Annotated in this window: 52 protein-coding genes and 3 pseudogenes; 23 read left to right on the forward strand and 32 right to left on the reverse strand. The window is 60.9% G+C overall.

Translation table 11 applies throughout. The annotated features are described in order from the left end of the window. Positions 1-37: 37 nt before the first annotated feature. Genes C5L10_RS00005 through C5L10_RS00015 form a run of 3 tightly spaced genes read right to left on the reverse strand, consistent with a single transcriptional unit; the run spans position 38 to position 1,991 of the window. Positions 38-1,267, reverse strand: coding sequence for an amidohydrolase family protein (locus C5L10_RS00005; protein WP_105427985.1), 1,230 nt, complete (start codon positions 1,265-1,267; stop codon positions 38-40). A 36-nt stretch (positions 1,268-1,303) separates the two neighbouring features. After that, complete coding sequence (locus tag C5L10_RS00010; protein WP_037084912.1) at positions 1,304-1,639, reverse strand: hypothetical protein; 336 nt, start codon at positions 1,637-1,639, stop codon at positions 1,304-1,306. Beyond that, complete coding sequence (locus tag C5L10_RS00015) at positions 1,626-1,991, reverse strand: Rieske 2Fe-2S domain-containing protein (protein ID WP_037084914.1); 366 nt, start codon at positions 1,989-1,991, stop codon at positions 1,626-1,628. Before C5L10_RS00015 ends, C5L10_RS00010 begins: the two co-directional genes overlap by 14 nt. A gap of 94 nt (positions 1,992-2,085) precedes the next feature. On the opposite strand from C5L10_RS00015, the gene C5L10_RS00020 reads away from it, so the two are divergent. Next, positions 2,086-2,892 (forward strand): IclR family transcriptional regulator, encoded by an 807-nt coding sequence (locus C5L10_RS00020; RefSeq protein ID WP_172716842.1) that lies wholly within the window; start codon positions 2,086-2,088, stop codon positions 2,890-2,892. Positions 2,893-2,978: 86 nt separating this feature from the next. Further along, entirely contained in the window at positions 2,979-3,470 is a 492-nt protein-coding gene (locus tag C5L10_RS00025; RefSeq protein WP_105427987.1) for a MarR family winged helix-turn-helix transcriptional regulator, read from the forward strand. 274 nt (positions 3,471-3,744) lie between these two features. Here C5L10_RS00025 and C5L10_RS00030 read toward each other — a convergent pair whose 3' ends face one another. The 6 genes from C5L10_RS00030 to C5L10_RS00055 form a co-directional block, all read right to left on the reverse strand. Next, complete coding sequence (locus tag C5L10_RS00030) at positions 3,745-4,146, reverse strand: response regulator transcription factor (RefSeq protein WP_037084919.1); 402 nt, start codon at positions 4,144-4,146, stop codon at positions 3,745-3,747. Positions 4,147-4,157: 11 nt separating this feature from the next. Next, complete coding sequence (locus C5L10_RS00035) at positions 4,158-5,864, reverse strand: ATP-binding protein (protein ID WP_245447870.1); 1,707 nt, start codon at positions 5,862-5,864, stop codon at positions 4,158-4,160. Between the two features lie 177 nt (positions 5,865-6,041). Beyond that, positions 6,042-6,545, reverse strand: a complete 504-nt coding sequence (locus C5L10_RS00040; RefSeq protein WP_105427989.1) for an RES family NAD+ phosphorylase — start codon at positions 6,543-6,545, stop codon at positions 6,042-6,044. After that, on the reverse strand, positions 6,538-6,906 hold the full coding sequence (locus tag C5L10_RS00045) for an antitoxin Xre/MbcA/ParS toxin-binding domain-containing protein (RefSeq protein WP_046632432.1): 369 nt from the start codon (positions 6,904-6,906) through the stop codon (positions 6,538-6,540). The genes C5L10_RS00040 and C5L10_RS00045 overlap by 8 nt, the downstream gene beginning before the upstream one ends. Before the next feature lie 72 nt (positions 6,907-6,978). Further along, positions 6,979-7,620 (reverse strand): SMC-Scp complex subunit ScpB, encoded by a 642-nt coding sequence (locus tag C5L10_RS00050; protein ID WP_105427990.1) that lies wholly within the window; start codon positions 7,618-7,620, stop codon positions 6,979-6,981. Between the two features lie 2 nt (positions 7,621-7,622). Next, on the reverse strand, positions 7,623-8,573 hold the full coding sequence (locus C5L10_RS00055) for a DUF1403 family protein (protein ID WP_105427991.1): 951 nt from the start codon (positions 8,571-8,573) through the stop codon (positions 7,623-7,625). A 292-nt stretch (positions 8,574-8,865) separates the two neighbouring features. Between C5L10_RS00055 and C5L10_RS00060 the strand changes: the two genes are divergently transcribed. Next, complete coding sequence (locus C5L10_RS00060; RefSeq protein ID WP_245447872.1) at positions 8,866-10,425, forward strand: S10 family peptidase; 1,560 nt, start codon at positions 8,866-8,868, stop codon at positions 10,423-10,425. A gap of 15 nt (positions 10,426-10,440) precedes the next feature. Here C5L10_RS00060 and C5L10_RS00065 read toward each other — a convergent pair whose 3' ends face one another. Then, entirely contained in the window at positions 10,441-10,809 is a 369-nt protein-coding gene (locus C5L10_RS00065) for a hypothetical protein (protein ID WP_105427992.1), read from the reverse strand. 199 nt (positions 10,810-11,008) lie between these two features. Here C5L10_RS00065 and C5L10_RS00070 point away from each other — a divergent pair, with 199 nt between their 5' ends. Then, on the forward strand, positions 11,009-11,731 hold the full coding sequence (locus C5L10_RS00070; RefSeq protein ID WP_105427993.1) for a L,D-transpeptidase: 723 nt from the start codon (positions 11,009-11,011) through the stop codon (positions 11,729-11,731). A gap of 107 nt (positions 11,732-11,838) precedes the next feature. After that, a complete protein-coding gene (gene recX / locus C5L10_RS00075) occupies positions 11,839-12,393 on the forward strand; it encodes a recombination regulator RecX (RefSeq protein ID WP_105427994.1) in 555 nt (184 codons plus the stop codon). 19 nt (positions 12,394-12,412) lie between these two features. Here the strand turns inward: recX and C5L10_RS00080 are convergent, their stop codons facing one another. Next, positions 12,413-12,880 carry a group III truncated hemoglobin gene (locus C5L10_RS00080; RefSeq protein WP_105427995.1) on the reverse strand — a complete coding sequence of 156 codons (468 nt, stop codon included), beginning with the start codon at positions 12,878-12,880 and terminating at the stop codon, positions 12,413-12,415. Between the two features lie 181 nt (positions 12,881-13,061). After that, positions 13,062-13,718: a hypothetical protein gene (locus tag C5L10_RS33440; RefSeq protein ID WP_172716843.1), complete on the reverse strand. Its 657-nt coding sequence runs from the start codon at positions 13,716-13,718 to the stop codon at positions 13,062-13,064. On the opposite strand from C5L10_RS33440, the pseudogene C5L10_RS34850 reads away from it, so the two are divergent. Beyond that, a pseudogene (locus C5L10_RS34850) lies at positions 13,653-13,931 on the forward strand (hypothetical protein); the annotation flags it as partial. The gene C5L10_RS33440 and the pseudogene C5L10_RS34850 overlap by 66 nt on opposite strands. A 329-nt stretch (positions 13,932-14,260) precedes the next feature. Here C5L10_RS34850 and pcaF read toward each other — a convergent pair. Genes pcaF through C5L10_RS00100 form a run of 3 tightly spaced genes read right to left on the reverse strand, consistent with a single transcriptional unit; the run spans position 14,261 to position 16,886 of the window. Continuing rightward, entirely contained in the window at positions 14,261-15,466 is a 1,206-nt protein-coding gene (gene pcaF / locus C5L10_RS00090) for a 3-oxoadipyl-CoA thiolase (protein WP_105427996.1), read from the reverse strand. Between the two features lie 11 nt (positions 15,467-15,477). Beyond that, the gene (locus C5L10_RS00095) at positions 15,478-16,167 is read right to left on the reverse strand and encodes a CoA transferase subunit B (protein ID WP_105427997.1); all 690 of its coding nucleotides are present in this window, start codon (positions 16,165-16,167) and stop codon (positions 15,478-15,480) included. Then, entirely contained in the window at positions 16,164-16,886 is a 723-nt protein-coding gene (locus C5L10_RS00100; RefSeq protein WP_105427998.1) for a 3-oxoacid CoA-transferase subunit A, read from the reverse strand. Before C5L10_RS00100 ends, C5L10_RS00095 begins: the two co-directional genes overlap by 4 nt. 207 nt (positions 16,887-17,093) lie before the next feature. Here C5L10_RS00100 and C5L10_RS00105 point away from each other — a divergent pair, with 207 nt between their 5' ends. Together C5L10_RS00105 and C5L10_RS00110 are read left to right on the forward strand one after the other, a co-directional pair. Next, the gene (locus C5L10_RS00105; RefSeq protein ID WP_105427999.1) at positions 17,094-17,849 is read left to right on the forward strand and encodes an IclR family transcriptional regulator; all 756 of its coding nucleotides are present in this window, start codon (positions 17,094-17,096) and stop codon (positions 17,847-17,849) included. A gap of 85 nt (positions 17,850-17,934) precedes the next feature. Next, positions 17,935-18,183, forward strand: a complete 249-nt coding sequence (locus C5L10_RS00110) for a WGR domain-containing protein (protein ID WP_105428000.1) — start codon at positions 17,935-17,937, stop codon at positions 18,181-18,183. A gap of 58 nt (positions 18,184-18,241) precedes the next feature. On the opposite strand, the gene pobA is transcribed toward C5L10_RS00110, so the two are convergent. After that, the gene (pobA, locus tag C5L10_RS00115; protein WP_105428001.1) at positions 18,242-19,414 is read right to left on the reverse strand and encodes a 4-hydroxybenzoate 3-monooxygenase; all 1,173 of its coding nucleotides are present in this window, start codon (positions 19,412-19,414) and stop codon (positions 18,242-18,244) included. Between the two features lie 116 nt (positions 19,415-19,530). Here pobA and C5L10_RS00120 point away from each other — a divergent pair, with 116 nt between their 5' ends. Next, the gene (locus tag C5L10_RS00120; RefSeq protein WP_105428002.1) at positions 19,531-20,427 is read left to right on the forward strand and encodes a helix-turn-helix domain-containing protein; all 897 of its coding nucleotides are present in this window, start codon (positions 19,531-19,533) and stop codon (positions 20,425-20,427) included. Between the two features lie 145 nt (positions 20,428-20,572). Here C5L10_RS00120 and C5L10_RS00125 read toward each other — a convergent pair whose 3' ends face one another. Beyond that, positions 20,573-21,115 carry a Pycsar system effector family protein gene (locus C5L10_RS00125; protein ID WP_105428003.1) on the reverse strand — a complete coding sequence of 181 codons (543 nt, stop codon included), beginning with the start codon at positions 21,113-21,115 and terminating at the stop codon, positions 20,573-20,575. Positions 21,116-21,228: 113 nt separating this feature from the next. Between C5L10_RS00125 and C5L10_RS00130 the strand changes: the two genes are divergently transcribed. The 6 genes from C5L10_RS00130 to C5L10_RS00155 all read left to right on the forward strand — a co-directional run bounded on the left by C5L10_RS00130 (position 21,229) and on the right by C5L10_RS00155 (position 31,140). Further along, on the forward strand, positions 21,229-24,888 hold the full coding sequence (locus tag C5L10_RS00130; protein ID WP_105428004.1) for a FecR domain-containing protein: 3,660 nt from the start codon (positions 21,229-21,231) through the stop codon (positions 24,886-24,888). Further along, positions 24,888-26,837 carry an adenylate/guanylate cyclase domain-containing protein gene (locus C5L10_RS00135; RefSeq protein ID WP_105428005.1) on the forward strand — a complete coding sequence of 650 codons (1,950 nt, stop codon included), beginning with the start codon at positions 24,888-24,890 and terminating at the stop codon, positions 26,835-26,837. Before C5L10_RS00130 ends, C5L10_RS00135 begins: the two co-directional genes overlap by 1 nt. Positions 26,838-27,024: 187 nt before the next feature. Continuing rightward, positions 27,025-28,050, forward strand: a complete 1,026-nt coding sequence (locus C5L10_RS00140) for an ABC transporter substrate-binding protein (protein WP_105428006.1) — start codon at positions 27,025-27,027, stop codon at positions 28,048-28,050. Positions 28,051-28,083: 33 nt separating this feature from the next. Continuing rightward, positions 28,084-28,965, forward strand: coding sequence for an ABC transporter permease (locus tag C5L10_RS00145; protein WP_105428007.1), 882 nt, complete (start codon positions 28,084-28,086; stop codon positions 28,963-28,965). After that, a complete protein-coding gene (locus C5L10_RS00150) occupies positions 28,941-29,690 on the forward strand; it encodes an ABC transporter ATP-binding protein (protein WP_105428008.1) in 750 nt (249 codons plus the stop codon). Before C5L10_RS00145 ends, C5L10_RS00150 begins: the two co-directional genes overlap by 25 nt. Positions 29,691-29,763: 73 nt before the next feature. Continuing rightward, entirely contained in the window at positions 29,764-31,140 is a 1,377-nt protein-coding gene (locus C5L10_RS00155) for an LLM class flavin-dependent oxidoreductase (protein ID WP_105428009.1), read from the forward strand. 99 nt (positions 31,141-31,239) lie between these two features. Here C5L10_RS00155 and C5L10_RS00160 read toward each other — a convergent pair whose 3' ends face one another. The 8 genes from C5L10_RS00160 to C5L10_RS00195 all read right to left on the reverse strand — a co-directional run bounded on the left by C5L10_RS00160 (position 31,240) and on the right by C5L10_RS00195 (position 41,183). Further along, positions 31,240-32,799, reverse strand: coding sequence for a bifunctional diguanylate cyclase/phosphodiesterase (locus C5L10_RS00160; protein ID WP_105428010.1), 1,560 nt, complete (start codon positions 32,797-32,799; stop codon positions 31,240-31,242). Positions 32,800-32,915: 116 nt separating this feature from the next. Continuing rightward, positions 32,916-34,604 (reverse strand): ATP-binding protein, encoded by a 1,689-nt coding sequence (locus C5L10_RS00165; RefSeq protein ID WP_105428011.1) that lies wholly within the window; start codon positions 34,602-34,604, stop codon positions 32,916-32,918. After that, a complete protein-coding gene (locus tag C5L10_RS00170) occupies positions 34,591-36,111 on the reverse strand; it encodes an ATPase domain-containing protein (protein WP_105428012.1) in 1,521 nt (506 codons plus the stop codon). The genes C5L10_RS00165 and C5L10_RS00170 overlap by 14 nt, the downstream gene beginning before the upstream one ends. Before the next feature lie 120 nt (positions 36,112-36,231). Beyond that, complete coding sequence (locus C5L10_RS00175) at positions 36,232-37,296, reverse strand: DUF2218 domain-containing protein (RefSeq protein ID WP_105428013.1); 1,065 nt, start codon at positions 37,294-37,296, stop codon at positions 36,232-36,234. After that, complete coding sequence (locus tag C5L10_RS00180) at positions 37,293-38,129, reverse strand: ABC transporter ATP-binding protein (RefSeq protein ID WP_105428014.1); 837 nt, start codon at positions 38,127-38,129, stop codon at positions 37,293-37,295. Before C5L10_RS00180 ends, C5L10_RS00175 begins: the two co-directional genes overlap by 4 nt. Further along, entirely contained in the window at positions 38,126-39,166 is a 1,041-nt protein-coding gene (locus C5L10_RS00185; RefSeq protein ID WP_105428015.1) for an iron chelate uptake ABC transporter family permease subunit, read from the reverse strand. The genes C5L10_RS00180 and C5L10_RS00185 overlap by 4 nt, the downstream gene beginning before the upstream one ends. After that, entirely contained in the window at positions 39,163-40,206 is a 1,044-nt protein-coding gene (locus C5L10_RS00190) for an iron ABC transporter permease (protein ID WP_172716845.1), read from the reverse strand. The genes C5L10_RS00185 and C5L10_RS00190 overlap by 4 nt, the downstream gene beginning before the upstream one ends. Further along, a complete protein-coding gene (locus C5L10_RS00195; RefSeq protein WP_172716880.1) occupies positions 40,203-41,183 on the reverse strand; it encodes an iron-siderophore ABC transporter substrate-binding protein in 981 nt (326 codons plus the stop codon). Before C5L10_RS00195 ends, C5L10_RS00190 begins: the two co-directional genes overlap by 4 nt. A 342-nt stretch (positions 41,184-41,525) precedes the next feature. Here C5L10_RS00195 and C5L10_RS00200 point away from each other — a divergent pair, with 342 nt between their 5' ends. Further along, the gene (locus C5L10_RS00200; RefSeq protein ID WP_105428018.1) at positions 41,526-43,664 is read left to right on the forward strand and encodes a TonB-dependent siderophore receptor; all 2,139 of its coding nucleotides are present in this window, start codon (positions 41,526-41,528) and stop codon (positions 43,662-43,664) included. A 146-nt stretch (positions 43,665-43,810) separates the two neighbouring features. On the opposite strand, the pseudogene C5L10_RS00205 reads toward C5L10_RS00200, so the two are convergent. The 3 genes and pseudogenes from C5L10_RS00205 to C5L10_RS00215 all read right to left on the reverse strand — a co-directional run. Beyond that, positions 43,811-44,257: pseudogene (locus C5L10_RS00205) on the reverse strand (alpha-glucosidase/alpha-galactosidase); the annotation flags it as partial. Next, a pseudogene (locus C5L10_RS00210) lies at positions 44,242-44,556 on the reverse strand (ATP-binding cassette domain-containing protein); the annotation flags it as partial. The pseudogenes C5L10_RS00205 and C5L10_RS00210, both read right to left, overlap by 16 nt. 122 nt (positions 44,557-44,678) lie before the next feature. Then, positions 44,679-45,566, reverse strand: a complete 888-nt coding sequence (locus C5L10_RS00215) for a LysR substrate-binding domain-containing protein (RefSeq protein WP_105428019.1) — start codon at positions 45,564-45,566, stop codon at positions 44,679-44,681. Positions 45,567-45,676: 110 nt separating this feature from the next. Here C5L10_RS00215 and C5L10_RS00220 point away from each other — a divergent pair, with 110 nt between their 5' ends. After that, entirely contained in the window at positions 45,677-46,930 is a 1,254-nt protein-coding gene (locus C5L10_RS00220; RefSeq protein WP_105428331.1) for an SRPBCC family protein, read from the forward strand. Continuing rightward, positions 46,920-48,005, forward strand: coding sequence for a hybrid-cluster NAD(P)-dependent oxidoreductase (locus C5L10_RS00225; protein WP_105428020.1), 1,086 nt, complete (start codon positions 46,920-46,922; stop codon positions 48,003-48,005). The genes C5L10_RS00220 and C5L10_RS00225 overlap by 11 nt, the downstream gene beginning before the upstream one ends. Positions 48,006-48,053: 48 nt before the next feature. On the opposite strand, the gene C5L10_RS00230 is transcribed toward C5L10_RS00225, so the two are convergent. Both C5L10_RS00230 and C5L10_RS00235 read right to left on the reverse strand, forming a co-directional pair. Next, on the reverse strand, positions 48,054-48,659 hold the full coding sequence (locus C5L10_RS00230; RefSeq protein WP_105428021.1) for a dimethylsulfoniopropionate lyase: 606 nt from the start codon (positions 48,657-48,659) through the stop codon (positions 48,054-48,056). 3 nt (positions 48,660-48,662) lie between these two features. Continuing rightward, on the reverse strand, positions 48,663-50,699 hold the full coding sequence (locus C5L10_RS00235; RefSeq protein WP_105428022.1) for an NADH:flavin oxidoreductase: 2,037 nt from the start codon (positions 50,697-50,699) through the stop codon (positions 48,663-48,665). 145 nt (positions 50,700-50,844) lie between these two features. Between C5L10_RS00235 and C5L10_RS00240 the strand changes: the two genes are divergently transcribed. The 5 genes from C5L10_RS00240 to C5L10_RS00260 all read left to right on the forward strand — a co-directional run bounded on the left by C5L10_RS00240 (position 50,845) and on the right by C5L10_RS00260 (position 55,411). Continuing rightward, positions 50,845-51,474: a TetR/AcrR family transcriptional regulator gene (locus C5L10_RS00240; RefSeq protein WP_046669143.1), complete on the forward strand. Its 630-nt coding sequence runs from the start codon at positions 50,845-50,847 to the stop codon at positions 51,472-51,474. A 37-nt stretch (positions 51,475-51,511) separates the two neighbouring features. Then, a complete protein-coding gene (locus tag C5L10_RS00245; RefSeq protein WP_105428023.1) occupies positions 51,512-52,291 on the forward strand; it encodes a pyrroline-5-carboxylate reductase in 780 nt (259 codons plus the stop codon). Positions 52,292-52,350: 59 nt separating this feature from the next. After that, positions 52,351-53,352: an ABC transporter substrate-binding protein gene (locus C5L10_RS00250; protein WP_105428024.1), complete on the forward strand. Its 1,002-nt coding sequence runs from the start codon at positions 52,351-52,353 to the stop codon at positions 53,350-53,352. A gap of 99 nt (positions 53,353-53,451) precedes the next feature. Continuing rightward, positions 53,452-54,339 (forward strand): proline/glycine betaine ABC transporter permease, encoded by an 888-nt coding sequence (locus C5L10_RS00255; RefSeq protein ID WP_105428025.1) that lies wholly within the window; start codon positions 53,452-53,454, stop codon positions 54,337-54,339. Beyond that, complete coding sequence (locus tag C5L10_RS00260; RefSeq protein WP_105428026.1) at positions 54,332-55,411, forward strand: glycine betaine/L-proline ABC transporter ATP-binding protein; 1,080 nt, start codon at positions 54,332-54,334, stop codon at positions 55,409-55,411. Before C5L10_RS00255 ends, C5L10_RS00260 begins: the two co-directional genes overlap by 8 nt. A gap of 37 nt (positions 55,412-55,448) precedes the next feature. Here C5L10_RS00260 and C5L10_RS00265 read toward each other — a convergent pair whose 3' ends face one another. Together C5L10_RS00265 and C5L10_RS33445 are read right to left on the reverse strand one after the other, a co-directional pair. Continuing rightward, the gene (locus tag C5L10_RS00265) at positions 55,449-56,336 is read right to left on the reverse strand and encodes an AraC family transcriptional regulator (RefSeq protein ID WP_205836999.1); all 888 of its coding nucleotides are present in this window, start codon (positions 56,334-56,336) and stop codon (positions 55,449-55,451) included. 32 nt (positions 56,337-56,368) lie between these two features. Then, positions 56,369-56,527: a hypothetical protein gene (locus C5L10_RS33445; protein WP_172716846.1), complete on the reverse strand. Its 159-nt coding sequence runs from the start codon at positions 56,525-56,527 to the stop codon at positions 56,369-56,371. Between the last annotated feature and the right edge of the window lie 138 nt (positions 56,528-56,665).

The following is a 56,665-nucleotide window of genomic DNA, read 5'->3' on the forward strand; positions in this document are numbered from 1 at the left end:
CTCCCCATAAGAGGGACGGCTCCACGCACCCTCCCGCCTACAAGGTCTTGCGCGGCGTCGGATCCAGGTTGAACAACTTCGCTGCATTCAGCCCCAGGATATTCCGCTTCGCCTGCTCGCTGAGGAATGGCAGGTCATAGATCTCCTGCGGCAGATCGAAATCGAAATGCGGCCAGTCGGATGCAAAAAGGAGCTGGCTCTCGGCGTTGATCATCTCCAGCGTCAGCTGCAGCGCCTTCATGTTCACCGTTTCCATCGGCTGGGTCGTGTACCAGCAGTTTTCGCGCATGTATTCGCTTGGCAGTTTCTTGAGCTGCGGCGCTTCCGACGGCCGCATCAGGTACTGGTCGTCGAGACGCTGCATCAGGAAGGGGATCCAGGCGAGTCCGCTTTCCACCCAGATGCTTTTGAGCTTCGGAAACCGCTCCGGAATTCCGTTCAAAATCCAGTTGGTCATGTGCACCATGTTGCACCAGACGAAGCCGAGCGCGTGCATGCCGAGGAACCGGTTGATGGTTGCAAGCGACTGGTCCTGCCAGTGGTAGGCCGCATGGAAGGCGATCGGCAGGTTGCGCTCCTCGAGCATTGCATAGATGCGCATGTAGTCGTTGTGATGCACCGCCTTGTGGCGGACGGACGGAACGCAGAAGCCGATGACGCCCGGCTGGCCCGAAAATTCCTCGATGGTGCGTTCCGCTTCCTTGGGCACGTTGAACGGCAGGTAGGCGAGCGTCTTCAGCCGGTCATCCTTGGAGAGCACCTTGTCGATCAGCCAGCGATTATAGGCGCGGCCGAGATAGACTTCCATTTCCGGCTGCGGATGGAGCCCGAGCGTCAGCATCGGCGTCGGGAACAGCACCATGTAATCAACGCCGAGGGCGCTCATCGCCCGGCGCGAGAGGGTGACGTCGCGATGTACCCCGTCATCGACCTTTTCGCGGATGCCAGCCTGGTGCGGAATACGGCCGCCGACATCCTGATATTTAAGCCCCATGTCGCCGTTCAAACCATAGGAGGCGGTGCCCATCTTCTCGTCGTGGAAGAGCATCGCCTGATGGCGGATGACCGGATCCTCGATATATTGCACCAGTTCGTGCCAGGAAATCGTCTCGGTGTGGTGGGCGTCCACGTCGCAGATCAGCCAGTCCTCGAAACCGCGCTTCCTGGCCGCTTTGTTGGCATGCGCAAGGATATCGCGCGTATCGGTGAAGACGTCGATCTGTTGCACCGGCAATTCGCGGGCGCGATCCTTGTTGGAAATATCCATGTTCGCTCTCCTCAGGCGAAAGAGTGGATTTATGCCTCAGAGTTCATCCGGCCGGCGCCGGTACCAGAGCGCCAGTTCCATCGGCCCGAGATGCAGGGCGCGCAGGATTTCCGAGACCGCGGACAGCGCCTCGGTGGCAGTTACAGTCTCGTCGCGGGTGCCGGTCAGCGGTCGGAACGTGCGTTCCTCCCCGTCGCTCTTGGCGACGTAAAGCCGGATCGCCGCCGTCATCATCCGCGCCACCGCCTCGTCGGAGACGCGCGATGCTTCGCCGTTTTCCAGCAGTTCGGCCGTCGCCTTCTCGATTTCGGCAGTAGCGTCCTCGATCCAGCCATAGGGGTCGTTGCGTAATGTGGGCTCAGAGGACGACATAGATCTGCCCCTCCCGGATCGCCAGTTCGGCGCGGTGCAGGCGGTATTTGGCCGGCCCGGCATTGCGGCCTGTCTCCAGGTTGAATTCCCATCCATGCCATGGACAGGCCACGTGCATGTTCTCTTCATTGTATTGAAGCGTCCGCACCTCCTGCCTTTCATCGACGGGCTCGATGACTTGAGGATAGATGCGGCCCTGACAGATCGGCCCCTGCCGGTGCGGGCACATGTTGTGCCAGGCATGCAGCGCGCCTTTTACCCGAAAAATGCCGATTTCCCGCTCTCCGCAGGCGACGACCTTGCGGCCGCCATCGGCGATCTCATCCTCCGAACAAACCAGATATTCCGCCAAAGCCTCCTCCTTATCCTTCGCGCCTATTTCAACATTATTGAAATCATTCAGTTATATTGTATAAAGATGAATGAGCACGTCAAGCGGAGAGGTTATGGACGCGTCGGCAAAACAGAAAACGCCGGGCAAGGGCCCGGAAACCAAGGGCGCCGGCATCCAGTCGCTCGAAAAGGGACTGAAGGTGCTGACGGCGATCCAGCATGCCGGCCGCGCGCTGCGGTTGAACGATATCGCAGCTGCTGCCGGGATGACGCCGAGCATGGCGCATGGCTATCTGGTCAGCTTGGTGCGCACCGGTTTTGCGGCTCAAGACCGGCTGTCCGGCCTCTACGATCTCGGCGATTCGGCGCTGCAGCTCGGCCTTGCCTCGCTTTCGCGCACCGACTTCCTCAGCCTTGCACGTGCGACGATCTCGCAGCTTGCCGTCGAACTCGGCGAGACGGTGACGCTGGCGGTGTGGAACGGCGATGCACCTGTCGTGGTCGACAAGATCGAGGGCCGTTCCGACAGCGTCTACGAGATCAAGGTCGGATCGCTGGTGCGCCTCTGGCCAACGGCGACCGGTCGGGTCTTCATGGCCAACCTGCCGAACGTCGAATGGGAACACCACCTGCGCGCGATGATGCGCCAAGGCGGCGAAGCGGAGGCCTCGGCCGCACGTTTCATAACCGAACTCACGGATGTCCGCCGCGAAGGTTATGCCGCAACTTTGCCGGCCACGGTGCCGGAATTTTCGGCCGTTGCCGCTCCCGTCTTCGATCACCGGGCGCACCTGAAAGCGGTCATCACCGTGCTCGGCCGCCAGGATGGCTTCGATATTGCGCCTTCGGGCCTGCCGCTGACCGCCACGTTGCGCGCGGCCAGATCCCTGTCGATGCGGCTCGGCGCTTCAGTAAGTTGAGGGTTTCGTGCAACTCGGCTTGTGCGGCTGCATTTTCTCCGCTACCCCGCTCATATAACCGTTTTGAAGAAGGTCGCCGCATCGTGATGGCTGAAGACATGAAGCCCGAAGAAGCAAGCACCAGCGACTGGGTGATGCAGCAGCCCCGGGCAATCTACTTCCTGAACCAGGCAAATCATGCCGTGCGCAGCCGGCTGGAGGCGGCGCTGACGGCGCTGCAGATGACCGGCATCCAATATACGGTGCTGAGCGTGATCGGCAGCCGCGACGGCCTTTCCTCGGCTGAACTGTCGCGCCGTTTCTTCGTGACGCCGCAGACGATGAACGAGCTGATCGGCGGGCTGCAGCGCCGCAATCTCATCACCCGCAAGGAAGATCCGGCCAACCGGCGTATCCTGCGCATGAGCCTGACGACCGAAGGCAAACGGATGATCAAAGCCTGCGATGCAGCCGCCGACGCCGTCGAGCGCGAAGTGTTTTCGTTCCTGCCGCAGGAAAGCTACCAGCAGCTCCGCGACCTTTGTCGCCTCGTCGCCCGCAATCTTCGCGAACGCGACGAACCCGCCAAGGGTGAGTGACAAGGCCTCGGCGCTGGCGAAAGTTCTTCGCCATCACCGCGCGAGCCGTTGGCGCCGATAGTTTACAAAACGTTGATTTGACGGCTGCATAGGGTCGGCTCTTAGATCCCCAAAGCGGCCATGATGACGGTCAGAGGCTCGCGCCCAGCTCGAACTCGGGGCCGCGAGCCTCGTCCGAAAAATCGTCGCAACCCGAAATCACGGCGAGACCCACAGCGGTGCATCGATAGGCTCGATGTCCGCTGCAGGCTGCTCACGCGGCCTTGCATGAAAATCAAAGCGCCCGGCCGACGGCTCGGTCGTTTTCGAGGCGGGCGATGCAGCCGGCAAGCTTTGCCAGCAGAAGATCGAAATCGATCGGCTTGGTCAGATAGTCCGCCGCCCCTGCCCGCAGGCCCGTCAACACATTGTCCTTGTCGGTCAAGGCCGACAGCAGGATGAAGGGGATGTTGAAAAGCTCGGCATGGTTCATCTGGATTTCTGCCAGGAGCTGATGACCGTCCATGACGGGCATCGAAATGTCGCAGATGACGATGTCCGGCCAATACGCCAGGATGGCTTCGAGACCCTCCTGCCCATTGGCCGCCTCCAGAGTTGCAAATCCGGCGTCCGCCAGTTCCTCGACGATGAGTTGGCGGATATCCGCTTCGTCGTCGATACATAGTACGGTAATCATCCTGTTATTCCCTAAGCTGCACGTTTGATGAGATTTGCGAGCGGTCCCTTGTTCGGGAGCGCCACCGTGAATGTCGTTCCCCGGCCGAGTACGCTCTCGACGGAGATCGAACCGCCATGCAGGTCGACGATCTGCTTGACGAGGTTGAGGCCGATGCCCGTGCCGGCGATGCCGGTCGCGCTGCGAGCCCGGTAATAGGGCTGGAAAAGCTTCGGCAGGTCCTCGGCATCCATGCCGATGCCGGCATCCTGGATCGACACATAGGACATGCCGTTCTTCGTCGAGGTGCGGATATGGATGTCCGGCGCCTGTGGCGCATATTTGACGGCATTCGAAAGCAGGTTGGTGAAGACCTGTTCGATCGTTGTGCGGTCGGCAAGGATCGTCTGCGGCAGATGCGAGAGGTCCCGGTGAATCGTGTGGGATTTACCAACATCCATCTGTCGAGCACAGCAGGCTTCGATGATTTCCGCCAGCGAGAGGCGCTCCGGCTTCAGTGTCGTCTTGCCGGTCTCCAGCCGGCCCGCCGACAGGATGCTCTCCATCAGGTCCACCATGCGCAGCACGGCGGAGCGGATCTGGGCCGACTTTTCTTCCACATATTCGGGCTTTTGGTTGGTTTTGGTGCGCGACAGGCGCTGGGCTGCGGCATCGATGATGGCAAGCGGCGTGCGGAACTCATGGGAAGCCATGGTGACGAACTGACGCTGCAGGGCGTTCACATGCCGCTCCTGCGCCAAAAGCCTGTCCAGTTCCTCCCGCTGCCGCTCGATCTGCGCCGTCCGGAGCCTGACGCTCTCTTCGAGCTGGTCACGGTGGCGCATCAGCGCCAGACGACTCTCGGACAGATCGAGAGACGTCTTGCGCAGGCCCCGGCCCAGGAAAATCACCACCCCCATCGCCACGATGATGCCGGCAATGCCGACCGGAGCGATCTGCTCGATGAGCATCAGGCCCGGCCGGATGGGCTGCCATGCCAAATATCCAAGCGTCGGGCCGGAAGTGGCCATCACCGGGATGGCCGCAGTCGTTTCGGCGGCGTCGGTGGTAAAATGCAGCGTTTCGAGCCGCGCGTAACGAGCGATTTTTTCGACCGCGCTGGCATCCAGGAACCTGACGGCAACCGCGATGAACTCCTTGCCGGCCTCGAGAAAGACCTCGTCGCTGCTCGGGACGATCGGTCTTGCGCTGACGACCGCGGGCCGGCCTGCGATCGAGAGGACCTTCTCCGCGAAAATCTCGGCGAGCACCGGGGGATTGGAATCGCTGGGTGTGATCCGTTTGTGAAGCACCGCACGGACATTTTCCCGCACGGCCGCCGCAGCCTTTTCATCGTCGAGGAAGGTCAGGGCCGCAATATCCTCGCCGTCCCGCATGGCGAAGACCAGTTCGTCCCGCGCGTTAAACAGATAGGTGCGGTCATGACTGAAATATTTGTGCATCCATGCGCCGATATTGTCGGCAATCCACGGGTGATCGTCCTTGGCAACAAGCAGGACCGCATCGTTCCACACCGTGACGCTTTCCAGTTCATGCTGTACGGCTTTCACCTGCTCGTCGAGACCCTGTTCGACGTAACCCTTCTGGCGGATCAAGGCGAGATCATCCACCTTCGCCGAGGCAAGCCACATGAAGCCGGCGAGAAGCAGCGCTGTCAGGGCCGTCAGCAAAGTCAGCACGATCGTGACGTGCGATGTGATACGAATGTTCTGCTGCATATGCACCGCTTTCTCTCGGCCCATCATGCATCCAAAACATTACATTCCACTAAATTTTAAATGCCAAGGTTGAACGGAGTATTTTCCATACAGCTGCGGGTATGACATTGAACGGCTATGGTTTTCCTGCCGCGTCGGATCTCTCCCATTCATGGAGACAAACTGCGCCGCTCCCAACTACAACCAGGAAGCCGGGCTTCTCGGCAGCCGACCGTCGGGGTCCGTGATGGTGAGCCTCGGCTGGTGCTTGCCGTTCCAGCGACAGAGGGCGATACAGGTTCCGCCCGGCGACATGAAGGATGGATAGACGACGCCGTCGTGGCCCTCCCGGATCAGCCTCTCTCTGAGGAGATGCGTTGCCGGCAACCTCCCGGCGTCTAGATCATCGCGCCATTCGCAGTGGTGGATCGCCTCGTCGATGCCAAGACCAGTCAGAACCTCGGGGTTGGTCAAGTCCGCGAGCCTCGCGCCCTCGAGCCGGAGCTGGGCAATCAGGGCCGGATGCTGGACGAAACCCTGGTTGTACTCCGCCCAGGCGGTGGAAAGCTCGCGCGCGGCATAGATGGTCGCCGCGCCGACCGGGTTCCAGCGACCGCCGAAACGGGCAGCGCCGTCGCCGGAAAGCGGCGCATGCGCCCAGTGCGGCACATAGGCACGCCAGAGGATTATCGGTTCAGGCATAAACGCCGGAGCGCACCGCCTCCAGATAGGCGAGCACCTTGTCGGCCTTGCCCTCGCCGACGAGGTCGTAAGCCGTCTTGCCGGCCCAGCCGGGGATCGGCTGGTGCTTGAACCAGATCGCCGCGCGGTTCTCGTCGCCGGCCATCTCGCTCGCCATCGCCAGAATGCGAACGACAGGGGAGAGCGCCATATCGACCTTGCGGGCCCCGCTCTTGGCCGTCAGCGTGTTGCGAGCGACACCGATCAGTTTCGCCAGTTCCGCATGCGTCAGGCCGAGAAGGTCGGACACCCGCCGCGCCGACAGAAGCGCGGACTGGGGTTCACGGAAAGCGGCGGCGCCGATTTCAAAAGCATGAGCCATGAGAAAGTCCTGATCCAGTTTTGATCATCTACCGCTCAATATGAGCCCAATCTCCGCGCATTTCAAGCACTGCTAGTCGTCGTCTTCCAGCTCCGGCTCGACGAAATCGTCGACCGGCAGCGTGCGGCTCAGCAGTCCGGCGTCCTCCAGCATTTCCGTATCCGGCAGGTCGCGCAGCGTGTCGAAGCCAAAGGCGGTGAGGAAGGCCGGCGTGGTGATATAGGTATATGGCGCACCGGGCGTCGGACTGCGCGGGCCGGAGGCGAGGAAGCCTAACTGCCGGAGCGTCGCGATCGTATCGCGGCTCACCTCGCGCCCGAAAATCTTCGAAATTTCGGCGCGCGTCACCGGCTGGAAATAACCGACCGTCATCAGCACCAGCGCCTGGTGATCGGTCAGATCTGCCGGCGGAGCGTTGGCGGCGCCGGAAGCATGGATGACATCGGCAAATTCCGGCCGGGTGCGATGCTGCCAGCCGCCGGCGACCGCGACAAGTTCATAAGGCCGGCCGCCGAGTGACTCGCGGATCTCCTCAATGATCGCTTCGATATCGCATTCCTCGCCGACGACGCGCTCCAGCGCTTTCCGTGTGACGGGCTCGGAAGAGGCAAAGATCACCGCCTCCACCCGCGCCGCCCATTGGCGATGCCGCTCCTCCTGCGTCAGGTGGAGAAGTTCCTTGTCGATGACGATCTGCCGCGCCCGCTTCGCCATGTTCAGAGCCCGTAAATGCGGAAGGTGGGGCGGCCGGAAAGCTCGCGCACCGCTTCCAGCTGCTGCAGCCGCTCGAACAGCCGGCGCGACGCAAAACGGGAAAGGTTCGGCGTTTGAAGGGTGCCCGACACGGCGTCATCGGAGAGCAGCAGGCGCAGCCCGTCCTCCGCGCCTTTCGCACGCAGCTTTGGCGTGACGAGGGCAAGCCGCTCGGCGCGTCGGGCAATCTCCGCCGCCAGCCGGCCGGCTTCGGTCGCGGCATGCACCAGAGCCAGGCAGATCGCCCGGTCGAACTCTTTTTCACCAGGCCGGATGCGGCCGCGCCCGCCCTCGGCGCGGAACACCGAAGAAAAGCGCTGGCTCATCAACAGCGGCACCGGCATGGACCAGCGCAGCTTCTGCGCCAGAAGGAGATCGGCGAGCCACCAGCCGAGCGCTTCGGCATCCGGGCGGATCGCGTGCGTCTCGCGGATCATCGCCGCGGCCGCGAACGGCGCGGCTGATCCGCTCAGGCCGAGATCGTCAAAAGCCTGCGCAAGAGTTGCCAGCGGCTCGTCCCATTTGATGCCGAGCATGCCGGCTGTCGCCTGCAGCACCTGGGCATCGAGCACAGCCGAACGCGAGCCAAGCCGCTTCCAGGCCGAAAGGATCTGTCCGGCCGGGCCAGGATCGTCTCCCGGCTTGCGCAACAGCCAGGCATCGCGCAGCCCCGCCTCGTCTTCCGAACGCCCCGCCAGCCGAACGGCCGCTGCCGCGCATTTCAGGGCCAGCCGCTGCCGCCAGGCGCCGGCCCAGTCCGGTTCGGCTCGAACGATCTGGTCGAGCGGATAAACTGCCCCACCCGCCATGAATGCTGCATCCGCGGTGTCCGCGGCAAAGGTCTGGGGACCCGCCCAGCGAGCTGCCGGCATGGGCTGAAGCGGTGCCTTCGGTGATAGGGCCTTGGGAATCATGGGCGCGAGCGTAAATTTTTTGTGCGCTTGTGGCCACCGATCGCAGGGCAATCCGCACCGTCAGCCGGCGGATTTGCACCGATATTTGCAGTTTCCTCTGCGACATCGGAATGAGGCCGGTATCTCACAGGGACAAAGCAGCTCGATCCGCCGCTATCCGTGGAATGCCGCCGTCTCGAAGCCGCTGAAAATCGGCAAACGATGCCTCTGCCACCGTCGATCAATAGGAGTTGAGTTTTGCGGATCGCCAGGCCGCCCTACATAGGGTGCGGCTGGCCAAGGAGGATTCAGTTTGACGTTTCATCGGGTAATTGCATCTCTCGCCGTAGTCCTTGCCCTTTCGGCGCCGGTGCTTTCGGGACCGGCCTGGGCGCAGCAGCCGCGCGGCGGTGACGAGAACCGCGAACGCGGTCGCCAGACGGAGCAGAGCGCCGGCGGCGGCATATTCAGCCTGATCCCGGCCGATTCCACCACCGAACATGTCTTCAAGGCGCCTTCCGGCGATCTCCCCTATACCGCGACGGCCGGCACGCTCGATCTGTTCGGTCAGGACGGCAACCGTTCGGCGAAGATCTTTTACACCGCCTATGTCGCCAAGAACCGGGCACCTTCTGCTTCAGGGGGCAGCCGACCGCTTAGCTTCGCCTTCAACGGCGGCCCAGGCGCCGCCTCCGCCTATCTGCATCTCGGCCTCGTCGGCCCGAAAATCCTGGAATTCGGCGCGACCGGCGACAACGGCACGACGCCCCGGCTGAAGGACAATCCCGAAAGCTGGCTCGCGTTCACCGATCTCGTACTGATCGATCCGATCGGTACCGGCTGGAGCCGCGCCGCCAGCAACGATGTGGCCGGTGCCTATTACGGCGTGCGGCAGGATGCCGACAGCCTGTCCAAGGCGATCGCGCTCTACGTCCAGAAGAACAACCGGCTCGATGCGCCGAAATACCTGCTCGGCGAGAGTTATGGCGGTTTTCGCGCTGCCAAGGTCGCCGTGTCTCTGAAGAACAGTCAGGGGATGCTGGCTTCGGGCATCATCATGCTGTCGCCACTGGTCGAAGGCCGTTTCCTCGCCAATTCCGACGATCCCTTGAGTGCGGCGCTGCAGCTTCCCTCGCTCGCCGCAGCCGAGCTGGAACGCCGCAACCAGTTCACGCCGGAAAAGCTTGCCGATGCCGAGCGTTTCGCGACAGGAGACTATCTCGTCGGACTGGCCGGCCCCTCCCCCACCGGCCAGGAGGCCGAGGCGTTCTACGGTCGGGTGTCCGAACTCACCGGCATTCCAAGGGACGTCGTCGCCCGAACCCGCGGTTTCGTCGGCGATGTCTATGCCAAGCAGATGGGAGGACCAGGAAAGATCGTCAGCCCCTACGACGCATCCTATGGGGTGCCGGATGCCTATCCGGAAGAAGCCTCGACCCGCAACGACGACCCGATCCTCGAAGGTTACACGCGCGCCTATGGCGCCACCTTTGCCGCCTATGCCCGCAACGAGCTCGGCTTTGCAACCGAAATGACCTATTCGCTGCTGAACGAGGAGGTGAACCGCCGCTGGGAGTGGAACGGCAGCCATGGTGGAGATTCGCGCTCGCTCGCTAGCGCCAGCACCGATATCCGCGACCTGCTTTCGGTCATCCCGTCCTTCAAGCTGATGATCGCCCATGGCTACAGCGACGCGCTGACGCCTTACGGCGCCAGCCGCTACGTCATCGACCACCTGCCGCCCGAACTCGCTGCCGGCCGCGCCGAACTCAAGGTCTATCGCGGCGGGCACATGTTCTACACCAAGCCGGATTCGCGTAGGAGTTTTGCCGGTGACGTCAGGGCGTTTTACGAGGCCAGGGCTACGGATTGAGGATTGCTTGATCCATCATTTCAGCTTCACGATCATGGTGATCTGGGGCGTCACCGTGATCTGCGCATTGTCGCGCTGAAGGCGCTGCGAATTGAGGTTGTTGCTGAGATTGCTGATCTTGCAGTCGCTGGCGATCGTCGAGAGCACGAGTTCGCATTGTTTAGCGGCGAGGCTGTAGATCATGCGTTGCGCCGTTTCGATCTGGGATTCAACCGGCGCGCCGTCGTTATAGGGCAGACCGACGCTGATACTCGATTGCAGGTTGATGTAGCCTTCAGCTCGCTGCGGAAGGTTTGGGGGCATATGAGTCGACTGAGACCAGGCTGGGAGCGCCGATGCGAACAGCAGGGCGGCGAGAATGATCGACTTGAGCGATTTGCGCATGAAATAACCCCCGGTTGCGGCTTTTTGGCATGCCGGCAATGAAGGTGACGTTCCCGAAACAGCTCGAATTTTAGCTGACCCTCCGTTCTAGGCCGATGACGGAAAGGTCACCGTGATGTGATGCGACGCGCCTTGCTGGTGTGGGCTGGAAACCGCTACTAGCTCACATACGTTGATTTTTAGAAAGATCTTTCGGTCCATGACCAGCGAATACCAGATGTCGCGGCGCGCCTTCGTGATAGGCTCCGTCTCGATGACCGCGACGCTTGCGGGCTGCGCCACCACCGCTGGACGTGCTCCGGTCCCGGAAATGGCCCGCCGCCCGATCGAGCCCCCGAGCGAAGCGGAGCTGCAGGCCCGATACGCCGCCGTCGAGGACAGCGGCCACTTGTTGCCGGCAATCCCCTACAAGCAGATCGACCCGAAATATTATCGCCAGCGCGTGGTCGATCCGACCGGCGAACTGCCCGGCACGGTGGTCGTCGATACGCCTGGTCGTTTCCTCTACGTGGTCGAACCCGGCGGCACGGCGATGCGCTACGGCGTCGGCATCGGCAAGGACGGTTTTGCCTGGCAGGGCGAAGGCGTCATCCACTGGCGCCAGCCCTGGCCGCGCTGGAAACCGCCGAACGAGATGGTCGCGCGCCAGCCGAGCCTCAAGAAGTTCTCCATCGAGAACGGCGGCATGGATCCGGGTATCAAGAACCCGCTTGGTGCGCGCGCCCTCTACATCTTCCAGAATGGCCAGGATACGCTCTACCGCCTGCATGGCTCGCCGGAATGGGCCTCGATCGGCAAGGCGACGTCGTCGGGCTGCGTGCGTCTGGTCAACCAGGACGTCATGGATCTCTATACGCGCGTCCCCTACCACGCCCGGATCGTCGTGCATCAGGATGTGCTGAAGGCCGTTCCTGCTGTCTGACGCGGCTGCCGCGATGATGTTGTTTCGCCGCGACTGCATGATGTAAGAAGTCCGGCCGCGCATCGCGGGGAAGCGGCGGTAAAAGCGGTCGGAGGCTTAAACTGGATCTGGACGACGAGACGCCGAAATCCGATGCGCCGACGCCGCGTATGCTCTCCTGGGCGCGCAATTCGACGATCTATCGCATAAACCGGCGCATGCACACGGAAAAGCAGCTTTTCGACGCCATAGCGCGCAAGGCACGTGAGAAATTCGAGGATATCGGCGAGGTCGAGGTCCGGGCGCTTGCCGAATTCGCCGTGAAATTCGCCTATGACAACAAGGCGTTGGATGATGCCGCCTTTGCCGAAATGAGCACCCGCTCGGGGATGCGCGGCGGCAGGTCCAGACGGGCCATTGCCCAGAAACTGTCGCAGAAGGGCGTGGCGAGCAGCACCGTGGCGGCCGCGATTGCCGAGGCGGATGATTTCCACGCGGCCCTCATCCTGGCCCGCAAACGCGCCTTCGGGCCGTTCCGCAAGAGCGAACTCGACGAAAAACGCAAGGCCAAGGAGTTTTCCGCCTTCGCCAGGGCAGGTTTCAGCTTCGATATCGGCAAGAAAATCTTCGAGATGTCGCTCGATGAGGCCGAAGAAGCGCTGGATGCAGGCCGCCACCTTTAGGTTTCGGAACGGCCTGCCGTCAGGCTTGCTTAAGCGCCGGGTCGTCAAGCGCCGGATTGTAGAAGAGCGACAACGTCAGGCTTCGCGCGATCCGGTCCGCCGTCGCCATGAACCAGGCTTTCGCCTCCGGGCTCGGAGCAATGTCGTCCAGCGTCGCGGCAAACAGCTCCAGCCATTTCGGGAAAAGTTCGGCCGTCATGTTGGCGACGCCGAGATGCGCCTGGACCGGCTTTCCGCCATAGGCGCCGTTGCGGAAGGCGACGGAGGACCAGAAGCTCTTCATTTTCGCCATGTGCTCCGGCCAGCGTCCGGAAAGCCGCGCGTCGAACACAGGCCCCAGCTCCGGGTGCTCCAGTATGCGGCCGTAAAACGTATCGACCAGCGTGCCGATGAAGGCGCCGTCGATGCCGATCGCCTTCATTTCCGCTTCCGCTCGTTCCCGGATCGCCGCGATATGCGCCGCGCGCCCCTGCAATTCGTCGCTCATCTTAAAACCTTGGGTTCCGCCGCATTTGCGGCCCGTCTTATATAGGCCCTGCGGATGCGGGACCCAAGGCCTGACGCCCGGTTGCGACGATGTGTCAGAGAGCGGTGTGAGGATACTTCGAAGATGTTGAAATTCAGCCGCGCCGCAGCATATCCCTTTTGCCGCGAGAGCGGCTAGAGGTTCATGGGTAGAGACGGGGATCATGCGGAAGCGGGGATTTCTGATCGGCGGGGCTGCGTTGACCCTGTGGGCGACAGCGGGAGGTCGAAGCATGGCGGCATCGAGTGGACCGGTTGATGTCACAGCGCTTGCGGCGCTGCGACCCGGAATGCCGATGTCGGCCGTCGAGAAGGCGATGGGTTCGGCTTGGCGGGCCCCGGCGCCGCATAAGGGCGGCCTGATCGACATTCTCGAAAATACGTATGGCGTCATCGTGCGGATCGATCGCAAGCGACTGATCGGCAGCGTTAATTTCAACTCCCGCTTCGAGCATACGATTGCCGGCGTTCCCATGGGTATTTCGCTTGCCGATCTTCGCGCCACTGTGCCGGATATGCGGATCGGCGAGGAAAGCAAGGTACGGCGCGCCACCCGTTTCGGCAGGAAGCAATTGCCGGAAGGCGAGCTTGCCGCCCGCATCACCTATGACACGGTCTACGAGATCAACATTTCCAATCCCGATGCCGAATATTTGGAGCCGACCGCGCCGCCCTACCCGATCGCAAGCGGCGATCCCGGTGCGCCTTTCTCGGATGTGAACCTGAAGCTGGCAGTGCTCTCCGCCCTTTTGCGTGCCAAGGCGATTGATCTCGGCTCGCCGGAAGAGCTTGCGAGCCATGTGCTGGGCCGCCCGGTCGACCTGGAAAAGGAGGGCTATGAGCGCATTCCGGAAGCGCTGGATTATCTCTCCCGCTATCCTTTGACCGACGAACTCCTGGCTTCCGTCGAATGGATCGAATTCGACGGAGGCGCTGTGATCTACCCCTATGTCTGGTATTTCTGGGGCGGAGAGGAAAATGCGTTCGATATCAAGGACCTGTCAGGTATCCGCTTCTGCCGCAACCTGAAATTCATCTCCGTGATCTCGATGATCGAGACGGTTGATATTCGCGATCTGGCGCCTCTTACGAAACTCGAACGGGTCAGCATCAACGTTCCGTCCGAAAACCTCGAGGCATTGCTCGATCTGCCGTCGCTTAGACAAGCGGGCCGTTTTTCCGGGGCGCCCGCCGGCTGCACGCGGAGTTTTGGAAACGTTGAAGCAGCGCGGCGTGCAGGTGAACTAGTTCTGGGACGGCCACCGACGTCAAACCTGCCTTCGACCAGGTTTCGGGAAAACGGGGAACTCCCTCCCCGTTCAGGGCAGAGAGTAGCTTTGGATCACACGCGTTCCAGAGCCACCGCAATCCCCTGCCCCACCCCGATGCACATCGTGGCGAGCGCGTATCTGCCCTTGCGGAGCGACAGTTCGAGCGCTGCCGTGCCGCAAATGCGGGCGCCGGACATGCCGAGCGGGTGGCCGAGCGCGATCGCGCCGCCGTTCGGGTTGATATGTTCGGCGTCTTCCTGGAGGCCGAGTTCACGCAGGACGGCGATGCCTTGGCTTGCAAAGGCTTCGTTGAGTTCGATCACGTCGAAATCCTTCGGCGAGATGCCGAGACGGGCGCAAAGCTTCTGGGTGGCGGGGGCTGGGCCGATGCCCATGATGCGTGGCGGGACGCCGGCTGTGGCACCGCCCATGATACGGGCGATCGGCGTCAATCCGTACTTCTTCGCCGCCGCTTCCGAAGCGATGATCAGGGCTGCCGCACCGTCGTTGACGCCCGACGCGTTGCCGGCAGTCACCGTCGCGCCCTCGATCTTGTTCAGCACCCTGAGTTTGGCGAGCGCTTCCATGTTGGTCACGCGGGGATGCTCGTCTTTCGAAACGACCACCGGATCGCCCTTCCGCTGCGCGATGGTCACCGAGGTGATTTCCTTGGCGAGGCGGCCGTTCTCCTGAGCCGCCGAGGCCTTTGCCTGGCTGCGGACCGCAAACGCATCCTGGTCCTCACGGGATACCTTGTAGTCGATCGCCACGTTGTCGCCGGTCTCCGGCATGGAATCGACGCCATACTGCTTCTTCATCAGCGGGTTGACGAAACGCCAGCCGATCGTGGTGTCGTAGATCTCGGCATTGCGCGAGAACGCGGTATCGGCCTTCGGCATCACGAAGGGCGCTCTGGACATGCTTTCGACGCCGCCGGCGATCATCAGTTCGGCTTCGCCGGCCTTGATGGCGCGGGCGGCGGTGATGACCGCATCCATGCCCGAACCGCAGAGGCGGTTCATGGTGGTACCACCAACGCTGACCGGCAGGCCGGCAAGCAGCGCCGACATGCGGGCGACGTTGCGGTTGTCTTCGCCGGCCTGGTTGGCGCAGCCGTAGATGACGTCGGCAACCGCTTCCCAATCGACGGACGCGTTGCGTTCCATCAACGCTTTCAGGGGGATGGCGCCGAGGTCGTCGGCGCGAACTGCGGAGAGCGAACCGCCGAAACGGCCGATCGGAGTGCGGATATAATCGCAGATATAGGCTTCGGTCATGGTCTTCTCTCTCACAGTTTCGGCACGACGAGATCGGCGACCGGTCCATCGATATGGAGCCGGGCGCCGGTCATGGCCTGCAGTTCCTCGACTGTCATACCGGCGAGCTTTTCGCGCAGGACGAAATTCTTCTCGACGATGTCGATGACGGCATGGCTCGTATAGACCCGAGTGATACAGGCGACACCGGTCAGCGGAAAGGTGCAAGCTTCAACTAATTTCGGGTCGCCGTTCTTGGTGACGTGTTCGGTGATGACGCAGACCTGCTTGGCGCCGTGCACGAGGTCCATGGCGCCGCCAACGGCCGGCACGCCCTTGGAGCCGACCCGCCAGTTGGCGAGGTCGCCGTTCTGGGCCACCTGGAGCGCGCCCAATATGGCGACGTCGAGATGGCCGCCGCGCACCATGGCAAAGCTGTCGGCATGGTGGAAGAAGGCAGCGCCCGGCTTCAGCGTAACGGCCTTCTTGCCGGCGTTGATCAGGTCCCAATCCTCCTCGCCTTCGGCAGGCGCTTCGCCGAAGTTGAGGATGCCATTTTCGGTGTGGAAGATCGCCTCGCGGCCGGGCGGCTGGTAGCGGGCGACCATTTCCGGAAAACCGATGCCGAGGTTCACATAGGCGCCGTCCTTTATGTCCTGGGCGGCCCGCCAGGCGATCTGGGCGTTGGAAAGCTTGATGTCTTCGCGCGTATCGATGGTCATGCCTGGGCTCCTGGGGCGTAGGCCACTCCGGCTCGGATGAGCTCTTCTTCCTGCTGCGGGTTGGCGACCTCGACGACGCGATCGATGAAGATGCCGGGCGTCACGACGTGCTCGGGATCGATGCCGCTGGGCGGCACGATCTTCGACACCTGCACGATCGTCTTGGCGGCGGCCATGCACATCAGCGGGTTGAAGTTGCGACCGGCCTTGTTGTAGGTGAGGTTGCCCAATGGATCGCCGAGCTGCGCCTTGACGATGGCGAAATCCGCCTTCAGCCAGCGCTCCTGGACATAATGGCGGCCGTCGAACTCGGCGATCACCTTGCCGTTGGCAAGTTCGGTGCCGTAGGCGGTCGGCGTATAGAAGGCCGGGATGCCGGCTCCCCCGGCGCGGATGCGCTCGGCAAGCGTGCCCTGCGGCACGAGTTCGAGCTCGATCTGGCCCGCCAGATAGCGGTCGGTAAAGGCGCGCGGATCCGACGATTTTGGAAACGAGCAGATCATTTTTCTGACCATGCCGGCGTCGATCATCGCCGCAATGCCGATGCGACCGTTGCCGGCGTTGTTGTTGATGACGGTTAAGTCCTTGATACCCTTATCGATCAGAGCGTGGATCAATTCGATCGGCGCGCCAGATCCGCCAAAACCACCGATCATGATGGTCGCGCCATCACCGATCTCGGAGACGGCTTCCGCCGTGCTCCCGATTGTCTTGTCCATGCGGGATATCTCCTTCGCTATACCCGGCGAACGTGCCCGCCGTGCCTCCGAGAAACAGATACTTCAGCACGGCAGGGACAGCAAGAAATATGTGCGATAATTGACCTTTGTTCATATATCGCACATATTGTGCGAACTGGCGATGCGGAGCATGTACATTCTCGCGGCTTCACATTGCATCGACGACGGGCGGGCGCACGGAAAACCATGCAGGAAACGGATTTCGTCGGCGGCTTCGCGCGAGGCCTGAAAGTGATCGAGGCTTTTGGCGAAACGACGCCGCGGTTGGCGATCGCGGACGTGGCAAAGGCGACCGGGCTTGACCGGGCCACGGCTCGCCGCTGCCTGCTGACCTTGGCCGAACTCGGTTATGCCGATTATGACGGAAAATTCTTCGTGCTGACGCCGAAGATTTTGCGGCTTGGACATGCCTATCTCTCCGCCACCCCCCTGCCCCATATCGTCCAGCCTTTTCTCGACAAGCTCGCCGAGGAGGTTCACCAGAGCGCATCAGCAAGCGTGCTCGACGGCCCCGAGGTCGTCTATATCGCCCGCGCTTCGCAAAAGCGGGTAATGTCGATCAACCTGATGCCCGGCAGCCGCCTCCCCGCCTATTGCGCCTCGATGGGCCGCGTCCTGCTGGCGGCCATGCCCGACAGCGAGAGCCTGGCGCTCCTGAAACAGAGCAACCTGAAACCCTTCACCCCTCGCACCCTCACCGATCCTGTCCGCCTGATGGAGGAGCTCGCCCGCGTTCGCGAACAGGGTTTCGCGGTCATCGACCAGGAACTGGAGCTCGGCCTCTGCTCGATCGCGGTGCCGCTGGAAAACGACCGCGGCCGGGTCGTCGCCGCGATCAATATCGGCGCACCGGCGGCAAGCGTTCCTGCGGTTGAAATGGCCAAGCGTTATCTGGAACCGCTGAAGGGTATCGCAAGGCTCCTGAGATCCCTGCTGCGCTGAACCCATCAGCGCCGTGAATCGATGAGGCCGGATCGATTCGATCATGTCGTTGGACGGCAGATTCCGGACTTGCGATTCTGCGGGCATGACCAATGAACCGCTTCTCCTCACCCGCCGCGACCCCGCCCGAAACATGGCCCGCTTCTACGTGCTCACCGTCGAGCCCGATCTTTTCGACGGCGCAGCACTCACCCGCAACTGGGGCCGCATCGGCACCAAGGGGCCTTTTCGCATCGATCTGTTCGGCTCCCGGCAGGAAGCGGAGCGACGGTATTTGGCACTTGTCCGCAGCAAGGTGAAGCGGGGTTATCAGCAGAAAGCGGAGATCGGCTGACAGAATTTCGGGCAGCCGCGGTTCTAGCATTGCCGATCCGTGGCCGATTGATGCCGCGTCAGAGGGGCAGACCTACATAGTTTTCCGCAAGCGCCGTCGACGCTGCCCGCGAATGGGTCAGATAGTCCAGCTCGGCTTCCTGGATCCTCTGGTCGAATTCGCCCGTGTCGGGAAAACGATGCATCACCGTCGTCATCCACCAGGAAAAGCGCACCGCTTTCCATACGCGCGCAAGGGCCCTTTCGGAATAGGCATCGACGCCGGCGTCGGAACGGTCCCGATAATGCTCCCGCAGCCCGGTGAAGAGGTAATGCACGTCGCTTGCAGCGAGATTCAACCCCTTGGCTCCCGTCGGCGGCACGATATGGGCTGCATCGCCGACGAGGAACATGCTGCCGAACCGCATCGGCTCGGCAACGAACGAGCGCAACGGTGCGATTGACTTCTCGAAAGACGGAGCGGTGATCAGCGCTTCCGCATGATGCGCAGGCAGGCGGCGGCGAAGTTCGTCCCAGAACCGGTCATCGCTCCAGTCCTCGATCTTCTCATCGAGGGCGCATTGGATATAGTAGCGGCTGCGGGTCGCCGATCGCATCGAACAAAGCGCGAAACCCCGTGGATGGTTTGCATAGATCAGCTCATCGCTGACGGGCGCCACCTCCGCCAGGATACCGAGCCAGCCGAACGGGTAGATCTTTTCGAAAACACGGATTGCGCTTTTCGGCACGGCGTTGCGGCTCGTTCCGTGAAAACCGTCGCAGCCGGCTATGAAATCGCAGTCGATGCGATGGGTGCTGCCGTCTTTTTCGTAGGTGACGAAGGGGGAGCCGGTGTCAAAATCATGGGGCGTGACATTGGCGCCTTCGTAGATCGTCCGGGCTCCGCTTGCCTCGCGACGTTCCATCAGGTCGCGGGTCACTTCCGTCTGGCCATAGACCATGACGCGCTTGCCACCGGTCAGCCCATGAAGATCGATCCGGTGGTCGCGGCCGTCGAAGGCGAGCGAGAACCCCGTGTGGGGCAGGCCTTCGGCGTGCAGCCGCGCTCCGGCCCCGGCCTGGTCGATCAGCCCGACCGTGCCTTGCTCCAGCACGCCGGCGCGGACCCGGCCGAGGATGTAATCCTTGCCGACACGATCAAGGATGATGTTGTCGATACCGGCTCCCGTCAGAAGCTGGCCAAGCAAGAGGCCCGACGGCCCAGAGCCGATAATGGCGACCTGCGTTCTCATGCATCTCCTCCCGAGTGATTTCGTTTTGGCAAATTGTGCTCGGGTTCGCCATCGGCGGCAATGGACATTCGAGCCACAAAATTGGACAAATCGAACATCGTGGCCGGAGATACCCGATGAACAGGCACATACCGATCTACCAGCTATACGGAGAGGATCCGGGCAAACGGCATGATTTTTGGCTGCATTGCGAAACCATCAGGTCGAGAAGCAGCCGCCACCAATGGGAAATCCGCCTTCATCGGCATGAGGCATTCTTTCAGATCCTGTACATCGAAGCGGGGTCCGGCGACGCGACCTTCGGCAGCGAAACGCATCCCATCCGACCGCCGTCGATAGTCGCCGTCCCTGCCGGCCTCAGTCACGGCTTTCGGTTCTCCCGCGACATCGAGGGCCTGGTCATCACTATCCTGAGCTCCCATCTCGGCCACCAGCCGGGGGAGCGCAGCCGCTTCGGCGAATGGCTTGCGACACCGCACCTCACCCCGCTCGACCCGCTGAACGCCGACGCCACCTACGTGGTGCAAACGCTGAAACGAATTGGCGAGGAATTTGATCACCGCAACAACGGACGCAACGAGCTGCTGGATTCCTATGTAAAGCTCGCCGTGCGGCTGACCGCGCGCATCTCCCACGCCGACAACCTCAACCAGCTCCCCGCGAACGAAGGCGAGCGCCGTATGGACATGCTCAACAGCCTGATTCAGCAGCATTTCCGCTCGCACAAGCCGATATCCTTTTATGCGGGCGAACTTGGCATCTCGCTGACGCATCTCAACCGCATTGTCCGGTCGATGGCGGGCTGCACGGCGCACGACCTGCTCACCGCCAAGCTGATCGAAGAGTCCAAGCGTGAGCTCGTCTTCTCGCTCGCCTCCGTGCAGGAGGTCGGCCATCGCCTCGGCTTTGCCGATCCTGCCTATTTCTCGCGCTTCTTCATGAAGCAGACGGGGAAAACGCCGCGTGCCTGGCGCCTGCGAGAAATCCAGTCGCTGGACAAGGAATCTTTCTAAGAGCGACGACCCGGTCTCTTCGGTGCCAACGTTGAGCTGCAGTTCATCCATCCCCGCAATGTCGCCGGAGCGCCGGCTGCGCCGATTACTCTGCCTTTACAACCGGAAACACCACGCAGCCTATCGAGTCACACCTTGCCCCACGTCAGGTCACCAGAAGAAGCAGGACGTATGCAACTACCGTGAACATCAGCCCGCGGAAGGCATAGGAAACGCAGCGGTATTTCTGCCGGGCGATCAGGGACAGCACATCGGCATTGTCCAGGTATTCCTTGAAGAGATAACCAACATCGCTGCGCTGCGCCGCGTGCTCGAATATTGCTCTGTGCTGCGGCCATGTCCCCCAAAAAAGCGAGGTGGACTTCTCCACGCGCCGCGGCAGCACGACCAGGATGGCCGAAAGAATAGACGACACCGAAGCGACGGCGAGCAAAGCCGAGACAACCACCGCGGCCCACGTACCATCGGTATAACGCGCCGAGGTGAATACCCCTCGCCCCTCGCTCGACGAGATCAAAAAGGCGAGCATGAAGGTAAAGATATAGGCGGCCTTCTGGTCCGATATCTTGATCTGATCGTAGAATACGTCGTTGATCTTCCGAACATGGTTGAAGTATTCCTCGGTGATCTCGCCTGACGCCATCGGCATTTCGAGCATCTCGGTCGGTGCGCTTTCGAAGTCGCTCAACTTGTTTTTCCCTCGTTCGGAACTGTTTCCCTGTTAATACAGTCCAGCCGAAAAGCAATGGCATTGCTAAAGGTCATCTTGACACCTGCCGTGTTTCTAAGCAGTTGTGAGATATGTCGGGGGCGTTCAATCGGTTTTATGTTGCAGCAGTCGCGCTGCCTATACTTGCTGGCGGGCTGATGTCCCCGGCAGCGGCGGAGCCCGTCCAACGGTCAGGGCCGGCTGCCGGCGCAGTCATTGCCCGTAAGGTAGGCGAGGAAGTCCGCTTTATCGACGTGTCCAGCTGGCAGTTCGTCGACCTGAAGCAGGACCTTCTTAGCGGTGACGTGCTACGCACCAATGCGACCGGTCAGCTGGCGATCCTGTTTTCCGACCGGACGCAGGTCCGGCTCGGCCGCAACTCCTCGCTCGTCGTCAAGCAGATCACCGCCAGCACCAGTGCTGACACTGTGCTGGAGCTTCAGTCCGGTACCATCTGGGCACGCGCGGAACGCGGCGGGCCTGGCGTACGGGTTGAGACGCCGGCGGCGGCAGCGGCGATCCGCGGCACCGATTGGACGATGACGGTCAAGGGCGACCAAACCTCGCTCAACGTTCTCGAGGGCGTCGTACAGCTGAGCAATCCCCAGGGCAGCGTCGAAGTGCGGCAGGGCGAAGGAGCCGTCGCCTCGATCGGCCAGGCGCCGCGCAAGATCGTCATTGTCGATTCCGACGACCGCGAACAGATGCTGTTCTTCCTGCCGCCGCGTGAGGCATTCGAACGGATGCCGCCGTCTGCACAGCCCGTCGCCGAGATGCGCCGCAATGCTGATCGTATCGCGGCCATTCCCCCCGAGCGCCGTGGCGCGGAGGATTGGCTCACGCTTGCCGAAGCCCAGCTTTCGCTCGAAGGCCGGCAGCGGGCGCGACAGACGCTTGCAAATCTCAAGGGCCGGCCGCTTTCCGCCGCGCAGCAGGCCCGCGTGACGCTGATCGAGGCGGTCCTGGCCGCAAGCGAGACCCGCTACGCGCAGGCCGCCAAACTATTCGAGAAGGCGCAGCGCGGTCTCGACCCGAAACGACGAGGTATCGCACTCTACGGCGGCTACTATGCCCGCGCGCTTGCCGATCCCAACCGGACCGAGGCACTGCCGCCACAGGTGGGGGGATCGGACGGCGCATTTTTGCGCGCCTATGCGCTCGGCTTCCTGCAGGATCTGGGCGCGGCCATAAAGGTTCTCCAGGAGGCGGAACGCCAGTATCCTGACGATCCGGAACTGCCGGCATATCGCGGCTGGCTTGCCATCCTGCTGAACGATCGCGCCCAGGCGGAAGAGGCGCTCAACCGGTCCCTCTCGATTGATCCCGCCGAACCGACGGCGCTCGAGGCGCGCTCGCATTTCCGGGCCGGCTTCAAGGGTGATTACCAGGGCGCGCTCACCGATCTCGAAGCGGCCATCAAGGTCGCGCCCGGGGGCTCGACGACCTGGAACGCGATCGGCAACATCCAGGCGGCGCGGAGCGCCAATCGCGAGGCCGAAGCCGCGTTCAAGAAGTCGATAGAGCTTGATCCTCAGGATCCGCTCAGTCATTCCAACCTGGCACTCTTTTATCTCGATATCGGTCGCGTCGAGGATGCCAAGCGGGAAATCGACATCGCGCTCGCCATCGATCCTGGCTTCGACACGGCGCTTGTCGCGCGCGGTCGATATTATCTGCAGACGGGCGAGCTGGACAAGGCGGTCGACGATCTGCTCGCAGCAAGCGTTGCCAATCCCGGATATTCGCAGGCGCAGCTGCTGCTGGCGGCTGCGAATTATGAAAAGGGCGACCGGGTACCGGCCGAGCAGGCGACGGAAAATGCCGAGCGGCTCGATGACAATGATCCGGTGATTTCCGCCCTGCGCACGGCGGTCGCGATCGATAATTACGACTCGGAAGGCGCCATTCGCAACGCGCAGGAATATCTGCGGCGCTCCAAGGCCCGCGGCGGCGATTTCAGCTCGCTCGGCGCCAACCAGCAGGCGGGGTCGACGCTGAACGACGCGTTCCGGCTGCAAGGCATGAATGCCTGGGGCGAATATTACAGCGACGCGGCCTTCGATCCCTTCGCCGGCACCGCCTATATCGACCAGAGCATCCGCGGCAGCGCCAACCCGTTCGTCAACAATTACTTCTACGGCGACGACGTCATCACCAACGCGCCAAACGGGCAGGCTTTCTCGTCCTTCCTGCAGGGCCTGATGCTCGAGCCACAAATCATTTCCGGCCGATCGCGCTCTGCCAACATCATCAGGCGTCCGTTCTTCGAGGGCTCGATCGGCGGCGGCATCAATACCGCCGGCGGCGAACTCGATTATATTGGGGAGGGAGAGCTCCAAGGATACACCAACCTGCCATTCCCGATCAGCTTCTATGGGAACCTGCAGTGGCAGAGGGTGCCGGACAGCCGTGATATCGGGGCACTGACGGATCTCGATACGGAGAACAAGCCGATCAGCGGAAATGGGTATGTAACCGTAAGCCCCACTGCTTTTGACCGGATGGTTTTCTATTTCAACTCGGGCGAGAACGGATTTGCCCAGGACTACGCATTCGATCTCGGGAGGCTCGGTATTTTCCCCGTTGCATCTGACTTGAATGTGACAAGCCGCGCCACGACCGCCGGTGTCGGCTGGAGCCACAGCGTCGGGTACCGAAACGTTGTGAACGCCGCACTTATGTTTAGCGGCGTTTCGTCCCGCAGCCATCTATATCAGGAAGTTGTTTTGGCCGGGGGCAGTGTTCCCTTCGTCGATCAAACGGATAGGTTCCGACAGGAGAGTTATATCGCCGCTGTAAGCCACATGATCGGCGACGGTGACTTGACGTGGCGGTATGGTATCGAAGGTGGGTGGGTAGATTCATCGAGTTCTAGCGACGATCTTTTCACCCCCCCGCCCACCTCAGCGTCAGACACCAGCATGGTGGGCCGCGCTTACGTCGATCTCCTTCACGAGATCACATCCGACCTCAAGGCAGAATATGCACTGTTCGGTTCCGTAGTGGATGGAGGTTCAGATGTTCAGCGCCTGGAACCCCGGATTGGAGTTGCGTGGTCTCCTGCCGAAGGCCAGTGGCTGCGCGCAGGGTTCATTCGAAGCAGCTTTGACCTATCGACGCCGACCTTGTCTCCCGTCGGGGTGGTCGGCCTCCAGCCAAACCAAATTTCGATTGCGACTGAAGGCTATACGGATACCGCAGCATTGCGGTGGGATGCGGAGTGGAGTCGTGATTTCCTAACCGCGTTTGAGTTTCAGCATCAAGATATTGATGATCTGCGTATCAGCCGGCCGCTGTCCGCCATTCCTTTCGCAACCGGCGAAGGGCGTATTGATCGAGCCAGCTTGACGGCCAATGTTCTGCTAGGCGATGGCTTCGGATTATCGTCAACGGTTGCATACACCGACTCTGAGGACCGGGACCCCGCATCCGCTACATTTGGCGGCTCCTTGCCTTTCGTGCCGGAATGGGGAGGACAGGTGGCTCTTACATGGGTCAATGAGGCCAATATCAAAGCTACGCTTGCCGCCAATTATGTGGGGAAACGCGATGACTCCACCGGCAGGGAATTGGACGAGTACTGGACGATGGATGCCAGTCTGACCTGGGAGCCCCTTGATAAACGGCTCGAGCTTGAACTGGGCGCCTTTAATCTTCTCGATGAAGATTTCATCCTGGATCAAGACGATTTCGGCAACCCGATCGCCGGCTGGGGCCGGTCCTTCAGGGGCACGGTCAAAGTTCGGTTCTGATGGCCGATCGGCGCGGCTTCTCCTCTTCGATTTCGCGGGTCTTCTCGTCGCGCGGCGTTCAGGTCTCCGTTCTCGCCGCATTGTTCTTCGGGGCCGCGGCACTCATCGCCCGCCTGCCCGGCTGGCCGCTGATTGACTACCGGACTTTCGATTATCTCTCGACCGTCTGGGCGGAGCCGCTTGCCGAGGACGGACCGATCATCGTGGCGATCGATGAGCCGTCGCTGGCGGAGATCAACATGCAGTGGCCGTGGCCGCGCAGCCTGCATGCGAAATTGATCACCCAGCTTCGCGCAGCGGGCGCCAAAGTGATCGCCCTCGACATCATCTTTTCCGAACCGTCGGCACCGTCCGAGGACGAAGCGCTTGCCGAAGCACTTGGGCCGGACGTGGTGCTGGCGGGCGACGAGACGCTGGTGACCTCGGACCAGGCCGACCAGTTCATCCGGGTCATGCCACTGCAGATGTTTTCCGACAGGCAGGCGCCGACAGGCATCGCCTCGGTCGGCCTGCACCGCGATGGCGTGCTGCGCGAGATGCCCGACTATAGCGACGGCTTTGCCGCAATGGTCGCGACAGCTGTGGGCATGGAGGCGGATTTGCCTGAGCCGGGAAGCCTCATCCAAGTGTTTGGCGGTCCCCGCACCTATCCGACGGTGTCCTACTACCAGGCCCTCGATCCCGAAAACTTCCTGCCGCCGGGGATTTTCAAGGACCGGATCGTCATTGTCGGGTTGAGCCTGCAAAATGCGCCGTCGATCGACAACGGCGGGGCCGACGCCTTTCCGACCTCCTATACGGTTCACAATGGCAAGCTGACGGCCGGCGCCGAGATCCAGGCGACCATTTTCGACAACCTGCGGCTCAGGAGGTCCATCACCGAAGCCAGTGGCCCGATGAAACAACTGCTGCTGCTGGCCGCAGTCGTGGCGGCCTCCGTTCTTGTCTGGAAGGATACCGGCTGGCGCACGGTGGCACTCGGCGCGGTGGCGATTGTCGTGCTGTTCGTCGGCAGCTATGTCAGCTTGCGCTTCGGTCGCCTCTTCGTGTCCCCTATGGCGTCGTCGCTCGCCTTTGCCGGCATGGCCGCGGCGCAGGCGACGCTCGATTACGCCCAGGAGCGGAAGACCCGCCGGCAGATCACGCGGGCTTTCTCGCAATATCTGGCGCCCGCACTGGTCGATCAACTCGCCCGCGATCCATCCAGACTGAAGCTCGGCGGCGAGACACGCGAGCTTTCGATCCTGTTCTGCGATGTGCGGGGCTTCACCACCATCGCCGAACAGCTCAAGGATGATCCCCAACAATTGACGATGTTGATCAACCGGCTGCTGACACCGCTGTCGGACATCGTGCTTTCACATGGCGGCACGATCGACAAATATATCGGCGACTGCCTGATGGCCTTCTGGAATGCGCCCCTCGACGACCCGTCGCACGCGGTCCATGCGGTATCAGCCGCGCTTGATATGCTCGACTCGATGCAGGCGCTGAACGACGGCCTGAGGGCCGAAGCGGAAGCAACGGGGCGGACTTTTTATCCGCTGGCGATCGGGATCGGCATCAATACCGGCGAATGCGTGGTCGGCAACATGGGCTCGACGAGCCGTTTCGACTATTCCGCACTCGGGGACGCCGTCAATCTGGCCGCGAGACTTGAAGGCGCGTCAAAGGCTTACGGGGTGCCGCTGCTGCTGGGTGAACGGACCGCGCAGGCCGTGGGCGATACGGTCGCCGTCTTCGAACTCGACCGCATTAGGGTCAAGGGCAAGACGGAAGCGGTTCCCGTCGCCACGGCGCTTCGGGAAAGTCCCGACACGGCGCGCGAGGTCCATGAGCAATTTCTTCAGGCGCGCTACCGCGGTGATATCGCTCTCCAGCGGGCTCTGGCTCGGAGGCTCGTGCGTGATGTGCCGGCGCTTTCGGCGTACCATCGACAGGCGCTGTAGCCTCAGAGCAAGAGATCGGGCTGCCGCATCAAGGTCGTCGGTTCTCATGTCGACGATCGACATGTTGGGACGATATTTCAATATCCGGCGCATTCTTAAATTAAATAGTCTATTTCTTTTGTAGAAAATATCTCACCCTTCCGTGCATCGATTTCCGGTTCCTGCAACGACAAGGGGAAAATTAACGATGACATTGGTGAAAACAGTGAGAATTGCGCTGTTCGGCCTGCTTGCCTTCGGCACCATGGGCGGGATGGTCGCGGCCCAGACGAACGCTCCTCTTCTTGCGAAGGTGCCGCCGGGGACGGTCCTAACGGTCGGGGATCCGGTGACCCAAAAGGCGCTCGAAGTCTCAGGCTTGATCAAGGAGCTGTCGTTCGAAGTCAAATGGGCAAATATCAGTGGCGGCCCGCAAACCTCGGAAGCGTTCCGCGCCAAGGCACTCGACGTCGGGTCGGTTGCAGAAATTCCCTCTATCTTCGCCAACTGGAACAACCTGCCGGTTCGCAACATCGCCTATCGCGAACGCCGCGACCCGATTGCCAATCCCATCTACCGCTTCGGAGTGGCGCCAGGCGCCGGCATCAAGACGCTGGCCAATTTCCGCGGCAAACGCATCGCATTCAGCCCCGGCCAGGCCCAGGGAGCCCTCGTCCTTCGCGCACTCCAAGCCGCGGGCCTCAAGAAAAGCGACGTCACGCTGGTAGAACTGCCGAGCACCGGCGACGTCTATCCAAAGGCGCTGGCCAGCAAACAGGTCGATGTGGCGCCGCTCGGGGGCGTCTATATAAGGCGCTATATCGCGCAATACGGCTCCGATGGCGCGACGCTCGTCGAACACGGACTGCGCGATGATCCGGGCCATCTCTATGCGCCGCAATGGGTGCTGGACGATCCGGGAAAGGCCGCGGCACTCGCCGAATATGTCGGGCTCTGGGCACGTGCGACCGAGTGGGTGAACAAGAACCCGGAGATCTGGATCAAGACATATTACGTCGGCCAGCAGGGCCTGAGCCAGGATGACGGCGAATATCTCGTCAAGCTGACCGGGGAGCAGGTTGTTTCCGGGGACTGGAGCGAGGTCAAAAAGCGCCACCAGGAGACGATCAACCTGCTGGCGGCGGAGCTCGGCTACAAGCCCTTCGACGTCGAAAAGATCTTCGACAACCGGTTCGAAAAGACCGCCTCCGCCGCCTTGGCGAAGAGCCAGTAATCCCCCTGCATCATCCAACAGGAGATCTGAAGCATGGCAACCATTTGGGATGCGGATGAGGCGAAATCATCACGGGTGTCCAGCCGTGAAAGTGCATATACCGTTCCAACCGTAGCGAGACCCGTCACGTCCCGGAGCCGCCGCAGACTGGGACCGGGGCCGGCGATACCCTTCGGACTGCAGATCGGGCCGGCATTGCTGGTGCTGCTCTGGGTGGTAGGCTCGGCGCTCGGGTGGATCGACCCCCGGATCCTGTCCGCCCCATGGACGGTCATAGAAGCGTTTGGAAGGCTGATCGAACAGGGCCGGCTGCAGGACAATTTCGTGACGTCGGCGACACGCGCCCTGCTTGGGCTCAGCATCGGCCTCGTCATCGGCACGATCCTTGCCGTCACCGCCGGCCTTTCGCGGATCGGCGAGGCGCTGATCGACGGCCCTGTCCAGATCAAGCGCGCCATCCCGACGCTGGCTCTGATCCCCCTGCTGATCCTGTGGTTCGGCATCGGCGAAGGCATGAAGGTCACGACAATCGCCCTGGCCGTGATCATACCCGTCTACATCCACACCCATAATGCCCTGCGCAGCATCGACAGCCGCTATGTCGAGCTGGCCGAGACCCTGCGCATGAGCCAGAAGGACTTCATCTTCCAGGTGGTGCTGCCCGGCGCATTGCCCGGCTTTCTCCTGGGCCTGCGGTTTGCCGTCACCCTCTGCTGGGTTTCCCTTGTCGTGGTCGAGCAGATCAACGCCACCAGCGGGCTCGGCTACATGATCGAACTCGCCCGCAACTATGGGCAAACCGATGTCATTCTCGTCGGCCTGGTCGTCTACGTGATGCTCGGCCTCGTGTCGGACGGTCTCGTCCGCCTGCTCGAACGGAGGGTCCTCTCATGGCGCCGCACTCTAGCCAACTGAAATCCGCCTCCAGAACAGTGCATGTCCGCAACCTCATGCGCCGGTTCGCCACCAAGACGATCCTGGATCGCGTGGATCTCGATATCGCCGAAGGGGAGTTCGTTGCCCTCCTCGGCAGGAGCGGCTCCGGGAAAAGCACTTTCCTCAAGGCGCTTGCCGGCCTCGATCACGATGTCGAAGGAACCGGGACGCTTGAAACTCCGGACAATCTCTCGGTGGTTTTCCAGGATGCCCGTCTTCTACCCTGGCGCACCGTAATCCAGAACGTCACGCTCGGCCTGCCGGGGGCAGCCGGGCAGGAAGCCGGCAGAAAAGCATTGGCCGAGGTCGGGCTCGAGGGGCGCGAAGCGGCCTGGCCAAACCAGCTCTCGGGCGGCGAGCAGCAGAGGGTCGCCCTTGCACGCTCGCTGGTTCGCCAGCCGTCCCTGCTTCTGGCCGACGAGCCGTTCGGCGCCCTCGACGCACTGACGCGGCTGAAGATGCATGACCTGCTGCGGGAATTGTGCGCAAGGCATCGGCCGGCCGTGTTGCTCGTCACCCACGACGTCGACGAGGCAATCTCGCTCGCCGACCGGATACTGGTCCTCGACGACGGCCATTTGATCGAGGACCTGCGAATCGATCTGCCGACGCCGCGCGATCACGGCGATCCGCGCTTTGCAAAAATCCGCACCCAGCTTTTGAGCCGCCTCGGGGTTGAAACTCCCGGACGGCGCGCCGCCTGAAATCCAACGGAAGCTCTCATCATGGCCAGCAAGGCTTAGTTCAATCTCAACGCCTCGAACGGGGGACACGCCAATGAGTAATGAGAAGAGACAAATGCGGCTTGGGGCCTTCATCATGGCGACCGGCCATCATGTGGCAGCCTGGCGCCATCCGGCCTCGCAGGCCGACGCGGGCCTGAACATCGATCACTACCGCGAACTGGCGCAGACGGCGGAACGAGGCAAGTTCGATCTGGTCTTCGTGGCCGACAGCCCGGCCGGCTGGGAGCGTGCCAAGGAGCCGGAAGCGCTTCGGCGTTCCTCGCAGGGTGCCCATTTCGAACCCGTGACCCTGTGGGCCGCGCTGTCGCAGGCCACCAGCCATATCGGCTTCGTCGCCACGGCATCCACCACCTATGAAGACCCCTATCTTCTGGCCCGCAAATTCGCTTCGCTCGACTATATCTCCAAGGGTCGGGCGGCCTGGAATGTGGTGACGACGGGCGCGGATGTCTCCAAGAACTTCTCCATCCCGGGCCATCCCGCCCATGCCGACCGCTACGCGCGCGCCGAGGAATTCGTCGACCTGGTGAAAGGCCTGTGGGATAGCTACGAGGATGATGCCTTTATCCGTGACAAGGAAAGCGGCGTCTATCTCGACCCGGACAAGGTGCATCTCGTCGATCACAAGGGTCACTTCTTCACGGTCACCGGTCCGCTCAATGTCGGCCGTCCCGTGCAGGGTTATCCGGTCATCGTCCAGGCAGGGGCATCGGAGCCCGGCCGAGAGCTGGCCGCCCGAACCGCCGAGATGATTTTCACCGCCAACCAGACGCTCGAGGACGCCCAGGAATTCTATTCCGACGTCAAGGGACGGCTTTCCCGCTACGGGCGCAGCCAGCACGACCTCTTGATCAGTCCCGGCATATTCCCCGTTCTCGGCGGCACCGAAAGGCAAGCACAGGAGAACTACGACTATATCCAGTCGCTCGTTCATCCCTCCATCGCCTGGAACATCCTCGCCCGCCACTACAAGGGCGTCGACCTTTCCGGCTATTCGCTGGACGATCCCGCTCCACCCCTGCCGCAGGATACGGAACTCAACAAGAGCCGCCTCAAGCTGGTCACCGATCTGGTATCGCGAAACAATCTGACGCTGCGCCAGTTCTATCTGGCTGTCGCGACCGCCCGCGGCCATCGCACGGTGATCGGCACGCCGGAACAGATTGCTGACGCCATGCAGCAATGGTTCGAAAATGGCGCTGCCGATGCCTTCAATATCATGCCGCCGATCCTGCCCGCCGGATTGACGGATTTCGTCGATCAGGTCGTGCCGATCCTGCGCAAGCGTGGCCTTTTCCGGCATGAATATGAAGGAACGACCCTGCGGGAGAACCTCGGTCTCAAACGCCCGCAGAACGGCTTTGTGCTTCGGTCACAGCTTGAGCCGGAGGCACGGGCAGCCGTATAGCTCCCGCGCCACATTGAATCCCTTGGCCCTAAAGATGGCGACACCGCCAATGCTTCTCGGCCAAGGCTCTTCGTTGGTCTCTTCCCGGGCAGGCTTCGCTCAGGCGCTCAATGCCCGCTTGCGGTCGTTGACGAAGCCGATCACTTCCGATTGCGGCATGGCTTTGCCGAAGATATAGCCCTGGCCGATATCGCAGCCCTGGCCAAGGAAATAGGCGAGCTGGGCATTCTCCTCGATCCCTTCGACGGTGGTCTTGAGGTTGAGACTGCGGCTTAGGCCAAGCACAGCGTCGATGATTTTGGCGTTCTTGTCGTTATGGGTGAAGCTCGACACAAAACTCTTGTCGATCTTGATTTTGTCGAACTTGAAGCGCGCCAATTGCGCCAGGCTTGAATATCCAGTTCCGAAGTCGTCGAGCGCCACCTGGATGCCGGCGGCATGGAATTGCTCGATCGTTGCGGCGGCAAGGTCCGGGTCGTCGATCAGAGCGTTTTCGGTAATCTCGATTTCCAGCCGGGACGACTGTAGGCCGGTTTGCTGCAGGATATGGAGAACACGGCTTGCGAGCAGCCTGTCTTCCATCTGCACAGGAGAGACGTTGAAGGAGAGCGACAATGTTCCCGGCCAAAGCTGCGCATCGCGGCAGGCTTTCGACAGAAGCTGCTCGAAGAGCGTGGTAATGAGGCCAGTCTCTTCGGCCACGGCAATGAACTGTTGCGGTGAGACAAATACGCCGTCCTTGTTCCAGCGGGCAAGCGCTTCAAAACCGCAGATTTCACCCGTTCTGAGATTGATCAGCGGCTGGTAGAACGGGTCGATCCTGCCCTCGTCAATGGCGCGGCGAAGGTCGCCTTCGAGCTTGGCCCGCTCAGAAACCTTCTCCTGCATCTCGGGCTGGAACAGAGAATATTGATTGTGCCCCCGGCTCTTCGCCTCGTACAGCGCGACGTCCGACCGGTGGCAGACTTCCTCGAGCGAGCTACCGTGGTCCGGCAGGCGCGCATAACCGACGCTGGCACCGACCTCGGTCAGCAGGGTCCCGATGCGGACGGGCCGGGAAACCGAGTGGATGAGCAGTTGCGCGAAGAGCTCCTCTTTTTCCGGTGAGAGATTGCGAGCCACGGCGACGAACTCGTCGCCGCCGAAACGGAAGACGCATTCGTACTCGGCCAATGCGCAGATGCGCCGCGACACCTCCTTCAACAGGATATCGCCTCCCTGATGGCCAAGAAGGTCATTGACCTTCTTGAAGCCGTCGAGATCTATCGAAAACACCGTTGCGGTCTGCGGCCCGATATCCTCACCCGTATCCTGAAGCTTTTCATCCGGGTGCGACAGGACGAACCTATCGAAGGCATAGCGGTTGGGAAGTTTCGTCAGATGATCGTGCGTGGCGATATGGTCAGCCGCATCGAAGGCCTTCCGGCGGCTCATCATTTCATTGCGCATATCGAGAATGCGCAGCACCGAATAGGCAAAGCTCGCAAGACCGGCAACAATCAGTACGATGATGATGAGGTGGGCTTTTCCCGCACTGATCGACTGAACCAGCCTCAGCAGCAGATCGTCATAGGCTATACAACCGACGAGCAACAGCATCGCGACTGCTGCCACCTCCGCCAGCTGTCTGCCAGCCTTGCTTTCCAGAAAATCCTTCATTTACCCCTCCAACCCGGCGATCCTAGGATAAAATAATTAAAGGATTTGTTATTCAGAGTTGTGTGAGAGCGCTTCACAGCCGAAACGATGGCCGAAAAAATACGGGTCCGGCGGCATCAATTGAGGTCGTGCCGAGCAATCGCACCTCTGAGCGCCTCTGACAGTTCGGCCAGTTGGTAGGGCTTGCGAAGGATCTTGATGCCTTGCGACTCTGCCGCCTGCTTGGCGGCTTCGGAGTATCCGCTTGTCAACAGGATTGGCAGGTCCACGCGGCGCGATCGAATTTCCTTTGCCAGTTCCACGCCGTTCATTCCTCCGGGCATCATGATGTCCGAGAAGACCAAGTCGATCCGCCGGCCGTTCGCCAGAGCGCCCAGAGCGGCGGCGGCTGTTGCAGCCCGCACGACCTGAAAACCGAGATCTTCCAGCATCTCGCTGACAAGAGCGGCGACTTCGTCGTCGTCTTCAACCAGCAGAACGCTGCCTGCCGACGCCGGACGGCGGCGCGCGACGTGCAGATCGACCAGGTGGTGCTGATCCGGGCCTGGCTCCTTCGAGGAACGGGGCAACATGAGGGTTATTCTCGTTCCACGTCCGACTTCGCTTTCGATCTCTATCCTGCCGCCAGACTGCTGGACGAAACCATGTACCTGCGCAAGGCCAAGGCCAGACCCCTTGCCGATATCCTTCGTCGTAAAGAACGGCTCGAACACACGCGCCTGCACCTCGCGGGTCATTCCGGAGCCGTTGTCGCTGACGGAAAGGCGGACGAAGTCTTTCGTGGAGCCGCTTTGATCGAGGAGCGGAACATTTTCCGCGCGGATTTCGATCGTGCCGCCTCTCGGCATCGCGTCGCGGGCGTTGACAGCAAGATTGAGAACAACAAGTTCCAGCTCGCTTGCGTCAACCTCGACCGGCCACAGATCGGCCGAGAACTCGAGCGTCACATGGACATCGCCCCTCAGGCTACGGTCAAGCAGTTCGCGCATCCCGCCGATCTGGCGAGCCAGGTCGATCGTCTGCGGCTGCAGTTCCTGACGCCGGGAAAAGGCCAGAAGCTGGCGTGTCAGGCCCGATCCGCGTTCGGCGGCTTGACGCATTCCGTCCATCAACCGTTTGCGCCGGGCGGGGTCCGTCTGGCGGTCGAGCATTTCCAGCCCTCCGGAAATGACCATCAGCAGATTGTTGAAATCGTGAGCGACGCCCCCGGTCAACTGACCGATCGCTTCGATCTTCTGAGCCTGCCGAAGCTTCTCCTCGACATGCGCACGCACCGTCATTTGGTCGCGCAGGGCCTCGTTGGCGGCTTTGAGCTCCTGGGTCCGCAAGATGACCTGCTTCTCCAGTTCCTGCGCGGCCTGCTCGCGTTCCGCCAGCAGCCCACGCAGCTCCAGCTGCCGAGCCCTCGCGCGAAGCGCCGATTGTATCGTGCTGACAAGGGTCTGGGCCTGGACCGGCCGTTCCAGGAGCGCCACGTTGCGCAACGAGTTGATCAGCCTCTGCCGCCACGCCTCGATGCCGGTCTGCTCCTGGCGGCTGGTCAGCAGGATGAAGGGAAGATCCGACCATGGCGGCTGGTCCGCAACCCATTTGAACAGGAGGGTGGCGTCTTTTCCGAACAGCGCTTCTTCAGCAACAAACGCGGCTGAAGCACCGGCCTGCAGCGCTGCCACGAGGCTGTGAAGATCGCCGCAGGTGTTTGCCGCGATGCCGCTCCGGCTGAGCAAGCCGACTGAAGCGGCCGCGTCCCTGCCGACGGGTGCAAAGACAATAACCGGTTCCAGTTGGTCTTCACCTTGCGCCATTAGTTCCGTCTGCTGAACTCGTTACAGGAGCGGCTGAAAAGTACGGAGAGCCGGCCAGCACACCGGTGAACTCCAAGGTTGGCGGCCCGAGCTTTATGCCGTTGTCAGACAGGTTGAACTCGCGCACGCTGTGTTCGTGCCTGCCGCTTCGCTTTTTCACGACGGATATCGCTCGGCGCACAGTACCCTGCACTTCGAAATATCGCAGCATGACGACGGAATCGCTGAGATAGCTCAAGTCGAGCGGAGCCTCGAGCGGGCCCACGAGCCCATGCTGGGCAAGGACGAGGATGGTCAGCACGCCACGCTGGCCAAGGTAGGTCAGCAATTCGTGCATCTGCAGAACCAGGAAACGCTCGTCCGGCATCGCATTCATGTAGCCGTTCAAACTGTCGATGACGACGACACGCGCGCCGTCGATCTCCACGCTTTTCTGGACATTGGCGGTGAACTCCCCCGGGGAAAGTTCTGCCGGATCGATCTGCTGCAACCGGATCAACCCGCTGTCCAGGTGGGTTTGGAGATCGAAGCCCAAGTTCCTGGCCCGCGCCTGCAGCGTTCCACGCCCTTCGTCAAAGGCATAAATGACGGCATGTTCGCCGCGGTTTGCCGCCGCCAAGGCATAGGTCAGGGCAAGTGACGACTTTCCCACCCCGGCGGCCCCCAGGAACAGCACGTTCGTACCCCGCTCGAGCCCGCCGCCCAACATGTCGTCGATTTCCTTGTTCCCACTGGAGGTGAACTCATCGTCGAAGGCCTGATGATGGTCCGCGGCGATGAGGCGGGGGAAAATATGAAGACCACCCTTCTCGATCGTAAAATCATGGTAGCCGCCGCGAAACTTGATGCCGCGCATCTTGACGACCCGCATGCGGCGCCGTTCTGCGCCGAAGTCGATGGCAAGCTGCTCCAGCAGCACGACCCCATGGGAAATAGAATGGAGTTGCAGGTCATTCTGTTGAGACGACAGATCATCAAGAAGAATGACGGTGCACTGCCGGCTGGCGAAGAAGTGCTTCAGCGCCAGGACCTGGCGCCGGTAACGCAGCGGGCTGTGAGCGAGGAGGCGCAATTCAGAAAGGCTGTCGACGACCACGCGCCTTGGGTTGAGTTCAGAGACGCGATCAAGAATGAGCTTCGTGGTCTCGTTGAGCTCCATTTCCGCCGGATGAAAGACCGTCAGTTCACGGTCGGGATCGAGCGTGGTTTCCGGAGGGACGAGTTCGAATACCTCGATACCTTTGAGCGACCAGCCGTGACGGGAGGCGACGAGCTGCAGCTCGCGTTCCGTCTCGGAAAGAGTGATGTAAAGCACCTGCTCACCCTGGCGGACACCTTCGAGCAGAAATTGCAGGGCGATCGTGGTTTTGCCCGTCCCAGGCCGGCCCTCGTAGAGGTAAAGCCGGTTTTCATCGAGGCCCCCGTCGAGGATGGTATCGAGACCGGGCACGCCGCTCGAGATACGCGGAGGGTCGATAAACTCCGCCTCTTCAAACCATTCTGCCATGTTCAACCTTTGCAGTGGAAACCCTTGAACAAGATCATATAGATTGCGGCGGACAAGCCTCAAGAGGCCACCGACGGTATGCCGGACGGCTTTCGAGAGGCTCGCCCGCCCCACAAAGCATCAGGCGGAATGTTGTTCCCAGTACCAAGCCACATACATCATCTTTTTGTCGTGCCTGCGGCTTTTCAGGAAGGCGCGGATGGAGCGCACGTCCTCTTTTTCGCAGGCGACCCAGACGAAGGTATCGTCCTCGATGGCGGTGACCGCTTTCTTGGCTTCCTCGGCAAGAATGCCTTTCGCTCCTGCCGGATAGCTCCGCCGATGCAGCCAGCGGACGTCCAAGGAACCCGCTGACGGAAGCGGCTGTTCCTCCGCGTCATCCAGCACTTCGATGATAGCCTGCATCCGGGTGCCCGGCGCCACTTCGGCCGCGATCCGGGCGATGGCGGGAAGAGCGCTTTCGTCGCCGACCAGAAGAATGGACTGTGCTGCCGGCAGACTGCCGCCTCCCGGTCCGAGCAGCGCTACTTTTTCTCCGGGCTGGACGTCGCGGGCAAAGTCGGCTCCAGGGGTCGCGACAGGGGACGATGGATGTTGCAGGAAGTCGATCCACAATTCCCGACGTTCGGTATCAACGGCACGGATCGTGTATATGCGAACCAGAATCTCGTCTTCTCCCTCGGGCCAGGCGACGCGGCCGTCTTGGCGGATTCCCGGCCATACCGGCGGCCTGCCCTTCGGGGGAACCAGAAGGCGAACATGCATATCGCCGCCGACGAACGGCGCGACATCGGCGCAGGCAAACTTCACGCGCCGCATGTGAGGGGTCACATCCTCCGCCGAGACGACCGTCACCTCGTGGATATTCGGCAGCACCGCGAGGGACGAATGCTCCGACCACGTCAATTCAAACGGATCCTCCCCTGCAAAATAGAACAGGTGCTCTGCAATCATCGTCTGATTCAGCTGCAACGCCGCTTGCGACTCGCATGCCAGTTCGATCAGGAGCTTGCTGTCCGCCAGCCGAATGCTTGTCGTGCTGTTCTTGCTTTTCAGCAGGGCGTGGTCCTTGCTTCGCTGCACGTCGGCGTGCTCGATGAAGTGCTCGCAGATTTCGTCGAGCATGCGTTCGGCATCCCTTGGCAGTGCGACTCCGGACAATTTGAGCGGTTGAACTGCATTCATGACCGATTCTCCTTTAGATCTTGCTCCTCCGCCATGCGATGACGACCGATCGGCAGCATGATCGGCCGGCCCGATGTCGGGTCGGTAATGACGCGACTCTCGAGCCCGAAGACTTGCCGCACGTTCTCTTCCGTCAGCACGTCCTCGGGACTGCCGGCGACATGCACGCGTCCCTCGGCTATCGCGACGAGGTAGTCCGCGTAGCGCGCCGCGAGATTGAGGTCGTGGAGGACCATGACGACGGTGGTTCCCCGCGCGTGGTTGAGATCGGTCAGCAGATCGAGAACTTCGACCTGGTGATTGATGTCGAGAAACGTCGTCGGTTCGTCCAGCAGCAGAACATCCGTCTGTTGCGCCAGAGCCATGGCGATCCAGACACGCTGGCGCTGCCCGCCCGAAAGCTCGTCCACCGGCCGTTCGGCAAGCTCGATGGTCTTGGTCGCCGCGAGCGCGCTCTCGACGGCTTCATCGTCCTTGCGCGTCCATCGTGAAAACAGGCTTTGATGCGGATGCCGCCCGCGGCTGACGAGGTCTGCAACGGTAATCCCCTCCGGCGCGATCGGCGACTGAGGAAGCAGACCCAGTGTTCGAGCCAACTCCCGGGACGGGATGCGGTGGATCGATTTTCCGTCCAGCAGAACATGCCCCTGGCTGGGCGAGATGAGCCGCGACATGGTGCGCAACAGCGTGGACTTGCCGCAGGCATTGGCACCGACGACTGCGGTAATCCTGCCGGGCGGCACGGCAAGATCGAGCCCGTGCAGGATTTCGGCATGGTTATATCCGGCCGAAAGCCCGCTGGCGGTAAGAGAGTGCGTGGAGCGAACGGTCATAGCGAGCCTCCCATCCGGTTGGCGCGCACGATCTGGTAGATCAGATAGGGTGCGCCCAGGGCTCCGGTCACCACGCCCACCGGATAACGGCCCGGCAGAAGGAATTGACCGACATAATCGCCGCCCAGCACGAGTATCGCTCCGATCAACGCCGCCGGTATCAGCAACGATCCGTTGCGTCCGACAACCCGGGAGGCGATCGGCCCTGACAGGAAAGCCACAAAGGCAATCGGCCCCGTCACCGCTGTTGCAGACGCAATCATGCCGACGGCCGCAACGATCACCAGCATGCGGGTCCTTGCCACCTTGACCCCCAGGGCCGCAGCCATGTCGTCACCCAGGCGAAGCGCCTCCAGGTCGCGTGCCCGGCCGAGCAGCAGCCCGCCGAACGTCGCCAGCGCCAGAAGAAGCGGAAGCGCCTGGCCGAGTTGCGCGCCGTTAACGCTGCCGGTCAGCCAGCGCATTGCCTCCTGCAGGTTCCAGGCAGGAGCGCTGGAGAGAATATAGGCGACGACGCTTTCCAGCATGGCCGAGACACCGATGCCGACGAGGATGAGCCGCGTCCCCGCCACTCCATTGCGGAATGACAGGGCGTAGACCAGCAGCGCCACGCCGAGGCCTGCGCCAACCGCCAGGACCGAAACGATCGGCCCGCTCAAGGACAGGACGACGATGGCGAACACGGCCGCAGCACTTGCGCCCGACGTGATCCCGATGATGTCCGGGCTGGCAAGGGGATTGCGCAGCATGAGCTGGAACGTGACGCCGCCGAGCCCAAAGGCCAGCCCGGCGAGAACGGAAAGGACCGAGCGCGGCAGCCGCAGCTTGCCAACCGTAAAGGCAGAACCTGCGACATCCTCCCCGAGCAGGACGCGCATGACGTCACCGGGCGGCGTGAAGGACTGGCCAAGCGACAAGGTCACCGCAAAGAGGGCGACCATGATGGCCAGCAGAATGGCTGTCACGAGACCGTGCCGGCGCGCCCGGCGGCGGCGATTCTCCACGATGAGATCAATGGTTGGGGAAAGCACTGTCACAGTTCTCGAACCCGCTGCCGCCTGACGATCCAGATGAAGAACGGCGCCCCGACGAGGGCCGTGATGATTCCGACCTCGATCTCGGCCGGCCTGGTGACGATACGGCCGACGACATCCGCCGCCAGCAGCAGGCAAGCGCCGCCAAGCGCGGAAAACGGCAGCAACCACCGGTGATCGACACCGACCAGCAGACGGCAGACATGCGGCACGACCAATCCAAGAAAGCCGATCGGCCCGCAAACCGCCGTTGTCGCCCCGCACAGCAAGATGGCGCCGAAGGAGGCGACGGCGCGGGCCACGGCGACGCGCTCCCCGAGCCCTGCCGCGACATCGTCGCCCAACGCCAGCGAATTCAGCTTTCGCGCCGACAGAAGGCTGACCACGAAACCGACGGCCAAAAACGGCAGCACCGGGCCAATGCGCTCGAAGGTCGCTCCGCTCACGCCGCCGATCTGCCAGGAGCGGATGCCGCCCGCGATATCGGCGCGCGGCAGCACCACGGCGATCACCATCGAGGAGAAGGCAACTGACGTTGCGGCTCCGGCCAGCGCCAGCTTCAACGGGGTTGCCCCGCCACGCCCGAGCGATCCTATCGTATAAACGAAAACTGCCGAACACCCCGCTCCGAGGATCGCAGCCCAGATATAGGCATGCGCGGAGGACATATCGAACAAGGCGACGCCGGTCACGACGGCGAGCGACGCCCCCATATTGACGCCGAGAATACCCGGATCGGCGAGAGGATTGCGGGTCACGCCCTGCATGATCGCCCCGGCAAGCCCGAGCGCGGCTCCGGCAAGTACGGCAAGTACCGTCCTCGGGATGCGCACGCTCACCGCTGCCTGGCCGATGCTGTCGACCTGCCCCGCGAGCGCCGCCGCGACATCGCTCCAGGCCACTTCGCGGGTGCCGACCGTTACCGAGAGCGCACAGAGGGCGGAAACGGCCACGACCAATCCGGCCAGCCAGAGGCCGCGGGTCCGGTTCGAGCGTCGAAAGACGAGCGGCCGAGAGAACGAACGTATGCTGCCGGCCGTCATTTGGACTTTCTGGCCGCTTCCGCAAGCCGATCCACATAGTCCTTCAAGACCCATGAGATCGAAAGCGGTGTCGGATTGGCCGCCGTACCGATCGGGTTGCGGCCCAGCATGACGAGAGCACCCTTGTCCACGGCCGGCATTCTGGACATCAAGGGGTTCGCCGCCAGCGCATCAAGCAGTTTCTGGTTTCCATAGGTGACGAGGATATCCACGTCGTCGAAGACGTCGATGCGCTCGGCGCTGACAGAGCCTGCGAATTTCCCGGACTTCGAAGCCTCTACGACGCTTTTCGGGGACTTCAGACCAAGATCCTCGAAGAACCTCACCCGGGTATCGTTCGTCGTATAGAAGTTGACGGTGCTCAGGTCGGTCGCATCGAGATGGGTAATGAACATCGCGGATTTACCCCGGAGTTCAGGATGTCCGCCAACCACCTTGGCAATGTCCGCTTCGATCCTGGCGATCAACGCGTCGCCTTGCGGAGCCATGCCCATCCCTGCGCTGTTCAGGCGGATCATGTCACGCCAGTCGGTCGACCAGGGCGCCTCGGGATAAGCGACGACCGGGGCGATCTGGCTCAGCGTGTCGTAATCCGATTGGCTCAAGCCGGAATAGGACGCCAGGATCACATCGGGCCTTGTGGCGGCGACCGCCTCGAAATCGATGCCGTCCCCTTCATCGAAAAGCACGGGCTTGGCGGCGTGGAGCGCTGCCAGCCTTTCGGCTACCCAGGGCAATACCCCATCGCCGTCGTCGTCGCCGAAATTGGCCCTGGCGAAGCCGACGGGCACGACACCGAGCGCCAGCGGCACCTCATGGTTTGCCCAGGCGACGGTCGCTACCCGCGCAGGCTTTTGGGGAATGATCGTCGTGCCGAACGCATGCTTGATGGTGACGGGATAGGTCTCTCCTTCGGCCGCCCGGGCGCCTGCCCCGGCGATGCCGAACGCAACAAACCAAATGCATATCGCCGCCATTTTCACGGCCGAAGGCAATAACCGCAGCATCGTCAAACTCCGCAGACCTTAAGTGGACTTCCACTTTCAGGTTAAGGAAGTCCCGTCAACCACCCTCCACGCCTGCACCGACAAGAGTACCGAGATTTCCGCGGGATCCTACAAAGCACGGAGAATTTACAATACTGGACAAACATGCTCAAGTTAATAGCCGTTCCGGGGCATATCAAACCCAGCCATTGCGGCCGCATGACCAGGGAAAATCCCTCGCGGGCGGATTGCACGGATGTCGTTCGGAATGGTTCCTCAGACCTGGCATCAGTCTCGGCGATCTCTCGTCGAATCAACTTCTGGAACGTGAATATGGACAACAAAAGAACAGGCGCTCGCTCGAGACCGGCCCTTATCCGCTATCGGAATGCGGTCCTTCTGGGTTGCACCGCGCTTGTCGCCTTCACGCCGACCGTCGTGCTTGGCCAGGAAAATGCGAACGCCGATACAACACTCGCACCGATCGTCATCCAGAGCAGCGGCGCCGGCCTCGATACCGACAACGATTCGAAGTCGATCGTCGCGACGAAGACGACCGGGGGCGGCAAGATGGTGACTGATATTCTGGATACGCCCGCCTCCGTCTCAGTCATCACATCCAAGGAAATCCAAGAGCGTGGTGCAAGCACCGTTGAGGAGGTCTTGCAGTACACGGCAGGTGTCACCGCTGACTTCTATGGCTCCGACGACCGCTTCGACTATTTCAAGATTCGCGGCTTCGACGCCTACATGTACCGCGATGGACTACTCATCGGCCGACCGTTCGGCGGACTTCGGGAAGAAGCCTACGTCTTTGAGCGCGTGGAAGTGCTCAAAGGCGCCAATTCCACCGGCTTTGGCGTCTCCGACCCCGGCGGTTCGGTGAATTTCGTCACCAAACGGCCGAAGAGCGCGCGTTTCGGCGAAGCCTACGTGACGGGTGGCTCCTTCGACCACGCCGAAACGGGCTTCGACTTCGGTGACAACATTACCGAGGACGACACGTTGTCCTATCGCCTGACCGGCAAATTCAAACGAGCCGAGGAAGAATACGACTATTCTCAGGACGACGAAAACTTCATTATGGGCGGACTGACCTGGCGCCCGAGTGGCGACACCAGCCTGTCCGTCGTTTATGATCATCTGGACCGCCAGGGAATACCCGGCAGCGGCGGGCACCCTGTGGGCTCGGACTTCGACCGAAGCCTATTTTTGGGCGAACCGGACTACAATTATCGCGATGTGAACCGCAATACGCTCAGCGTCACGTTCGACCATGACTTCGGCTCCGGCGTAACGTTCAACTCGAGCGCGCGATACAGCAACACCAGGAGTAATTTCGGCTATGCTTACGTAGCGGCTGCACCGGCGGCCGGCACGACAATCGTGGACCGAGACTTCTTCGCAAACGACTCGTCGGCCGAAAACTTCGTTATCGACGCCCACCTACAATATGACGCCAGCTTTGAGAGTGTGGACAGTCGCAGTCTGTTTGGCGTCGAATATAACGATTATCACGGCACAACCAACAATTACTACGGCGACGCACCGGACATCGACTATACAAATCCGGTCTATACTGGGCGGCCTTCCTCGGTCCCACTCTATCAGAGCCTGGTCAACGACCAGAAGACCAAGGCGATCTATTTTCAGCAAGAACTAACCTTCTGGGAAAAACTGACCGCGACGGTGGGACTCCGAAACGACTGGCTCGATCTCGAACAGACGAACAACCTTGCTGTTGCTCCAGCCAGTCCCCTGACCCGCGCCGACGTCAGCGAGTTCACGAAGCGGGCGGCGCTGAGCTATAAAATCACCGACGAAATCGCCACCTATGTAAGCTATGCCGAGTCGGCGGTGCCGGCCACGATCGGCCTGGAGCCTGAGCGTGGCGAACAGTGGGAGGTCGGCGTGAAATATCGGCCATCCGAGATTCCAGCGTTGTTCAGCATCGCGGTCTACGATCTGACCAAGGAAAACATCACACTCAACATCGGCGCCCCGCCCGTGGCAACGCCGGTTGGCAAGGTCAAGTCCCGCGGAGTGGACTTCGAAGCCAAGGCCGAGGTGACGGACAACCTCAGCCTGACCGCCGCCTATTCCTATATTGATACCGAGATCGTCAAAAACGCGGGTGCCAACGAAGGCAACCGTCTTGCCATGGTGCCGGAACACACGGCTTCAGCCTGGGTCAACTACACGCTGGAGGGGAATGGGCCACGCGGCGACATGACCTTTGGGCTCGGCGCGCGCTACATGAGTTCGTATTTCGTCAACAACGCCAACACGGTGAAGTCGGACCCGAACGTCGTCTTCGATGCGGCATTCAGCTACAAGATGCAACAGAACACGACATTCCAGCTCAACGTCAGCAATCTGTTCGACGAAAAGCACGTGGCGAATGGTGGTTTCGGCGCCGACTGGTACAATCCCGGCCGCGCGATCTATGCGACGCTGCGCCAGACATGGTGATCCTCCCGTCCCATCCGCAATCCCGCCGGTTGGGACAGCAGGCGGTAGATTGGCGATCTGCAGCCAAGACCGCTTTGGATGAAGGGCAAGAAGTCCCGCGGCACGGCCGCGAGACTTCTTGAGGCGCAAGACCGGGAGAGAGTTGGTCAGGCGGCCTGATCCTTGCGGCCGGTGCGGGCCCAGGCCGGCAGCCAGTCGCCATGAGCGGCAAGCAGCTCGCCTGTCCTCGCCCAGATCTGGTCGAGATCGAGCTCTGCCGCCGTATGCGGGTCCATCATTGCAGCGTGGTAGATGTGCTCGCGGTTCTCGGTCATCAATGCCTGAACCGTCAGCTCCTGGACGTTGATATTGGTGCGGATCAGTGCCGTCAGCTGCGGCGGCAGGCCGCCGATGAAGGTTGGCTGGATACCCGACGCGTCGACCAGGCAGGGAACCTCGGCTGCGCAATTGTCGGGCAGCGAAGTGATGCAGCCATTGTTGCGCACGTTGCCGTAGACGACGGAGGGTTCGCCGGTCCAGACCGAATTGATGATCAACGAGGCATATTCCTTCGACTGCGCGACCTCGATCTTGTCGGCTGACCGATAGGCTTCATGCGCGGATTGAGCGACGAGAACGGATCCTGGAAGACCACCTGCATGCGCGAACGCAACGGCGGCATTTCGACGCGCGAACGGCCGTGGATCGGCTGCCGGTCGGCATTGATCTCGCCGCTGTCGGTGTCGTTCAGCCGCAAAAGCGCCTGGCCCAACGTTGTCTTGCCCGAACCGGACTCGCGGACGATTCCAAGCGATTCGTGGCGGCGAAGGGTCAGATCGGGGCTGTCGACCGCAACAAGCTCCTTCAGCTCCGGCTTGAAGAAGGTGCCATGGCGCAGCATGAAGGAGACACGCCGCTGCTGACCTCGATCGGGGATACCCGGGCCGATCTCATCCGTTGCTGTTGAGAGCCGAAAACCTACCTCTGGGAGTCTCGAACGACGAGGGGAACTGGTCCGGATGCCAATACTCCTGGTTATGCGTGCAGTGCTGCCGTGAGCCAGGCAACGGCTCTGTCATTGGCAACCGTTCGTCGCGCCTTGAGTGGCAGCAAGATATTATATCGCCCGTCAGCCTTGTACGTCAGATCATGCAGCGCGACCAACGTTCCGGCATCAAGAAAAGCCTGAACGAGCGCGCCCCAGCCGAGTGCGACTCCCTGGCCATTACACGCAGCGAATATCGTTTCGGTATAATGGCTGAATCTCAGGGATGGCTTGAGATCAAAGGAGGCTCCGATCTGGTCAAGCCATTGGGCCCACGAAAACCACAAGGGGTCGGAACTGTGCGTTTCGATATACTCGTCTGTCGATGACAGTGGCCCTGGTTGTCTGCGCTTGAGATAATCGGGCGAACATACGGGTGTTATGAAATCGTCTTTTGATGCAATGACCGTCCCATCGTTAAACGGCGGTATTCCATAACGGATAGCAATGTTTATCTCTCCACTATCGAGATCGATTTTTTCATCCTGGGATACAACACGCACTTGGATACCAGGGTTTTGGGAACGGAAGTCGGCCAGACGCGGAAGCAGCCAGAAAGACGAAAACGCGATCGTCGCACCGATCGTGACGACATCCTGGCCGGACATTTTGATCGCCTCGACTGTCTCCGCAATATTGGCAAGGCTCTGTGCCAGCGACGCTCCCAGAATGCGACACGCCGGCGTAGGTTCGATTGCGCGGTGTTTACGCACGAACATTGGCTGCCCCAGTTCTTCCTCAAGCAAGGCAATCTGCCTGCTTACGGCCGCCTGTGTGACGCCAAGTTCCGTCGCGGCCGCGGTAAAGCTCTTTCTGCGCAAAACTGCTTCAAGCATCAGCAGCGCGGTCAAGGACGGGAGTCGTTTACGAAACTGCATGCTCGCGCCTCAATCCATTACTTTTCATTATGCCAACCTAACAATTTATGCCGTTGAACGAATTGCATGGCAAGGTCACTCTTGCCCGAAAGCTGGCAAAGAGGTTCTTCATGCTGAACAAACTTGCGTCCTCGATCTCGTCACTTTTGGACGCGCGTGCCGACGGGCATGCCCTGCCAGCGGGCCTGTATACCCGGTCAGACGTGTTCGAAGCCGATATGGACGTCTTCTTTCGTCGGCACTGGATCTGCGTCGGACTTGAATGCGACGTGCCCGAGCCCGGCGACGCTGCGGTTATCGACATCGGCAAAACCGGCCTGATCCTGCTGCGCGACGATGACAGCGAAATCCGCGTCGTGCACAACGTCTGTCGCCACAGGGGCTCGCGCCTCCTCAATCCCGGCAAGACGATCGTCTCGAAGCTGGTCTGTCCCTATCACACCTGGACATACGAACCCAGCGGCGAACTGAGCTATGCCCCCCATATGGGCAAGAACTTCGACAAAGAATGCCATAGCCTGAAGCCTGTGACCTTCAAGTCGATCGGCGGCCTCATCTATGTCTGCCTTGCTGACAATCCGCCAAAGGATATTGCTCGACTCGAGCTGGCGATGGCCGAGCGCCTGGCACCCTACGATATCGGTAATTCCAAAGTTGCATTTGAAACCGATGTGATCGAGCACGGCAACTGGAAGCTGACGATGGAGAATAATCGTGAGTGTTACCATTGTTCGGCAAACCACCCGGAGCTTTGCGTCTCTTTCGTCGATCTGGATTTCGGCTTCGATCCCGAGACACTCAGCCCGGAGGACAGAGCGCAGGCCGAAGAGCATCTTGCTCTCTACGAAGAGCGCGCACGTCAGTGGACAGCGGACGGCTATCCATCCGCCGCAATCGAACAACTCGTCGATTGCGAGACAAATTTCAGGACGCAGCGCCTTATCATTTCTGGTGCGGGCGAATCCCAGACCCCAGACGCCACGGCGGCATCATCCAAGCTTCTGGGAACGATGACCCGCAAGGATCTTGGTGATGTGCATCTGTGGGGCCATAACAGCTGGAACCACTTCATGGGTGACCACGCCATCGTGGCAATAGTCATTCCAATTTCGCCCGACAAGACGCTGGTGCGCACGAAGTGGCTCGTTCACAAGGACGCCGTCGAGGGCGTGCACTACGATCTTGAGAAGTTGACGAACGTCTGGGTGGCGACCACGGATCAGGACGCAGAACTCGTCGCCCGCTCCCATGCCGGTGTCGAAGACCCTGCCTATGTGCCCGGCCCCTATTCGCCATTCTCAGAGACGAATCTCGACAAGTTCGCCTCTTGGTATATCGATCGGATGCGTGCGCATGGATACTAGGAGCGCCTTCGCAGCTGTCGATCAGATCGAGAACACTGAATTCTGGGACCGGGATTTGGACGAGGATCTGGTTTGCATCGACGTCCACCAGGAAACGCACGATGTAAAAACATTCACGTTCGCGTCTTCGCTTGGGAAAAAGTTCGCCTTCAAGGCCGGCCAGTATTTCCTGTTCGATCTCGACATTGACGCCGAGCCCGAAAGCCGCTGCTACAGCATATCCTCCTCGCCGCAACGTACCAACGCGTTTTCAGTCACCGTGAAACGTGTGCCAGGGGGTAAGATTTCCAACTGGTTTCATGACAACGTCACAGCTGGCTTGAAGATGAAGGGCAATGGACCGCTCGGACATTTTATCCGGCCCAATGCCAAAAAATTGCTGCTTCTGTCTGGTGGATCGGGGATTACGCCAGTCATGTCTATCATCCGCGAACTGGCGGATACCTTCGAGCCCATCGACGTCGTGTTCATGCATGCGGCGCGAAGCCCCAGAGACTTGATCTTTCGAGAAGAACTCGCCTGTCTGGCAAATAAAGGAAAGCAGCTCCGCCTGCATTTCCTACCTGAGATCACCTCTGGCGAAGCCCATTGGCCTGGCCTTACCGGGCGCATCTCGGCAGACTACATGAAGCTGGCCGTACCTGACATTGCAGAGCGTGTCGTCATGTGTTGTGGCCCAGCGCCATTCATGGCTGCTGCCCGCGTGATTGCCGCAGAGCTCGGCGTTCCGTCATCCCATTATATCGAGGAGAGTTTCGACGCTGCCGTCGTCGACGACATCGATCTTCCGGTTGTCCAGGAAGCAGCCACGAGAATGTTCACGGTGGAGTTTGCCAAGCAAGTTCGTAAGATCGAAGTTTCAGGCGAGCAGACCGTTTTGTCCTGCGCGAAAAAAGCCGGCGTGAAACTCCCCTCTTCATGTTCAAACGGGGTGTGTGGCACCTGCAAATCAAAACTGCTGTCCGGATCCGTCGACATGAACCACAATGGCGGGATCCGCCAGCGGGAAATCGACGCCGGGTTATTCCTGCCCTGCTGTTCGAAGCCACTCAGTGACCTCGTGGTCGACCGGTAGGGCTTTAAACATAGCAGGGATGACCGGAGAACTATCGATCGCCTTGCCTCAAGGTTTCCGCTGGTCGGGTAAAAGTGCCCAGAATGCGAAGAGAGGCCCCTCGCCCGAGCGCATCGCGTGCCGGATTCCAGCTGGATTGTAGAAGGAGCCACCCATGCCCGGCGTGAACCAACCGGAATCGCCCTGCAGGAATTCGCCATCCGACAGGACGAGATAGATTTCCTCCGGTGCATGATCGTGGTCCGGATACCGCACGTTCGGCGCCATCAGGGTTGCGCCAAGCCACACGTCCGAACGGTCCTCAAGGCCGCCCGGCCCGACGATCATGGTATTGGCGTGGCCCATCGGAAAATTTGCACTAGCCGAATTGTCATAGGTCGAACGACATTTCCATTCGAGCTGTGTCTCCAGAGCTGCGAAGCGCCGGAGCAACACGTTCAACGGGGGTTCCTCCGACTTTGCAGCCAAGACACCCTCCAAATACAGGCCGCAAACCGGAAGCCGCTTTGCGATATTCACCCGCTCCGGCAGCGATGTTTGCAGGTGCGCAAATATCTGTGTCAGTGACTGCCGGGCCTGTGAATCCTCGGCAAGCTGATCGAACGCGACGAATGCGGTGTTCAGAAAATCCTGCAAGACTTCGCTGCGGGCCATGGTTCAAATATCCTTGGCAAGCCGCAATGCGTCATAGATCGCTGCATGCGTGTTGCGAGCAGCGACCGCGTCGCCAATCCGAAAGAGCTGATAGGTGCCAGCGGGATTGCGCTCGGCCGTTTGCGGCACGCCGGAAATTAGCTGGTCGTAGGAAACTTCACCGAGGTTCTTCGAGCCGGGCTTCATCTCGAAATAAAGGTCGTCCAATGGAATCGTACCGTGATTGATGACGATCTGGTCGATAGTCCGCTGCTTCGTCACGCCGCCGTAATCGCTACCGACATGGGCAATGATCTGGTTGCCGCTTTTCTCGGCTGATTGCAGCCGGTAGGTGACGGTGAAGGTTACGTCGAGTTTCTGCAGCGAGCGCATGTAGGGAACAAGGTTCATCGCCATGACCTCCGGCGCGAAGGAGCGGTCCGGCGTCATGATCTCGACCTTGGCCCCTGTCTTGGCGATGAATTCCGCGGCCTGCAAGCCAGCATGGTCACCGGCATCGTCGAAGATGAGCACATTGGTGCCCGGCTTGACGTCGCCCGAAATGATATCCCAGGAAGAGACGACAAGCTCATTTCCCTTCGACAGAACTTCAGTATGCGGCAATCCACCAGTTGCGATGATGACCACATCGGGGCCTTCAGCGGCGATCATATCGGCGTCCGCCCAGTTGTTGAAATGAAACGTGACACCGAGCTTCTCGCATTGGCTCATCCGCCAGCCGATGATGCTGATCATCTCTCGGCGGCGTTCGCTCTGCGCGGTGAGGCGGATCTGTCCGCCGGGATTGCTGGCCGCCTCGAAAACCACGACCACATGACCCCGCTCGGCCGCCACGCGCGCCGCTTCAAGGCCAGCCGGCCCGGCGCCGACAATGACCACCTTCTTGCGGGTGTCGGCATTTGCAATGGTATGTGGCATGGTCTGTTCGCGACCAGTCGCGGCATTGTGGATACAAAACGCCATCCCGCCCTGGTAGATGCGGTCGAGACAATAATTCGCGCCGACGCAAGGACGTATGTCCTCCTCGCGCTTTTCGATAATTTTGCGAACGATGTGCGGATCCGTCATGTGGGCGCGCGTCATTCCGACCATGTCCACTTTGCCCGCGGCAATCGCGTGCCGTGCCGTCGCCACATCCGGGATTTTTGCCGCATGGAAGACCGGGAAATTGGTTGCCGCGCGGATCTCGCCGGCAAAATCGAGATGGGGCGAGTTCGCCATGCCCTGGATCGGAATGACGTCGGTCAGGCCTGCATCCGTATCGATATGACCTCGGATCACGTTCAGATAGTCGATCAGGCCACTGTCGCGCAGCCGTCGCGAAATCTCCATGCCGTCAGCTTTTCCAGTGCCTCCGGGGAGACATTCGTCGGCCGTGTAGCGAACGCCGAGGATGAAGTCGTCTCCGACGCGCTCGCGCATCGCCTTGAAGACGTCGAAACAGAACCGCATGCGATTTTCGAGCGAGCCCCCATATGGCCCGTCCAGTTCGTTGGTGAGCGGCGAATTGAATTGATCGATCAGGTGACCGTATGCCTCCAACTCGACACCATCCATGCCGCCCGCCTTCATCCGTTCGGCTGCGTCCGCGAAGTCTCTGATAATGCGCTCGATATCCCAATCCTCCATCTTCTTCGGGAAGGAGCGGTGCGACGCTTCACGATGATGGGACGGCGCGACCACCGGCAGCCAATCGCCCTTGTCCCAACGGGTGCGCCGGCCGAGATGCGTCAGCTGGATCATGATAGCTGCGCCCTCTTCGTGCACGGCATCGGTCATTTCCCGGATCCACGGAACGATTTCGTCCTTATAGGCGAGCAAGTTATTAAAGACCGGCGGGCTGTCTTTCGACACCGCAGCCGACCCCGCCGTCATTGTCAGCGCCACGCCGCCCCTCGCTCGCTCGAGGGTATAGGCTCGGTAACGTTCCTTCGGCATGCCATCCTCAGGATAGGCGGGCTCATGCGATGTAACGATGATACGGTTGCGTAGGGTCAGATGCTTCAGTGTGTAGGGCTGAAGGAGGGGATCGTTCGACATGCGACGGCTCCGGTTTATCGCCTTTGCACATAAGGCTAAGCGGGAATGTACATATGTGTCAATATTGAAAACATCGACGTACTTCCAGTCGACATTGATGTACATTTTGCTTGAAGTGCGGTTAGGAGTTTGTTAGGAAGTGTCAATGGAACAGGCGGTAAATGACAGCGGCTGGCGTGGCTCTCAGGAGGGTTGGCTTGAGGCCGCCTATGAAGCGCTGCTCGAATCCGGCGTAGATTCAGTGAAGATCTTGCCGCTTGCCAAGAAGCTGGGCCTATCGCGGACAAGCTTCTATTGGTTCTTCAAGGATCGGGAAGAACTGCTGAGCGCGCTGATACTGCGCTGGAGGGACAAGAACACAGGCAACCTCGTGAAGCAGTCCGAGGCATATGCGGAATCTCTTGCTGAGGCGATGCTCAATGTCTTCGATTGCTGGCTCAACAAAGACCTCTTCGACTCCCAGTTCGAGTTTGCAATTCGCAGTTGGGCATTGCAATCGCCGGAGATTCAGGTTGAGGTTCAGCAGGCTGACCTGGCCCGAATAGGCGCTTTGAGCCGCATGTTCGTGCGGTTCGGCTTTGACGAAGAGCCTGCGGACGTTCGCGCGAGAACAACCTACCTGGTCCAGATCGGCTACATCTCCATGCAGTCCACCGAGGATATCGGACTGCGCATGAAGCGGATTCCCGAATATATCGCAATCTATACCGGTCAGATCCCGCAACAGCGAGAACTCGATCGCTTCTACGCGCGGCACGGCTATAAACAAGGGTGAGAGCAAGGTGGAAGATGGCAGGGGCTGGAGAATTGGCGTGATCGGCGGCAACGGCTGGCTGGGCAGCGCCCTTGCCAGCGCGGTGCTGGACGCCGGCTTCGTGAAGCCTCAGGACCTGTCGCTCTCTTATCGCAGCCAGCGGCCGCATCGTTTCGACGAGGCTTTCTGGACATCGGACAATCAGGCCCTTGCCGACCGCTCGGATGTTGTCGTTCTTTGCGTCCGCCCCGCTGACTGGCGTGACCTCAACGTCGATATGAAAGGCAAGCTGCTGGTCTCCGTCATGGCAGGCATTCCGTTGGACCCGTTGAGCGACCGTCATCGGACCGACTGTGTCGTTCGTTCGTTGCCGCATGCAGCGGTCGAGATCCGCCAATCCTACACGCCATGGATCGCGACGCCTGGGGTCAGCGAAGAAGCACGTATATTTGTCAGAGCCCTGTTCGAGGCCTGCGGTGTTCAGGATGAAGTGCACAGCGAAACCGATATGGACTATTTCACCGGCCTGTCCGGATCCGGCCCCGCCTTTCCGGCGCTTCTTGCCGACGCGATGATGCGAGATGCCCTGTCCCGGGGCATCCCCGTCGCGATTGCCCGGCGCGCCGTGAACACGCTTATCATCGGGGCGGGGCGACTGATGGAAATGCATGAGACCTGTCCCAGCGAGATCGTGCAAACCTTCCTCGATTACCGCGGCACCACGGCGGTTGCGATCGAGGCTATGCGTGCTGCGGGTTTCGAAACAGCGATTGCTTGCGGACTGACGGCAGCGTTCGAGAAATCGATGAGTTTGGGAGACGTTCCCAAGCAATTGTGAATCGGGCATCCGCGGCGCCCCGCATTCCACGTCCAGCCGCTAAAAAAGGGAACGGTACTATGAATAAGCTTTTGGCTTCGGGTTGCGTGCTGATCGGAGTGTTCGCCGGCGCATCGGCGGCAAGTGCTGCCGGATGCGGCCGCGTCACGATCGCGAGCATGAATTGGCAAAGCGCGGAGGTCATCTCCAATCTGGACAAGTTCATTTTAAACGAAGGTTACGGCTGCCAGGCGGAGATCACGGTTGGAGACACCGTGCCGACCATCACCTCCATGGCGGAAAAAGGCCAGCCTGATATCGCTCCGGAGGCCTGGATCGACCTGCTTCCCGACGTGGTTGCGAAGGGCACACAGGAGGGCCGGATCGTCAAGGTTGGATCTCCACTGCCGGACGGTGGCAATCAGGGCTGGTGGATCCCGAAATATGTCTCGGACGCGCATCCGGACATCAAGACCATTCCGGATTTGCTGAAGCATCCCGAACTCTTCCCAGGCGAGGAAGACCCAAGCAAAGGCGCAATCCTCAACGGCCCTCAGGGTTGGGGTGGCACCGTCGTGACAACGCAGCTCTTCAAGGCCTTCGGCGGGGAAAAGGCTAAGTTCACACTGATCGACACCGGATCGGCGGCCGGTTTGGACGGTGCTATCGCAAAGGCATATGAGCGCAAGAAGAGCTTTGCCACCTACTACTGGGCGCCGACGGCGCTACTCGGCAAATACCCGATGGTAAAACTTGAGGCCGGCGTGAAGAACGATCCGGCTGAATGGAAGCGTTGCAACACCGTTGCCGATTGCCCGGATCCGAAGCCGAATGCTTGGCCGATCGACTCGATCGTCACCCTGGTCGCCAAGCCCTTCTCGGAAAAAGCGGGACCCGAGGTGATGACCTATCTTGAAAAGCGGTCCTGGAGCAACCAAACCATCGGCAAACTGATGGCATGGATGACGGACAATCAGGCAAGCGGTGAGGATGGCGCCAAGCATTTCCTGAAGGAAAACAAAGATATCTGGACCAAGTGGGTTTCAAAGGACGCCGCCAAGAAAATCGAGGCAGCGCTCTAACAGGCCCCCGGGGCGATGTGCCCAACACATCGCCCCTTCCGCTTGCCGTTAAAAGAAGAAAAAGACCTCACACGGCTCTTTCCAGAGAAAGGGAACCGAATGGAATGGTTTTATAAGTTTCCCCATATGGATGACGACGCGCTTCGCAACTTGAAGAAAGCGATCGATGAGGGTTTTCGAGCCTTTACTCGCGCCTATGGCGATACGATCGAAAGCGTGTTTTCGCCTCTGCAGAGCTTCCTGCTGGCGGCCGATCGCTTTATGACGCAGACACCGTGGCCGATCATCACCGCGATCATCCTCACGATTGCGTGGTTTGCGAGCCGAAGTGTCAAAATCGTGCTGAGCTGTCTGATCACGCTGCTGCTGATCGGTTATTTCGACATGTGGACCGACACGATGCGTACGGTCGCAATGATCTTTGTCTGCACCGTCCTGTCGATTGCCGTCGGTCTGCCGATAGGCATACTCATGGCACGTTCGAATGGCGTCAAACGGGTCGTCAACCCGATCCTCGACGTGATGCAGACCATGCCGAGTTTCGTTTATCTCATTCCGGTCGTCATGCTGCTGGGTATCGGCCGCGTCCCCGGGCTCATCGCCGTGGTGATCTACGCCATTCCGCCAATGATCCGGCTGACCGATCTTGGTATCCGCCTCGTCGACAAGGATGTTCTGGAGGCTGCCGACGCCTTCGGCACCTCGGAGACCCAGAAGCTTTTCAAGGTGCAACTGCCGCTGGCCCTACCGACGATCATGGCGGGGATCAACCAGACGATCATGATGGCGCTGGCGATGGTGGTGGTCGCCTCGATGATCGGCGTTCAGGGGCTTGGCCAGCCGGTGCTGAAGGCAATCGCCAACCAGTATTTTACCCTCGGCATGTTCAACGGCCTCGCAATCGTTGGAATCGCCATAATCTTCGACCGGGTCAGCCAGGCCTATGGCAAGCGGCTCCAGAAACATCGGGAGATCGTTCATGGCTGAGCAAGGTTTGGGCGGCATCTCAGTCCGCAATCTCTACAAAATCTTCGGCGCCAACCCCGCCGCGTATGTCGATGCCGTCCGCAACGGCCTAACGAAGACGGAGCTCAACGATGCGCATGGCCATGTGCTGGGGCTTTGCGATATCAATCTGGACATCAAGTCGGGTTGTATTCAGGTCATTATGGGCCTGTCCGGTTCCGGCAAGTCCACGCTCATCCGCCATATCAACCGCTTGATCGACCCGACCGCGGGCGAAGTGCTGGTCGACGGGGTGGACGTCGTGAAGATGAACAAGGACGAACTGCGAAACTTTCGGCGTCACCAGACGGCAATGGTCTTCCAGAAGTTCGCCTTGCTGCCGCACCGAAGCGTGCTCGACAACACCGTCTTCGGCCTTGAGGTCCAGGGCATCGGCCGCTCCAAAGCGATCGACGTCGCAATGAGATGGCTGGAGCGCGTTGGGCTGAAGGGGTTCGAGCATAGGTACCCCAACCAACTGTCTGGAGGAATGCAGCAGCGCGTCGGGCTTGCTCGCGCATTGTCGAACGACGCGCCCGTCCTGCTAATGGACGAAGCCTATTCCGCACTCGACCCACTCATCCGCATGGACATGCAGTCCGTTCTTCTCGATATCCAGAACGAGATCAAGAAAACGATCGTGTTCATCACACATGATCTCGACGAGGCTCTCCGGCTGGGGGACCAAATCGCCATCCTGCGCGACGGCGAGGTGATACAGCAAGGTACAAGCCAGGACATCGTCCTGAGGCCGGCGGATCAATATGTGGCCAATTTCGTCAAAGAAGTGAACCGCGGACGGGTCGTGCAGGTCGAAGCGATCATGGCTCCCTTGCGTTCCCGGGCTGGGAGTGACAAGCCCACCATTCCGGCAAATATCACGATCGAAGACGCTATCCGGGCGCTGGTCTCTGCACCTGATGGTGACGTGACCGTTGTGGATCCTTCAGGCAAGCCGGTTGGAACCGTGAGCTTCCGGCAGCTGGCAGGGGCTATGGTCAATTCCCGTGGGGCCGAGCACCGGCCTCTCGACGCCTCAGCGATCGTCGCGTAACGGAAGAAGCCGGAGATCGGATGGGGCTTTGCCAGGATCAGCAGATCTGCCGCATCCGGCGCCAGGCGGCCGGCGTATCGCCGGCAATCTGTCTGAACGCCTTGGTCAAATGGGCCTGGTCGGTAAAGCCCAGCTGGGCGGCTATCTCCGCGACGGCCATATCGCTTTCGACGAGCAGCCTTTTCGCCAGGTCGATGCGCCTGGCGAGTTGCCACTGCAGCGGCGTCTTACCGGTGGTCTGCTTGAATACATTGGCAAACCAGCTTTCCGAAAGGCCGACGGTCGCAGCCATTTCGGCAACCGTCAGGCGGCAGTCCCTCAAGCCGTCGATGCGTGACACCAGCCTGTTCATCTGTGCCTGGGTCAGCCTGCCATTGGCTTTTTCGGTTTCATGGTCGGGTATGTCGAGAAGACCGGCGACGATGCTGCCCACGAGACTTTCGCCATAGACCGCGTGCTTTGACGGGCTGGATATCTCGTCGACCAGCAAACCCGCCAGCGTCTCGATGGCGCCGACATCCTGAAGCTCCACCGGCCGCCGCACCGCGGCCAAGGCGGCGGAGGCCCCAACCGAGGGCGACAGGAACCGGAGCAACCGATCCCTGTGCATATGCAGGTTGAGGTGGGAAAAGCGGTGCTTGGTTTCGCTGCTGGTCCACATGGGAACGCCGGCTGGAACATAGACGGCGCGGGTCATCGGACGATAGTGCTGCAAGCCGTCTCGGTTCGACACGCGAATTCGAGACGATACGTCGTTGAAGAAAATCATGATGCGCGGGTCGTCCGCCAAATAATAGCCCGTGGCGCCAGACTGGCTTTCCGCTTCCCAAAAGACACTGACCATGCCGTCGAAACGACGCCACTTGACCGGCGCGACAACCCTTATTCCCTCCGTATGCCAAGCCATGGAATGCCAATAACTCAACGCCGGATCCTTCACCATCTGCCATTAGAACATCATGCCCGCCACCAAGGCGTCGCGACCAGCTTGCTCAGGTAACCTAACATGACAGTCCGCGTCAGGTATATAAAGGCTCCCGCCAGATAGTAAAGGTCCGCACCGCAAAGCGCGCTGCCCGCCACGGCGGCACCTTCCGTCTTGACAAAGGATATCATTCGACCTTCACCTCACCCGGTCACAGCGGATAGATCTTCACGATCGTGGTCAGCCGGCATCGCCGCCATCTGATCCAGTGCCTTTATCCTCGTCACGATTATCTTATGGATGCCTTTCCCGGTATTCAGGCCATGCGG

Origin of the sequence: Neorhizobium sp. T6_25, from assembly GCF_002968555.1 — a bacterium.
Taxonomy (GTDB): domain Bacteria; phylum Pseudomonadota; class Alphaproteobacteria; order Rhizobiales; family Rhizobiaceae; genus Neorhizobium.

Coding starts and splice junctions, on each gene's coding strand:
- C5L10_RS00050 (WP_105427990.1), bottom strand. CDS start 7,620: ATGGCGAAGCGGGCGCGGCAGATCGTCATCGACAAGGAACTTCTCCAC.
- C5L10_RS00130 (WP_105428004.1), top strand. CDS start 21,229: ATGTCGGGGGCGTTCAATCGGTTTTATGTTGCAGCAGTCGCGCTGCCT.
- C5L10_RS00220 (WP_105428331.1), top strand. CDS start 45,677: ATGCTGAACAAACTTGCGTCCTCGATCTCGTCACTTTTGGACGCGCGT.
- C5L10_RS00170 (WP_105428012.1), bottom strand. CDS start 36,111: ATGGCAGAATGGTTTGAAGAGGCGGAGTTTATCGACCCTCCGCGTATC.
- pcaF (WP_105427996.1), bottom strand. CDS start 15,466: ATGACCGAAGCCTATATCTGCGATTATATCCGCACTCCGATCGGCCGT.
- C5L10_RS00180 (WP_105428014.1), bottom strand. CDS start 38,129: ATGACCGTTCGCTCCACGCACTCTCTTACCGCCAGCGGGCTTTCGGCC.
- C5L10_RS00240 (WP_046669143.1), top strand. CDS start 50,845: ATGGAACAGGCGGTAAATGACAGCGGCTGGCGTGGCTCTCAGGAGGGT.
- C5L10_RS00155 (WP_105428009.1), top strand. CDS start 29,764: ATGAGTAATGAGAAGAGACAAATGCGGCTTGGGGCCTTCATCATGGCG.
- C5L10_RS00260 (WP_105428026.1), top strand. CDS start 54,332: ATGGCTGAGCAAGGTTTGGGCGGCATCTCAGTCCGCAATCTCTACAAA.
- C5L10_RS00135 (WP_105428005.1), top strand. CDS start 24,888: ATGGCCGATCGGCGCGGCTTCTCCTCTTCGATTTCGCGGGTCTTCTCG.
- C5L10_RS00040 (WP_105427989.1), bottom strand. CDS start 6,545: ATGCCTGAACCGATAATCCTCTGGCGTGCCTATGTGCCGCACTGGGCG.
- C5L10_RS00175 (WP_105428013.1), bottom strand. CDS start 37,296: ATGAATGCAGTTCAACCGCTCAAATTGTCCGGAGTCGCACTGCCAAGG.
- pobA (WP_105428001.1), bottom strand. CDS start 19,414: ATGAGAACGCAGGTCGCCATTATCGGCTCTGGGCCGTCGGGCCTCTTG.
- C5L10_RS00045 (WP_046632432.1), bottom strand. CDS start 6,906: ATGGCTCATGCTTTTGAAATCGGCGCCGCCGCTTTCCGTGAACCCCAG.
- C5L10_RS00105 (WP_105427999.1), top strand. CDS start 17,094: ATGCAGGAAACGGATTTCGTCGGCGGCTTCGCGCGAGGCCTGAAAGTG.
- C5L10_RS00100 (WP_105427998.1), bottom strand. CDS start 16,886: ATGGACAAGACAATCGGGAGCACGGCGGAAGCCGTCTCCGAGATCGGT.
- C5L10_RS00250 (WP_105428024.1), top strand. CDS start 52,351: ATGAATAAGCTTTTGGCTTCGGGTTGCGTGCTGATCGGAGTGTTCGCC.
- C5L10_RS00255 (WP_105428025.1), top strand. CDS start 53,452: ATGGAATGGTTTTATAAGTTTCCCCATATGGATGACGACGCGCTTCGC.
- C5L10_RS00230 (WP_105428021.1), bottom strand. CDS start 48,659: ATGGCCCGCAGCGAAGTCTTGCAGGATTTTCTGAACACCGCATTCGTC.
- C5L10_RS00055 (WP_105427991.1), bottom strand. CDS start 8,573: ATGATTCCCAAGGCCCTATCACCGAAGGCACCGCTTCAGCCCATGCCG.
- C5L10_RS00145 (WP_105428007.1), top strand. CDS start 28,084: ATGGCAACCATTTGGGATGCGGATGAGGCGAAATCATCACGGGTGTCC.
- C5L10_RS00095 (WP_105427997.1), bottom strand. CDS start 16,167: ATGACCATCGATACGCGCGAAGACATCAAGCTTTCCAACGCCCAGATC.
- C5L10_RS00190 (WP_172716845.1), bottom strand. CDS start 40,206: ATGACGGCCGGCAGCATACGTTCGTTCTCTCGGCCGCTCGTCTTTCGA.
- C5L10_RS00195 (WP_172716880.1), bottom strand. CDS start 41,183: ATGGCGGCGATATGCATTTGGTTTGTTGCGTTCGGCATCGCCGGGGCA.
- C5L10_RS00140 (WP_105428006.1), top strand. CDS start 27,025: ATGACATTGGTGAAAACAGTGAGAATTGCGCTGTTCGGCCTGCTTGCC.
- C5L10_RS33440 (WP_172716843.1), bottom strand. CDS start 13,718: ATGGCTCGCAAGCTCTTCCGGCGAGCCGAGATCAATCGCCTTGGCACG.
- C5L10_RS00035 (WP_245447870.1), bottom strand. CDS start 5,864: ATGCAGCAGAACATTCGTATCACATCGCACGTCACGATCGTGCTGACT.
- C5L10_RS00070 (WP_105427993.1), top strand. CDS start 11,009: ATGACCAGCGAATACCAGATGTCGCGGCGCGCCTTCGTGATAGGCTCC.
- C5L10_RS00150 (WP_105428008.1), top strand. CDS start 28,941: ATGGCGCCGCACTCTAGCCAACTGAAATCCGCCTCCAGAACAGTGCAT.
- C5L10_RS00010 (WP_037084912.1), bottom strand. CDS start 1,639: ATGTCGTCCTCTGAGCCCACATTACGCAACGACCCCTATGGCTGGATC.
- C5L10_RS00165 (WP_105428011.1), bottom strand. CDS start 34,604: ATGGCGCAAGGTGAAGACCAACTGGAACCGGTTATTGTCTTTGCACCC.
- C5L10_RS00120 (WP_105428002.1), top strand. CDS start 19,531: ATGAACAGGCACATACCGATCTACCAGCTATACGGAGAGGATCCGGGC.
- C5L10_RS00025 (WP_105427987.1), top strand. CDS start 2,979: ATGGCTGAAGACATGAAGCCCGAAGAAGCAAGCACCAGCGACTGGGTG.
- C5L10_RS00225 (WP_105428020.1), top strand. CDS start 46,920: ATGGATACTAGGAGCGCCTTCGCAGCTGTCGATCAGATCGAGAACACT.
- C5L10_RS00020 (WP_172716842.1), top strand. CDS start 2,086: ATGGACGCGTCGGCAAAACAGAAAACGCCGGGCAAGGGCCCGGAAACC.
- C5L10_RS00080 (WP_105427995.1), bottom strand. CDS start 12,880: ATGAGCGACGAATTGCAGGGGCGCGCGGCGCATATCGCGGCGATCCGG.
- C5L10_RS00005 (WP_105427985.1), bottom strand. CDS start 1,267: ATGGATATTTCCAACAAGGATCGCGCCCGCGAATTGCCGGTGCAACAG.
- C5L10_RS00215 (WP_105428019.1), bottom strand. CDS start 45,566: ATGCAGTTTCGTAAACGACTCCCGTCCTTGACCGCGCTGCTGATGCTT.
- C5L10_RS00065 (WP_105427992.1), bottom strand. CDS start 10,809: ATGCGCAAATCGCTCAAGTCGATCATTCTCGCCGCCCTGCTGTTCGCA.
- C5L10_RS00110 (WP_105428000.1), top strand. CDS start 17,935: ATGACCAATGAACCGCTTCTCCTCACCCGCCGCGACCCCGCCCGAAAC.
- C5L10_RS00030 (WP_037084919.1), bottom strand. CDS start 4,146: ATGATTACCGTACTATGTATCGACGACGAAGCGGATATCCGCCAACTC.
- C5L10_RS33445 (WP_172716846.1), bottom strand. CDS start 56,527: ATGATATCCTTTGTCAAGACGGAAGGTGCCGCCGTGGCGGGCAGCGCG.
- C5L10_RS00160 (WP_105428010.1), bottom strand. CDS start 32,799: ATGAAGGATTTTCTGGAAAGCAAGGCTGGCAGACAGCTGGCGGAGGTG.
- C5L10_RS00200 (WP_105428018.1), top strand. CDS start 41,526: ATGGACAACAAAAGAACAGGCGCTCGCTCGAGACCGGCCCTTATCCGC.
- C5L10_RS00235 (WP_105428022.1), bottom strand. CDS start 50,699: ATGTCGAACGATCCCCTCCTTCAGCCCTACACACTGAAGCATCTGACC.